The sequence below is a fragment of the Polymorphobacter sp. PAMC 29334 genome (assembly GCF_019431245.1).
Lineage (GTDB): Bacteria > Pseudomonadota > Alphaproteobacteria > Sphingomonadales > Sphingomonadaceae > Polymorphobacter_B > Polymorphobacter_B megasporae.
Genome location: NZ_CP080243.1, coordinates 57,672 through 112,868, shown reverse-complemented (window position 1 = coordinate 112,868; position 55,197 = coordinate 57,672). Strand labels below are relative to the sequence as shown.

Annotated in this window: 56 protein-coding genes and 3 tRNA genes (2 of these 59 running past the window's edge); 31 read left to right on the top strand and 28 right to left on the bottom strand. The window is 66.6% G+C overall.

From position 1 onward, the window contains the following. From KZX46_RS04330 to KZX46_RS04310, 5 genes are all read left to right on the top strand, one after another. Nucleotides 1-400, top strand: partial view of an endonuclease gene (locus tag KZX46_RS04330; RefSeq protein ID WP_219775635.1) — the end only. Its footprint begins 404 nt before the window's first position; 400 of the gene's 804 nt are visible here — the last part of the coding sequence; its start codon lies off the left edge, out of view; the stop codon is at nt 398-400. A 973-nt stretch (nt 401-1,373) separates the two neighbouring features. Beyond that, nucleotides 1,374-1,727: a transposase gene (locus KZX46_RS04325; protein WP_219775634.1), complete on the top strand. Its 354-nt coding sequence runs from the start codon at nt 1,374-1,376 to the stop codon at nt 1,725-1,727. Further along, complete coding sequence (gene tnpB, locus KZX46_RS04320) at nt 1,724-2,071, top strand: IS66 family insertion sequence element accessory protein TnpB (protein WP_219775633.1); 348 nt, start codon at nt 1,724-1,726, stop codon at nt 2,069-2,071. The genes KZX46_RS04325 and tnpB overlap by 4 nt, the downstream gene beginning before the upstream one ends. A gap of 71 nt (nt 2,072-2,142) precedes the next feature. Further along, complete coding sequence (locus tag KZX46_RS04315) at nt 2,143-3,783, top strand: IS66 family transposase (protein WP_219775632.1); 1,641 nt, start codon at nt 2,143-2,145, stop codon at nt 3,781-3,783. A 346-nt stretch (nt 3,784-4,129) separates the two neighbouring features. After that, on the top strand, nt 4,130-4,846 hold the full coding sequence (locus tag KZX46_RS04310) for a PEPxxWA-CTERM sorting domain-containing protein (RefSeq protein ID WP_226896092.1): 717 nt from the start codon (nt 4,130-4,132) through the stop codon (nt 4,844-4,846). A 51-nt stretch (nt 4,847-4,897) separates the two neighbouring features. Here KZX46_RS04310 and KZX46_RS04305 read toward each other — a convergent pair whose 3' ends face one another. The 5 genes from KZX46_RS04305 to KZX46_RS04285 all read right to left on the bottom strand — a co-directional run bounded on the left by KZX46_RS04305 (nt 4,898) and on the right by KZX46_RS04285 (nt 8,407). Beyond that, the gene (locus tag KZX46_RS04305) at nt 4,898-5,479 is read right to left on the bottom strand and encodes a hypothetical protein (protein WP_219775631.1); all 582 of its coding nucleotides are present in this window, start codon (nt 5,477-5,479) and stop codon (nt 4,898-4,900) included. A gap of 3 nt (nt 5,480-5,482) precedes the next feature. Beyond that, on the bottom strand, nt 5,483-5,938 hold the full coding sequence (locus tag KZX46_RS04300; protein WP_226896091.1) for a DUF3768 domain-containing protein: 456 nt from the start codon (nt 5,936-5,938) through the stop codon (nt 5,483-5,485). 115 nt (nt 5,939-6,053) lie between these two features. Beyond that, on the bottom strand, nt 6,054-6,632 hold the full coding sequence (locus KZX46_RS04295; RefSeq protein WP_219775630.1) for a site-specific integrase: 579 nt from the start codon (nt 6,630-6,632) through the stop codon (nt 6,054-6,056). Between the two features lie 331 nt (nt 6,633-6,963). Then, a tRNA-Ser gene (locus tag KZX46_RS04290) sits at nt 6,964-7,055 on the bottom strand. Nucleotides 7,056-7,105: 50 nt separating this feature from the next. After that, complete coding sequence (locus tag KZX46_RS04285; RefSeq protein ID WP_219775629.1) at nt 7,106-8,407, bottom strand: UDP-glucose/GDP-mannose dehydrogenase family protein; 1,302 nt, start codon at nt 8,405-8,407, stop codon at nt 7,106-7,108. 147 nt (nt 8,408-8,554) lie between these two features. Here KZX46_RS04285 and KZX46_RS04280 point away from each other — a divergent pair, with 147 nt between their 5' ends. The 5 genes from KZX46_RS04280 to KZX46_RS04260 all read left to right on the top strand — a co-directional run bounded on the left by KZX46_RS04280 (nt 8,555) and on the right by KZX46_RS04260 (nt 14,387). Next, nucleotides 8,555-9,220 carry a DUF1134 domain-containing protein gene (locus KZX46_RS04280; RefSeq protein WP_219775628.1) on the top strand — a complete coding sequence of 222 codons (666 nt, stop codon included), beginning with the start codon at nt 8,555-8,557 and terminating at the stop codon, nt 9,218-9,220. Between the two features lie 51 nt (nt 9,221-9,271). Continuing rightward, the gene (locus KZX46_RS04275; RefSeq protein WP_219775627.1) at nt 9,272-10,360 is read left to right on the top strand and encodes a helix-turn-helix domain-containing protein; all 1,089 of its coding nucleotides are present in this window, start codon (nt 9,272-9,274) and stop codon (nt 10,358-10,360) included. A 56-nt stretch (nt 10,361-10,416) separates the two neighbouring features. Next, nucleotides 10,417-11,895, top strand: a complete 1,479-nt coding sequence (locus KZX46_RS04270) for a S41 family peptidase (RefSeq protein ID WP_219775626.1) — start codon at nt 10,417-10,419, stop codon at nt 11,893-11,895. A 402-nt stretch (nt 11,896-12,297) separates the two neighbouring features. Then, nucleotides 12,298-13,092, top strand: coding sequence for a folate-binding protein YgfZ (locus KZX46_RS04265; RefSeq protein ID WP_219775625.1), 795 nt, complete (start codon nt 12,298-12,300; stop codon nt 13,090-13,092). A 122-nt stretch (nt 13,093-13,214) separates the two neighbouring features. Continuing rightward, on the top strand, nt 13,215-14,387 hold the full coding sequence (locus tag KZX46_RS04260) for a mechanosensitive ion channel family protein (RefSeq protein ID WP_226896090.1): 1,173 nt from the start codon (nt 13,215-13,217) through the stop codon (nt 14,385-14,387). On the opposite strand, the gene KZX46_RS04255 is transcribed toward KZX46_RS04260, so the two are convergent. Together KZX46_RS04255 and putA are read right to left on the bottom strand one after the other, a co-directional pair. Then, nucleotides 14,384-15,142, bottom strand: coding sequence for a Coq4 family protein (locus KZX46_RS04255; RefSeq protein WP_226896089.1), 759 nt, complete (start codon nt 15,140-15,142; stop codon nt 14,384-14,386). The genes KZX46_RS04260 and KZX46_RS04255 overlap by 4 nt on opposite strands. Before the next feature lie 56 nt (nt 15,143-15,198). Further along, on the bottom strand, nt 15,199-18,213 hold the full coding sequence (gene putA / locus KZX46_RS04250; protein ID WP_219775624.1) for a bifunctional proline dehydrogenase/L-glutamate gamma-semialdehyde dehydrogenase PutA: 3,015 nt from the start codon (nt 18,211-18,213) through the stop codon (nt 15,199-15,201). Nucleotides 18,214-18,303: 90 nt separating this feature from the next. Between putA and KZX46_RS04245 the strand changes: the two genes are divergently transcribed. Genes KZX46_RS04245 through KZX46_RS04235 form a run of 3 tightly spaced genes read left to right on the top strand, consistent with a single transcriptional unit; the run spans nt 18,304 to nt 20,493 of the window. Further along, nucleotides 18,304-18,762 carry a MaoC family dehydratase gene (locus KZX46_RS04245; protein WP_219775623.1) on the top strand — a complete coding sequence of 153 codons (459 nt, stop codon included), beginning with the start codon at nt 18,304-18,306 and terminating at the stop codon, nt 18,760-18,762. Beyond that, entirely contained in the window at nt 18,759-19,313 is a 555-nt protein-coding gene (locus KZX46_RS04240) for a carboxymuconolactone decarboxylase family protein (RefSeq protein ID WP_219775622.1), read from the top strand. Before KZX46_RS04245 ends, KZX46_RS04240 begins: the two co-directional genes overlap by 4 nt. A 4-nt stretch (nt 19,314-19,317) precedes the next feature. Then, entirely contained in the window at nt 19,318-20,493 is a 1,176-nt protein-coding gene (locus KZX46_RS04235; RefSeq protein WP_216708275.1) for an acetyl-CoA C-acyltransferase, read from the top strand. A gap of 400 nt (nt 20,494-20,893) precedes the next feature. On the opposite strand, the gene KZX46_RS04230 is transcribed toward KZX46_RS04235, so the two are convergent. Next, on the bottom strand, nt 20,894-21,214 hold the full coding sequence (locus KZX46_RS04230; protein WP_216708276.1) for a DUF1330 domain-containing protein: 321 nt from the start codon (nt 21,212-21,214) through the stop codon (nt 20,894-20,896). A 94-nt stretch (nt 21,215-21,308) separates the two neighbouring features. On the opposite strand from KZX46_RS04230, the gene KZX46_RS04225 reads away from it, so the two are divergent. Together KZX46_RS04225 and KZX46_RS22760 are read left to right on the top strand one after the other, a co-directional pair. Next, nucleotides 21,309-23,792 (top strand): TonB-dependent receptor, encoded by a 2,484-nt coding sequence (locus KZX46_RS04225; RefSeq protein WP_219775621.1) that lies wholly within the window; start codon nt 21,309-21,311, stop codon nt 23,790-23,792. Nucleotides 23,793-24,098: 306 nt separating this feature from the next. Further along, nucleotides 24,099-24,290: an SWIB/MDM2 domain-containing protein gene (locus tag KZX46_RS22760; RefSeq protein WP_226896310.1), complete on the top strand. Its 192-nt coding sequence runs from the start codon at nt 24,099-24,101 to the stop codon at nt 24,288-24,290. 154 nt (nt 24,291-24,444) lie between these two features. Here the strand turns inward: KZX46_RS22760 and KZX46_RS04215 are convergent, their stop codons facing one another. The 4 genes from KZX46_RS04215 to rsmI all read right to left on the bottom strand — a co-directional run bounded on the left by KZX46_RS04215 (nt 24,445) and on the right by rsmI (nt 27,694). Then, nucleotides 24,445-24,798 carry a hypothetical protein gene (locus tag KZX46_RS04215; protein WP_219775620.1) on the bottom strand — a complete coding sequence of 118 codons (354 nt, stop codon included), beginning with the start codon at nt 24,796-24,798 and terminating at the stop codon, nt 24,445-24,447. Between the two features lie 101 nt (nt 24,799-24,899). Beyond that, entirely contained in the window at nt 24,900-25,850 is a 951-nt protein-coding gene (gene gshB / locus KZX46_RS04210) for a glutathione synthase (protein WP_219775619.1), read from the bottom strand. A gap of 64 nt (nt 25,851-25,914) precedes the next feature. Further along, the gene (locus tag KZX46_RS04205; protein WP_226896088.1) at nt 25,915-26,766 is read right to left on the bottom strand and encodes a SirB1 family protein; all 852 of its coding nucleotides are present in this window, start codon (nt 26,764-26,766) and stop codon (nt 25,915-25,917) included. An 82-nt stretch (nt 26,767-26,848) separates the two neighbouring features. Beyond that, entirely contained in the window at nt 26,849-27,694 is an 846-nt protein-coding gene (gene rsmI / locus KZX46_RS04200) for a 16S rRNA (cytidine(1402)-2'-O)-methyltransferase (RefSeq protein ID WP_219775618.1), read from the bottom strand. A 27-nt stretch (nt 27,695-27,721) separates the two neighbouring features. On the opposite strand from rsmI, the gene KZX46_RS04195 reads away from it, so the two are divergent. After that, the gene (locus KZX46_RS04195) at nt 27,722-29,008 is read left to right on the top strand and encodes a penicillin-binding protein activator (RefSeq protein WP_226896087.1); all 1,287 of its coding nucleotides are present in this window, start codon (nt 27,722-27,724) and stop codon (nt 29,006-29,008) included. On the opposite strand, the gene hemW is transcribed toward KZX46_RS04195, so the two are convergent. The 4 genes from hemW to rph are packed head-to-tail and all read right to left on the bottom strand — an operon-like array spanning nt 29,005 to nt 31,949. Further along, complete coding sequence (gene hemW / locus KZX46_RS04190) at nt 29,005-30,141, bottom strand: radical SAM family heme chaperone HemW (RefSeq protein WP_219775617.1); 1,137 nt, start codon at nt 30,139-30,141, stop codon at nt 29,005-29,007. The two genes, KZX46_RS04195 and hemW, sit on opposite strands and share 4 nt — an antisense overlap. Next, the gene (locus tag KZX46_RS04185) at nt 30,138-30,593 is read right to left on the bottom strand and encodes an SgcJ/EcaC family oxidoreductase (protein ID WP_216708282.1); all 456 of its coding nucleotides are present in this window, start codon (nt 30,591-30,593) and stop codon (nt 30,138-30,140) included. The genes hemW and KZX46_RS04185 overlap by 4 nt, the downstream gene beginning before the upstream one ends. A gap of 13 nt (nt 30,594-30,606) precedes the next feature. Next, complete coding sequence (rdgB, locus tag KZX46_RS04180) at nt 30,607-31,230, bottom strand: RdgB/HAM1 family non-canonical purine NTP pyrophosphatase (protein ID WP_219775616.1); 624 nt, start codon at nt 31,228-31,230, stop codon at nt 30,607-30,609. Nucleotides 31,231-31,232: 2 nt separating this feature from the next. Beyond that, complete coding sequence (gene rph / locus KZX46_RS04175) at nt 31,233-31,949, bottom strand: ribonuclease PH (RefSeq protein WP_216708284.1); 717 nt, start codon at nt 31,947-31,949, stop codon at nt 31,233-31,235. 81 nt (nt 31,950-32,030) lie between these two features. Between rph and hrcA the strand changes: the two genes are divergently transcribed. Genes hrcA through KZX46_RS04160 form a run of 3 tightly spaced genes read left to right on the top strand, consistent with a single transcriptional unit; the run spans nt 32,031 to nt 34,001 of the window. Next, entirely contained in the window at nt 32,031-33,068 is a 1,038-nt protein-coding gene (hrcA, locus tag KZX46_RS04170) for a heat-inducible transcriptional repressor HrcA (protein ID WP_219776836.1), read from the top strand. Further along, complete coding sequence (gene grpE / locus KZX46_RS04165) at nt 33,065-33,616, top strand: nucleotide exchange factor GrpE (protein WP_219775615.1); 552 nt, start codon at nt 33,065-33,067, stop codon at nt 33,614-33,616. Before hrcA ends, grpE begins: the two co-directional genes overlap by 4 nt. A gap of 25 nt (nt 33,617-33,641) precedes the next feature. Continuing rightward, a complete protein-coding gene (locus KZX46_RS04160) occupies nt 33,642-34,001 on the top strand; it encodes a putative quinol monooxygenase (protein ID WP_219775614.1) in 360 nt (119 codons plus the stop codon). On the opposite strand, the gene KZX46_RS04155 is transcribed toward KZX46_RS04160, so the two are convergent. Then, nucleotides 33,908-34,441 carry a vgr related protein gene (locus KZX46_RS04155; RefSeq protein WP_226896086.1) on the bottom strand — a complete coding sequence of 178 codons (534 nt, stop codon included), beginning with the start codon at nt 34,439-34,441 and terminating at the stop codon, nt 33,908-33,910. The genes KZX46_RS04160 and KZX46_RS04155 overlap by 94 nt on opposite strands. Continuing rightward, complete coding sequence (locus KZX46_RS04150) at nt 34,428-34,793, bottom strand: copper chaperone PCu(A)C (RefSeq protein WP_219775613.1); 366 nt, start codon at nt 34,791-34,793, stop codon at nt 34,428-34,430. The genes KZX46_RS04155 and KZX46_RS04150 overlap by 14 nt, the downstream gene beginning before the upstream one ends. Before the next feature lie 350 nt (nt 34,794-35,143). Here KZX46_RS04150 and dnaK point away from each other — a divergent pair, with 350 nt between their 5' ends. Further along, complete coding sequence (gene dnaK / locus KZX46_RS04145; protein WP_219775612.1) at nt 35,144-37,033, top strand: molecular chaperone DnaK; 1,890 nt, start codon at nt 35,144-35,146, stop codon at nt 37,031-37,033. A 51-nt stretch (nt 37,034-37,084) separates the two neighbouring features. Continuing rightward, complete coding sequence (dnaJ, locus tag KZX46_RS04140) at nt 37,085-38,215, top strand: molecular chaperone DnaJ (protein WP_219775611.1); 1,131 nt, start codon at nt 37,085-37,087, stop codon at nt 38,213-38,215. A gap of 22 nt (nt 38,216-38,237) precedes the next feature. Here dnaJ and KZX46_RS04135 read toward each other — a convergent pair whose 3' ends face one another. Continuing rightward, complete coding sequence (locus KZX46_RS04135; RefSeq protein ID WP_219775610.1) at nt 38,238-38,720, bottom strand: glycine zipper 2TM domain-containing protein; 483 nt, start codon at nt 38,718-38,720, stop codon at nt 38,238-38,240. 181 nt (nt 38,721-38,901) lie between these two features. Between KZX46_RS04135 and KZX46_RS04130 the strand changes: the two genes are divergently transcribed. After that, entirely contained in the window at nt 38,902-39,192 is a 291-nt protein-coding gene (locus KZX46_RS04130; RefSeq protein WP_216708291.1) for a hypothetical protein, read from the top strand. A 22-nt stretch (nt 39,193-39,214) separates the two neighbouring features. On the opposite strand, the gene cobT is transcribed toward KZX46_RS04130, so the two are convergent. The 3 genes from cobT to KZX46_RS04115 all read right to left on the bottom strand — a co-directional run bounded on the left by cobT (nt 39,215) and on the right by KZX46_RS04115 (nt 43,081). Beyond that, nucleotides 39,215-41,077: a cobaltochelatase subunit CobT gene (cobT, locus tag KZX46_RS04125; protein ID WP_219775609.1), complete on the bottom strand. Its 1,863-nt coding sequence runs from the start codon at nt 41,075-41,077 to the stop codon at nt 39,215-39,217. A 386-nt stretch (nt 41,078-41,463) separates the two neighbouring features. Next, complete coding sequence (gene cobS / locus KZX46_RS04120; protein ID WP_255615583.1) at nt 41,464-42,399, bottom strand: cobaltochelatase subunit CobS; 936 nt, start codon at nt 42,397-42,399, stop codon at nt 41,464-41,466. A 76-nt stretch (nt 42,400-42,475) separates the two neighbouring features. Continuing rightward, nucleotides 42,476-43,081: a DnaJ domain-containing protein gene (locus KZX46_RS04115; protein ID WP_216708294.1), complete on the bottom strand. Its 606-nt coding sequence runs from the start codon at nt 43,079-43,081 to the stop codon at nt 42,476-42,478. Nucleotides 43,082-43,143: 62 nt separating this feature from the next. Here KZX46_RS04115 and KZX46_RS04110 point away from each other — a divergent pair, with 62 nt between their 5' ends. Both KZX46_RS04110 and KZX46_RS04105 read left to right on the top strand, forming a co-directional pair. Beyond that, nucleotides 43,144-43,419, top strand: a complete 276-nt coding sequence (locus KZX46_RS04110; protein WP_219775607.1) for a BolA family transcriptional regulator — start codon at nt 43,144-43,146, stop codon at nt 43,417-43,419. Between the two features lie 79 nt (nt 43,420-43,498). Then, nucleotides 43,499-43,574 (top strand) — tRNA-Thr (locus KZX46_RS04105). A gap of 13 nt (nt 43,575-43,587) precedes the next feature. Here KZX46_RS04105 and KZX46_RS04100 read toward each other — a convergent pair. After that, the gene (locus KZX46_RS04100) at nt 43,588-44,877 is read right to left on the bottom strand and encodes an amidohydrolase family protein (protein ID WP_219775606.1); all 1,290 of its coding nucleotides are present in this window, start codon (nt 44,875-44,877) and stop codon (nt 43,588-43,590) included. A 170-nt stretch (nt 44,878-45,047) separates the two neighbouring features. On the opposite strand from KZX46_RS04100, the gene KZX46_RS04095 reads away from it, so the two are divergent. Then, the gene (locus tag KZX46_RS04095) at nt 45,048-45,197 is read left to right on the top strand and encodes a lmo0937 family membrane protein (protein ID WP_216708297.1); all 150 of its coding nucleotides are present in this window, start codon (nt 45,048-45,050) and stop codon (nt 45,195-45,197) included. A 48-nt stretch (nt 45,198-45,245) separates the two neighbouring features. Here KZX46_RS04095 and KZX46_RS04090 read toward each other — a convergent pair. After that, nucleotides 45,246-45,320: transfer RNA gene (locus tag KZX46_RS04090), tRNA-Thr, on the bottom strand. A gap of 74 nt (nt 45,321-45,394) precedes the next feature. Here KZX46_RS04090 and KZX46_RS23210 point away from each other — a divergent pair. Next, on the top strand, nt 45,395-45,517 hold the full coding sequence (locus tag KZX46_RS23210) for a hypothetical protein (protein WP_255615235.1): 123 nt from the start codon (nt 45,395-45,397) through the stop codon (nt 45,515-45,517). Here KZX46_RS23210 and KZX46_RS04085 read toward each other — a convergent pair. Both KZX46_RS04085 and KZX46_RS04080 read right to left on the bottom strand, forming a co-directional pair. Further along, complete coding sequence (locus KZX46_RS04085) at nt 45,514-46,110, bottom strand: glutathione peroxidase (RefSeq protein WP_219775605.1); 597 nt, start codon at nt 46,108-46,110, stop codon at nt 45,514-45,516. The two genes, KZX46_RS23210 and KZX46_RS04085, sit on opposite strands and share 4 nt — an antisense overlap. Beyond that, nucleotides 46,110-47,915 (bottom strand): aminopeptidase P family protein, encoded by a 1,806-nt coding sequence (locus KZX46_RS04080; protein WP_219775604.1) that lies wholly within the window; start codon nt 47,913-47,915, stop codon nt 46,110-46,112. Before KZX46_RS04080 ends, KZX46_RS04085 begins: the two co-directional genes overlap by 1 nt. Nucleotides 47,916-48,454: 539 nt before the next feature. Between KZX46_RS04080 and KZX46_RS04075 the strand changes: the two genes are divergently transcribed. The 3 genes from KZX46_RS04075 (at nt 48,455) to KZX46_RS04065 (ending at nt 52,238) form a co-directional block, all read left to right on the top strand. Further along, nucleotides 48,455-50,542 (top strand): S9 family peptidase, encoded by a 2,088-nt coding sequence (locus KZX46_RS04075; protein WP_226896084.1) that lies wholly within the window; start codon nt 48,455-48,457, stop codon nt 50,540-50,542. A 103-nt stretch (nt 50,543-50,645) separates the two neighbouring features. Beyond that, nucleotides 50,646-51,434 carry a class I SAM-dependent methyltransferase gene (locus tag KZX46_RS04070; RefSeq protein WP_219775603.1) on the top strand — a complete coding sequence of 263 codons (789 nt, stop codon included), beginning with the start codon at nt 50,646-50,648 and terminating at the stop codon, nt 51,432-51,434. Between the two features lie 72 nt (nt 51,435-51,506). Then, on the top strand, nt 51,507-52,238 hold the full coding sequence (locus KZX46_RS04065; protein ID WP_219775602.1) for a hypothetical protein: 732 nt from the start codon (nt 51,507-51,509) through the stop codon (nt 52,236-52,238). Nucleotides 52,239-52,276: 38 nt separating this feature from the next. On the opposite strand, the gene phaR is transcribed toward KZX46_RS04065, so the two are convergent. Further along, the gene (gene phaR, locus KZX46_RS04060) at nt 52,277-52,852 is read right to left on the bottom strand and encodes a polyhydroxyalkanoate synthesis repressor PhaR (protein ID WP_219775601.1); all 576 of its coding nucleotides are present in this window, start codon (nt 52,850-52,852) and stop codon (nt 52,277-52,279) included. Nucleotides 52,853-52,978: 126 nt separating this feature from the next. Between phaR and KZX46_RS04055 the strand changes: the two genes are divergently transcribed. Next, on the top strand, nt 52,979-54,154 hold the full coding sequence (locus tag KZX46_RS04055) for an acetyl-CoA C-acetyltransferase (protein WP_219775600.1): 1,176 nt from the start codon (nt 52,979-52,981) through the stop codon (nt 54,152-54,154). Nucleotides 54,155-54,251: 97 nt separating this feature from the next. Further along, nucleotides 54,252-54,725, top strand: coding sequence for a hypothetical protein (locus tag KZX46_RS04050; RefSeq protein WP_219775599.1), 474 nt, complete (start codon nt 54,252-54,254; stop codon nt 54,723-54,725). On the opposite strand, the gene metW is transcribed toward KZX46_RS04050, so the two are convergent. Beyond that, a protein-coding gene (metW, locus tag KZX46_RS04045) for a methionine biosynthesis protein MetW (RefSeq protein WP_219775598.1) crosses the window boundary here: on the bottom strand, nt 54,711-55,197 show its 3' portion. It continues 101 nt past the right edge of the window; 487 of the gene's 588 nt are visible here — the last part of the coding sequence; its start codon lies off the right edge, out of view; it ends in the stop codon at nt 54,711-54,713. The genes KZX46_RS04050 and metW overlap by 15 nt on opposite strands.

Here is a 55,197-nt window from a genome sequence, read left to right as displayed (position 1 = left end):
CGTGCGGTACAATCGTCTGATCGACATTTTTCTCGGTTTAACCACTTATAGTCTGCAAAACCATCTTCGCACGAGCGTCAAAGGCATCGGGCAGATTGAAATCGACGAGCTATATCTGGGGCTTGATCGGCATGGCTGTCACTACGTCATTCCGGTTCAAGCGAAAGGCGGCACCGATCAGATTTCTGTCGTCCAGACAAAGCAAGACATAGCCTGGTGCCGGCAGCGGTTCGAAGGAGTTCGCCCCCGGGCTATTTCTGCACAATTTATGCGCGACGATAAGATAGCGATGTTCGAACTATCGATCCAAGACGAGCAAATTGTCGTCGTCGACGAAAAACATTACTTACTAACGGCGGCGGCTCAACTGGATCGCAGTGCCACTACAGCATATCGTTGAGATTGTGCGATGACGCCGTGGAAGCCGCGACAATCGCCTCGTTATCGCTTGCCTCCAGGCCCTCAAAATCGATCCCCCGCTGTGATGGCTCAGCGCACCGAACCGGCTGGAGGACTCGACGATTTTCCGACGCCGATGTGGGCGACCCGAGCGCTCTGCGAGGAGGTTCTCGACCCAACGTCGCTGCGAGGACTGACTTGTTGGGAGCCTACTTGCGGCCGAGGCTATATGGCGTCGGCTCTCGCAGAATACTTCGGCTACGTGCGCAGCAGTGACGTTCATCCGTACGGCTACGGGGAGGTATACGATTATCTATCGGTACCGGAGACGCGTCCACCCACTTCGGACTGGTTGGTCACAAACCCTCCCTTCCGGCTCGCTGAAGAGTTCGTTCGGCGCAGTCTTGGCCTAACCAGGGTAGGCGTAGCCATGCTGGTCCGAACTGGCTTTATAGAAAGCTCCGGGCGATACGATCGGTTGTTCCGCGATACACCGCCCAGCTGTGTTGCACAGTTTTCCGAGCGCGTCCCAATTTTGAAGGGCAGGGTAGATCCACGAGCGTCAACGGCGACCGGGTATTGTTGGCTCGTATGGCAGAAGTCCGCTCCCCTTCCTACCAAGCTCACCTGGATAAAGCCTTGTCGAAAGATGCTCGAACGTCCGGACGATTATGATGATCCACGTGGGGGCCTTGCTGGGCTGACCGAGTCCGTGCCCCGAAATATCTAGTCACCGCCCACCGCCCACCCTCCGGCTGCGGATCTCGGCGCGGCCGATGCCGGTTTTCTGTCGGTCGCCGTCACAGGATTGGCAGGAAACTGCTATCGATCGTTCGAGCTGCTGCGTCTTGATCGGGGAGCCTCCTTTGTTTTTCGTACGCCTCCGGTGAGTGACGCCTTGAGTGATTTGGCGGCTGCGGTGACGTAGCACTGGTGCAAGCGACGGTGTTTGCACCAGTGTTAGCGACGGTGCGATGGGCCAGGTCACGGTATATTCGGGTGTCGAGCGTCGTCGCCGGTGGAGCGACGAGCAGAAGCGGGCCTTGATCGATGCGGCGTTTGCGCCCGACGCGATTGTCGCTGAGGTGGCGCGGGCCGCGGATGTTCGACCGAGCCAGATCTATCGGTGGCGTCGCGACCTGTACGGCACTGGCCACGCGGGCGCGGGCTTTGCGCCGGTCGTTGTCAGCGCCGACGCCCGCGATGTCGCGCCAGCATCATTACCGCCGCCGGCGATGCTGGTCGAGATCGGTGGCTCTGTCGTGCGGATCGCAGCGGACGCGCCGGCAAAGCTGGTGACGGCTGTGTTGCGGTCGCTGGCGCGGTGATCCTGGTCCCGGGCGGCGTCCGGATCTGGCTCGCAACCGGTCACACCGATATGCGTAAAGGCATGCACGGGCTGGCGCTGCAGGTGCAGCAGGGGCTGCGCCGCGACCCGCACGCGGGCGACCTGTACATCTTCCGCGGACGCACCGGTGGCCTGGTGAAGATCCTGTGGTACGACGGCCTCGGCACGTCGCTTTATGCGAAGCGGCTCGACCGCGGTCGCTTCGTCTGGCCTTCCGCGACCGACGGTGTCGTCGCGATCTCGGCGTCGCAGATGGCGTGCATGTTGGAGGGCATCGACTGGCGCAACCCGCAGCATACATGGCGGCCAAGCGCTGCGGGATAGGGTCTTTTCCCAAGCCAGACGACGCCAAAACGCTTCACGGTTCCTCGCGATTTTGCTATGTTGTGGGGGCGATGGAAGCGTTGTCTCCCGCCGATATTATTGCGCTCCGACAGGCGCTTGACGAGGCACGAAGCGATGCCGCCGTCGCCCGGGCCGACGCCGCCAACGCCCGTGCGATCAACTCCGACCTTGAAGCCCGCATCGCCCTTCAGGCGCTCCAGATCGCGATGCTCAAGCGCGACCGGTTCGGCCAGCGTTCGGAGCGCAGTCGGCGATTGATCGACCAGATGGAGCTGGCCTTCGAGGAGGCCGAGGCAACCGCCGCTGCCGACGAAGCCGCCGCCGCTCATGCTGCAGCGAAGACCACGACCGTCACCGCGTTCGTCCGCGCCCGGCCGTCGCGGCAACCGCTGCCCGCGCACCTGCCGCGCGAGCGCGTCGTGATCCCGAGCCCTCCCTGCTGCGCCGGCTGCGGCTCGAACCGCCTGTCGAAGCTCGGCGAGGATGTCACCGAGACCCTCGAGGTAATCCCGCGCCAGTGGAAGGTCATCCAGACGGTGCGCGAGCGCTTCGCCTGCCGGGCCTGCAAGCGCGTCAGCCAGCCGCCGGCTCCGTTCCACGTCACCCCGCGAGCCCTGTTCGGCGCGAGCATGCTGGCGATGCTCCTGTTTGAGAAGTTCGGGCAGCACCAGCCGTTAAACCGGCAACGCGACCGTTATGCGCATGAAGGTGTCGATCTCAGCCTGTCGACGTTGGCTGACCAGGTGGGCGCCTGCACCGCCGCGCTTAAACCACTGCATCGGTTGATCGAGGCGCATGTCCTTGCCGCCGAGCGCCTGCATGGCGACGATACCACCGTGCCCGTGCTGGCCAAGGTCAAGACCGACATCGGTCGCATCTGGACCTACGTCCGCGATGACCGGCCATTCGGTGGCCCAGCCCCTCCAGCAGCGCTGTTCCACTACTCGCGCGACCGGCGCGGTGAGCATCCGCGTGATCATCTGGCCAGCTACACCGGCATCCTGCAAGCCGATGCCTATGCCGGGTACAACGAGCTGTTCAAGCCGGGCCGCTCCGCCGGGCAGGTCACCCGCGCGCTGTGCTGGGCACACGCACGGCGCAAGCTCTTCGTTCTCGCCGACGTCGCCACCCAGATGAAGCGCAAGCCCGACATCGCCCCGGTAATCTCGCCATTGGCGCTCGAGGCGGTGGCGCGGATCGACCGTATCTTCGACATCGAACGCGCGATCTGCGGCAAGACCGCCGAAGAGCGGCTCGCCGTGCGTCAGGAACTCGTCACGCCCATCGTAACCGAGCTCGAACACTGGCTGCGCCAGCAGCGTGCGACGCTTGCCCGGCATAATCCGGTCGCGGTGGCGATCAACTACATGCTCAAGGACTGGACCGCGTTCACCCGGTTCCTTGCCGATGGACGGATCTGCCTGACCAACAATGCCGCCGAACGAGCCTTGCGCGGTGTCGCCCTCGGCAGGAAGTCGTGGCTGTTCGCCGGCTCCGACCGCGGCGGACAGCGCGCTGCGTTCATGTACTCGCTCATTGTCACCGCCAAGCTCAACGATATCGACCCGCAAGCGTGGCTCGCCGATGTCCTTGCCCGCATCGCCGATCTGCCGCAGCAACGCCTCGCCGAACTGCTCCCGTGGAACTGGCGACCCGACACCTCAGACGTGCCGCTCGCTCAAGCCGCCTGAGCGTGTCGCAGCGACCCTGCGGCCCTCACCGGATGCGTACGGTTTTTCGGGGCAGCGGCCATTCGATAACCGCTGCAGTCTGCTCAAAAAGGGGCTCTTCCCGCGATGCCGGCGTGCTTCGCGAGGCGATGGTTCGACGTTCGACGCGCCGTGCGCACCACTGAGAAGATGTGCAACCACTCAGTTCGACTGAGACCTATCACTCATGACGAAATGGCAAAATCAACGTCAGCCTGGTAGCACCGCCGTCACTTTGTGGCTGCTTAAAGCCAGTCAGAAATGGCCGGCGAGCTTGACATGGTGGTAACCTTAATATCCACCAAGCGAGCATTCGTGGGGGAAACTTGTGATTCGGAAAATAGATTATGTGCTTGCAGCGCTTGTCAGTGTTTGTGCAGCACAGGCGGATGCGGCTTACGTGATCGGCGGTGCGTCGGGCACGATGCGAGTGTTGATCACAAGCGGGTACTACGATCTCGACGGCCTCGAAGACTTCCATGGCGGAGCATCGAATGGTTCAGTTCCCACGAGTCTCGTCGGAAAGCTTGGCACACTAAAATTTAGCGCTCGAGTTTATGGCGATGTGCCACGGGACTATCCGCCCTACGGTAACTTCACGCCCTTCTACGATAATTCGTTCGATTTGAAGTTGGATGACGTAACTCTTTCTCGTCACGAGTTTTCGTTTGGTGGCAGCAACTATGAGCCCGACCCGGGCCAAACCTATCATTTTGCTAAGTTTAGCGGGACAGATCAAACCGCATCTCTATCGGCTTATTTCGGAGATAACGGAGGCAATACTTACAATTATTATCTGTCATACGGTAACGGTGGACGGACTGGCGTCGGAGGAATTGACGAAGGCAGTGAAGACGCCGGGTTCGACAACTATGCTTTATTAAGACTCGTGGTCCTCAGCGGGGGAGTGTCTGCAGTGGTGCCCGAGCCCTCTTCGTGGGCGATGTTAATCGTCGGATTTGGACTGATCGGTAGCAATCTCCGCAGGACGAGCGAGCTGCGAGGAAGCGTAATTAAGTTACCCCGCCGCCGTCTAGACCGGTAGCGCGGTTCACAACGGTAACCAGAACCGCCGCTATAAGCCGCCGTGCCGTAATCATCCCAAAGATGCGTAGATGAGCACGCTTGCACCTTCACGGCTGACCAAGTGTGGTTTCCTAATCTTAGCGCTCACCCTAAGCGACGTGCTGTGAATCCAGCGGCAGCCTGCGCTATCGAAGAGGTTGAGCCTGTTTGCCGTGTGCCCGGCGATGACCGAGTAATGCTCGAGCTTTCCTTCAAAACAAATTATCACGGCTCGATTCTGACGCAGGTTGCGCCGAATGTTACGGATCACCTCGGGCACATGCCAAGCGCGATCATCGCGCATAAGCGGCTGGAGGATAAGTCGAACCCTCAGCAACGCTTCGGCTTCGGCGACAACGGCTTCGCACATTGCCAGCCATAGCCCGTTATCCATACCGTATACGATGGCTTCCCTCAGCTTTCGCTTGCGACCGAGGAAAGCCAACCCGCAGTCTAGTAATTGCCCGCACATTCGGGACGAGATAATTCGATTTGGGTAGACCGCGATGCGCAGCGCGTTGATGATCGCATAGAGGCCGCATAATCCGTCGAGATCCCCCTGTTCGAGCGGCTTTAGCTCGCGCGTTGCACGGGCCAGATCGGTGCCGGTCACGCGTCAATATTCCGACGCGAGCATGATCGTCAGCACGCGCTTCGTCACTGTCGGATCGGCAGGGTCCGCCGAGCCGTATTCCAGCTGCAGATCGTAGCAGTCGATTTTCCACAGAAGCTCGGCACCGAAAACGTCGAGATCGCCGAAATCGCGTTCGCCGTGCGGGTCATTATCGCCGTCGAACGCAGCGTAACGCTGAAGCGCATCAATCAGCGTAGTAACATCAAATCCGGGGAGCGCCTTTACACCGGTCGTAGTGACGACGACCCCGCCGCTGCCGGTAATACGAAGGCAATCGTTGAGCCGCGCGATAGCTTCTGCCCGCGGGATTTGGGCGCACGTCGTTGAATCGTCGAAACTCATGGTTTGATTCCTTTTGGAATTTAGCGAGCAATCAGTGGTATGGACGCAGTCGAAATCTTGGCCGAACGGCGATGCGTCGACGCCAATGGCTTTCATCGCCTATCCGACAAACTCAGTGATATCGGCCGTAGGGTCGGCGACTGCGCAGCTCGTCATGTGCGGTGGGACGGCGTCGGGCAAAGGCGTGCCGCGAGGTTGGCGTTGATCGCGATTAAAGCATCCGCACGAGCTTTCGCTGCGCGTCCCTGTCGCCCTCGATGTATCGCTCTGTTGTCGTGAGCGCGCGATGACCCGCAAGCTCTTGAACGTCGCGCAGCGAACCTCCAGCCTTCGATAGTAGCCGCGCTGTCTGCGTGATGAAGGTCCGGCGACCGGAATGTGACGAACATCCCGAAAATCCTAATTCGCGATATAGCTTGGCGAACCAATTGACGATCGAGCGCGGCGTCATGTGCGAGCCACGGGCTGACCGAATCACTGGGCCTTGCGTCGGGTATTCGAGCAGCCGACGAAGATGCTTCAACGCGCGCCGTAATTCGAGGTTGATCGGAATACGCCGGCCTGAGCCATTTTTGGCAATTCGATCAGCGATGGAGATATGATCGGATAGCCTCCCATCGGCGCCGAGAACCATTGACCACTCAAGGCCGGCGATCTCGGCCGCGCGCAGGCCAGCTTTAAAACTTAGAAGCACCACAACTCGGCTGCGCGGCGAATCGCGATCAGCAGACGTTTTTTCGAGCACGCGACAGACATCGACGGCAGTCAGCACCTTAGCGGGCTTGCCCATTGTAAATCCTATCGATTTTGGGGACGCTTCGTCGGCCGATAGCCAACTTCGCTATGCAAAGTTTAGCATATTGCTTATAAAATGTCAATTATATGTTTAATTACAATGCGTTAGGATTGAATGGTGTTTGATTCAATTTCTAGTCGGCCGATCCTAACGCCGCCCGCCGGCTGGTCACTTGAAGCGAAGTTCACTGACGCAAATTTCACAATTTCGCCGTCGAGAGTTCGCCACGGTCCGCTGACCTTCGCCTCAAGCCGTTCCGAAAGTGGGCACGCTAGTGGGCCGGTCAGGACTAAAGCTCGAAAAACAAAGCAAAATCAACGGTCTTTGGCGGAGTCGGAGGGATTCGAACCCTCGGTACCGGTTACCCAGTACGGCAGTTTAGCAAACTGCTGGTTTCAGCCGCTCACCCACGACTCCGCGAAGCGACGGGCTATACCGAAGCGTTATACGCTCTGCAATGTGTGGATTTACCGGCCGACACTGGTATAGGCGATCCCGCGGCGTGCCATCTCGTCGGGGCGGTAGACGTTGCGCAGGTCGATGAGCACCGGGTGCGCCATCGCCTTGCCCAGCCGGTCGATGTCGAGCCCGCGGAATGCGTCCCATTCGGTCATCAGCACGGTCGCATCCGCCCCGGCGACGCAGTCGTACGGGTCGGTCGCATAATCGACTTCGGTCAGCACGAGCTTCGCCTGCTCGACGCCCTCGGGGTCGAACGCGCGGATCTTTGCGCCGGCGTCCTGAAGCGCCTGGACCACCGCGATCGCGGGTGAATCGCGCATGTCGTCGGTGTTCGGCTTGAACGTCAGGCCGAGGATCGCGATCGTCTTGCCACGGACGCTGCCGTCGCACGCGGCGACGACCTTGCGCGCCATCGCCCGCTTGCGCTGGTCGTTCACCGCCGCGACGGTCTCGACGATCCGCACCGGCGTGCCGAAGTCCTGCGCGGTCTTGATCAGCGCGAGCGTGTCCTTCGGGAAGCACGATCCGCCATAGCCTGGGCCGGCGTGGAGGAACTTCGAGCCGATCCTGTTGTCAAGGCCGATGCCGCGCGCGACGTCCTGGACGTTCGCGCCGACCGCCTCGCACAGGTCGGCGATCTCGTTGATGAAGGTGATCTTGGTCGCGAGAAAGGCGTTCGCGGCGTATTTGATCAGCTCGGCGGTGCGCCGCGCGGTGAACAGCAGCGGCGACGAGTTGATGAACAGCGGGCGATAGATCTCGGTCATCACCGCGCGCGCCGCCGCGTCTTCGGTGCCGACGACGACGCGATCGGGGAATTTGAAGTCGCGGATCGCCGCGCCCTCGCGGAGGAATTCGGGGTTCGACACGACGGCGAAACGCGCGTCGGGATTGGCCTCGTGGAGAACGCGCTCGACCTCGTCGCCGGTGCCGACAGGGACGGTCGACTTGGTCACGATGACGGTGTCGCCGGTGCACGCCCGCGCGATTTCCTTCGCGGCGGCAAAGACATAGCTGAGGTCGGCGTGGCCGTCGCCGCGGCGCGACGGAGTGCCGACGGCGATGAACACCGCCTCGGCATTGGCGACCCCGGCGGCGAGATCGGTGGTGAAGGTCAGGCGGCCGGCGCGGGCGTTGCCGGTGACGAGCTCGGCGAGGCCAGGTTCGAAGATCGGCATGACCCCGGCACGGAGCCGCTCGATCTTCGACGGATCATTGTCGACGCAGACGACATCATGGCCGAAATCGGCAAAGCACGCCCCTGAGACGAGGCCGACATAGCCCGCGCCGATCATCGTTATCCGCATGTCTGCTCCCGTCCGCTGCTGCACTGCGGTAGCAGCGGTGCCGGGCGTTGGGAAGGCGCGCCCAGACGAGCGCGGGCGTTCTGGACTTTGGCGGAGCCGCGCGGCAAGGATGCACGGGGGCGTCGATCGTCGAGCGGGAGTAAATCGATGCGGATCACGCTGGCCCTGGCGGCAATTCTATGTGCGGTGCCGGCATTGGCGCAGGAGCAACCGCCGGCCACGCCCGACGCAGCGCTTGTGCCGCAGACCGAAACGCCCCAGCCTCCGAGCGCCCAGTCTGTGCATCCCGCGACACCGCCGGTCGACCCTGGCTTCGCACATCCGCCCGCCGACACCTATGAGGAGGGCGATGTCATCGCCGCCGCCGAGGGCGCTTTCGGCAAGGGTGCGGAAGGCGCGGCGAAGCTCATCGAAAAGGCGTTCAAGGACCTTGGCCGCCCCAACGGCTATATCGTCGGGCGCGAGGCGTCGGGGGCGTTCTTCGTCGGGCTGCGCTACGGCTCGGGGACGCTGTATTCGAAGGTCGAGGGCGAGCAGCCGGTCCACTGGACCGGGCCGTCGGTCGGCTTCGACGTCGGCGGCGACGGCGACCGCGTCTTTACCCTCGTCTACCACCTCGACGACACCAACGACCTGTTCCGCCGCTACCCGGCGGCGGAGGGCAAGGCGTATCTGATCGGCGGCTTTACCGCGACGTACAACCAGCGCGACAACGTCATCCTTGTGCCGATCAAGCTCGGCGTCGGCTGGCGGCTCGGGGTCAATGCGGGGTGGGTCAACTACACGCGGTCGAGCCGTCTGCTGCCGTTCTAGGCGGCCACTACGCGCGCTTGACCTTCCGCCCCGGGAAGGGTCGATGGTCGCGTGACCGGCATCGGATCCATGAGCATCGTCCTCGGCCTGTTCGAAGGTCAGATGCTGCTGCTGGCGGCCGCCATCCTCATGCGGCACGTCCGCCGGGCCGATCGCACGCTCGGCGCCTTGCTCGTCGTCCTGTGCGGGATGCTGACGCCGTTCGCGATCGGCTATGCCGGATTTTACGATCGCTGGCCGTGGCTCTCGTTTGCGCCGTTCGCGGTTCCGCTGGCGATGGGGCCGCTGCTCTACGCGCATCTCAACGCGCTGGTTCTCGACCGTCTGATCTCGCGGTGGCATGCGGCGCTGCCGGTCGCGCAGTTCGCGTATCAGGCGGTGGCGTTCTGCCTGCCGCTCGATCTGCGCGGCGCGTTCGATCGCGAGATCCAGCGCCCGTGGCTCGATCCGCTACTCGCGGTGCTGCTGCTCGGCTCGATGATCGGCTATGCCGTCGCCGGGTGGCGGCTGGTCAAGCGGCACCGCGCATGGTTGCGCGCGCGGCGGACCGATCTGGCTGCGGCTGATCGCGTTCGCGGGGTACTGGTCGCGTTTGCGGTCATCGTCGCGCTGCGGACGGCGTACACGATCGTGGATACGCTCATCGTGCCGCTGTCGTATTTCGACATGTTCGGCTTCTACGTCGCGCTCGCGCTGATCGGGAATTACCTCGCGATCGAGGGCTGGCGGCAGTCGGGCGCGCGCGTGCAGCCGATCGTCGAGCCGCCACCGCGCGATTGGCCGGGCATCGCGCGCGACTGGGTCGGGCGGATCGAGGAGCATAAATGGTGGCGCGATCCCGACCTCGATCTGGCGGGACTGGCGCGCCGCCTCGGCACCAACACCGCGTATCTGTCGCGCGGGTTGAACGAGGGTCTCGGGGTCGGGTTCGCCGACGCGATCAACCGGCTGCGGGTCGACCATGCCGCCGAGCGGCTGCGCGGCTCGAGCGACGACGACATCCTGGCGATCGCGCTCGACGCCGGGTTCGGCTCGAAGGCGACCTTCAACCGGGTCTTCAAGGAGCGCTTCGGCATGACGCCATCGTCGTACCGGCGCGTCTCAAACGGCAAAAACGATGCCGGCGACCCGGATTTGTAGCGCACGGCCTGACCACGACCGTCACGGTGTTGGCATCCCTCTCGGAGCCGATGCCAATGTTCAGTCCCGATCGCCGCCTCGTCCTCGGCGGCATTGCCTCCGCCGCGCTGACCGCGCTTGTCCCGTCTTCGGCGCGGGTGAGCGCGGGTCTGCTCGAGCCTAAGGCTATGCGCGGCGACATTGCGGTCCTCACCGATGCGTTCACCAGCCTCCACCCGGGACTGTATCGCTACCTGACCCCGGCGCAGTTCTTGGCGGCGCGCAAGCGGCTCGACCTGATTGCCGCCAAGCCGCTGTCGCGTGGCGATTTCTACCTCGCACTGTCGGCGTTCACGGCGAGCATCCGGTGCGGGCATAGCTACCCCAACCCATCGAACCAGAACCCGGCGATCACGACGTTGTTTGATCGCGCCGATCGCCTGCCCTTCGCCTTCATCTGGCTCGACGGACGGATGATCGTGACGCGCGATCTGGGGAGCGGGCAGAGGCTCGCCCCCGGTGCCGAGGTCGTGACGATCGACGGCGTCGACACGCGCGCGATGCTCGCCCGGATGCTGCCGTATACGCGCACCGACGGGAGCAACGAGGCGCGTAAGCTCGCCGATCTCGGCATCCCCGGCGATGGCGATCAGCCAAGCTTCGACATCCTGCGCACGCTGCTGTTTCCGTCAGCCGGACGATCGGCGCATCTCGAAGTCCGCACAGGCGGCGCAACCCGGACGATCGACTGCCCGCTGCTGTCCGCCGCGATCCGCGACGCGGCGCTCAACCCCAAGTCCCCCGCGTCGCCCTATGGCTGGCGTTTCGAAACGCGCGGGACCGTTGGCGTCCTGACGATGCCGACATGGGCGGTGTTCCACGAGAAATGGGACTGGCAGGGCTTTATCGACGCGAGCATCGATACGGCAATCGACACCAAGCTGACCGGCGTCGTCATCGATATCCGCGAAAACGGCGGCGGCCTCGATTGCGGCGCGGCGGTGCTGGCGCGCCTGATCACGGCACCCCTCAAGACCGACAATTACTCGCGGCACGTCCGCTACCGGGTGATACCCGACCGTCTCGCACCATATCTCAAGACGTGGGACCCCAGCTTCCGTGACTGGGGCGCGTCGGCGATCGGGCCCGACGCGAACGGCTTCTACACGCTCGACCGGCCCGGCGATGCCAGCGACACCGACACGATCACGCCGGCGAAGCGCCGCTTCACCGGCAAGGTCGCGGTGCTGACCGGGCCGAAGAACGCCTCAGCGACGTTCGGTTTCGCCGCGCTAATCAAGCAGCACCGGTTGGCGACGGTTATCGGCGAGGCGACCGGCGGGAACCTGCGCGGGATCAACGGCGGCGCGTTCTTCTTCGTCAACCTGCCCGAATCAGGGATCGAGGTCGACCTGCCGCTGATCGGTTATTGGCCCGACCGGCCCCAGCCCGATGCGGGCGTGACGCCGGATATCGTCGTACCCCGGCGACGGGCGGATATCGCAGGCGCGCGCGACCTGCAGATGGAGCGCGCGATCGCCGTCGCATCGGCCTGACCGGCCCGGCGGCACTGCCGCTGTCCTACACACAGCGATTGCGCCTAGGCTTTCGCCTCGACTCGCCGTCCACCGGGACCGCATTGCTCTTTCTCATTGTTGGTCTTCGCATTTGCCGGTTTTCGGGCTGTCGGCGTCAGCTCGAAGGGAAAGCCGAGAACGCAAAACCACTGTCGTTTGTGTGAACTTATTTTGAACTTAGCGCCTGTACGCTCATTCTGCGCCTGAATCGGCCCTGCCAGCTGCGACCTCCGCATAGCGTCGCCCATCTTTGGCGGTGCCTCTAACCATACGATCGGGGTCAGTTTGAAGGGAAAGCCGAGAACGCAAAACCACCGACGTTTGTGTGAACTTATTCTGAACTTAGTTGCTATCCGCCTCGCGCCGCCCCAGCTTCGGGCAATGCCCATTGCCCGCCTCACCGACCGCGCCGTCCTCCGTATCGGTGGGGCCGACGCCCGCGCCTATCTGCAGGACCTCGTCACCAATGATCTCGATCGGCTGACTCCGGAGACGCCGTTGTGGGCGGGCCTGCTCAGCGCGCAGGGCAAGCCGTTGTTCGATATGCTGCTGTTCGACGGCGGCGACGTCGAGCCTGGCGCGGTTCTTGTCGACATCCTCGCGACCGCCGCCGAGGCGCTGGCAAAGCGACTGACGATGTACCGCCTGCGCCGCGCGGTGACGATCACCGCCGAGCCTGGTCTCCACGTCTTCGCCGGATGGGACGAGCCGTCGATCGGCGTCCCGGCGGACCCGCAACTGCCCGCGCTCGGCACCCGCTGGATCGCCGGCGCCGCCGAGACCAATGCCGGGCTCCCCGACTATGCCCGCCACCGCCTTGCGCTCGGCGTGCCCGACAGCGCCGACCTGGCGCTCGACCGGATGCTGTGGCTCGAGACGAACGCGGTCGAACTGAACGGCGTCAGCTTCACCAAGGGCTGCTACGTCGGACAGGAGAACACCGCGCGGATGCACCACCGCGACAAGCTGCGCCGCCGCCTGCTGCCGGTGACGATCGACGGCGAAGTCGAGGACGGCGCCGCGATCACCGCCGACGGCATCGCCGCGGGCGAACTTCGTAGCCACGCCGGAACGCGGGGAATCGTCTACCTCAAGGTCGAGACCGCTGGCCGCCCGCTCGTCGCCGGGGATGCCACCGTGACGGTCGACTGGCCGAATTGGCTGCCGACCGATTAGGCTTGTTTCGGGTCCGGCAAGACCGTTAGTCGTGGTGCATCGCGTGACCTGTTAATCGCGGGTCAAGCTACCCGCCCGATAACCCCGGTCGACCAGTCTCTTCCGCAACTGTTAGTCCCTGCATGACCACCACCCCGCACTCGAGCACCGGTCTCTCCGGCGATCTGCTCCATATGCCCGCTCAGGTCGAGCGGCTGACATCCAACACGATCGCGTGGCTCCAAACCGACAGCGTCGCTGCGCTGATCGGGATCGGCAGCGCGGTCGTCATCGCGCTGGTGTTGCTCGGTATCCGCTTCGGCATCTGCCGCCTGCTCGGGACCGGTCACGACGTCACGACGTGGCAGGGCTTCATCGGGCGGATGGTCCGCAAGACGCGCACCTTTTTCATCGGTGCCCTCGCCGCCGAGATCGCGGTTCGGACCGCGGCCCCGCCGGGGGCGCTGCTGAGCTTCATCAAGCTGGTCTTCACCGTTTCCGCCGCGATCCAGGGCGCGATCTGGGTCCGGGAATTCATCCTCGGGCTCGTCGATCGCCGTGCTGCCTTCGCCGAGGACAAGGCCGCGCTGGCGAGCGCGGGCGGCATCATCCGCGTGCTGGTCAACGTCGTCGTCTGGTCGCTCGCCTTTATCCTCGTGCTCGACAATCTCGGCGTTAACGTCACCGCGCTGGTTGCCGGTCTCGGCGTCGGCGGTATCGCCATTGGTCTCGCCGCGCAGGGCATCTTCGCCGACCTGTTCGCGGCGCTGGCGATCCTGTTCGACCGCCCGTTCCGCGTCGGCGACACGATCCGCTGGGGCAGCGTCACCGGCAAGGTCGAGGCGATCGGGCTCAAAACCGTTCGCATCCGCTCGCAGTCGGGCGAACAGGTCGTCGTCGGCAATACCAAGCTGCTCGGCGACCAGATCTCGAACCTCGCCCGGATCGAGGAGCGGCAGGTCATCATGGTGATCGGCGTCACCTACCAGACGAGCAGCGAGCTGCTCGAGTCGATCCCTTCAGAAATCGAGACGATCGTAAATGCGCGGCCCGAGTGCCGCTTCGACCGCTGTCATTTCGTGCGCTTCGCCGACTCGTCGCTCGACTTCGAGATCGCCTTCTTCAGCGCCGGGCAGTCGTTCAAGACGATGATGGATGCGCGGCACGCGATCGGACTGGCGATCCTGCGGCGGTTCAACGAACTTGGGATCGACTTCGCCTACCCGACGCAGGTGGCGCTGACCGGGCGCGCCGATGGGCGGGTGATCGACCCGCCCGTCGCGTTCGCCATCCCGCCGCAGGGCGCGACGGGCTAGGCGGTCTTGGGCAGCGCGTGATTGCGGGCTGCGACGGGGATTGCATCGAAAAGCGCGGGAGGCTGCAGCCCGAGCCGGGATCGTGCGGCCTCGAGCGGCTCGGCAAGCAACGCCTCGTAATCCTGTCCGGGTAGCCATGCTGCCGATCGTCCGCGGCGATAGCCCTCCCAGATCGCGCGGGCGAACTTGTATCCCGGCTGGCGCGCACCCCGCAGTGCGGCACCGGTCCCGATCAACGCCCAACCGAGCGCCTTGGTCTGCGCGTAGGAGAACGCGACGAGGCACGCCTCGCCGAGCCCAGTCAGATCATAGCCGGTCAGGATGTGCCAAAGGTCGTGCGTATCGCGAATGCGCCGACCATACCACGCGACCGGGTGGACTAGGTCGATGCCCTCCGGGCGCGCTGCCTGGCGGCTGACGTCGGCAAGGCCATCGGCGCTGATCTGGCCTGCCTCGGTAAAGGCGAGGTAGTGCGCCGCGACGCTGCCGACGGGATATGTGGCAAGCATCGCACGGTCCATCAGCACCTCGGGCAGCTCGCGCCGCTGGTAGGCGATCCGGCCGCCCTGCGCCGTCAGAAGCAGCTGGAGGTACCCATCGCGGGTCGCCCGCCCGTTGAGCGACCGCATGATCTCGAACACCTGGACGGTATCGTCCTTGTCGGCAAGCAGCCGCCGCACTGCGCGCAAAGCTTTCAGCCAATCACGCTTCGGCGCGGTGATGACGAAGTCGCTGGGAGGCGTCATTGCGTTCATGCGGAGTATCTATACGCAAAAAAGCGATGGGCGCAACCGGAAGCTATTTTGGCCAACTAGATACCGGCTGCATCCTCGATGCTGAGCAGGCTCGCATTGCCGCCAGCACTCGTCGTATCGGTCGACACCACTCGCTCGACGGCGAAGCGCGGCAGGTAATGCGGACCGCCCGCCTTCGGCCCGGTCCCCGAAAGCCCTTCGCCGCCAAAGGGTTGCGAGCCGACAACCGCACCGATCATCGCGCGGTTGACGTACAGGTTCCCGACCCGCGCGGTGGCAGCGACGCGCTCGGCGGAGGAGGCGATGCGGCTGTGGAGTCCCATCGTCAGGCCATAGCCGCTGGCATTGACCGCCGCGACGGTCGCGTCGAGTTCACCCGACCGCCATGTTGCGACGTGGAGGATCGGCCCGAACCATTCCTCACGCAGCGCCTCGACGCCCGGAAGTCGGATGATCGTCGGGGCGATAAAGTTGCCCTCTGCCGGAGCCGCGATCGTATGAACCCAGCGATCCTGCTTCGATTGGCGATAGGTTTCGAGACGGTCGAATGCCGCCTCGTCGATGACCGGCCCGACGTCGGTTCGCGGATCACCGGGCGCGCCGACGATCAGCGTGTCCATCGCCCCCTTGAGCATGTCGAGCGTTCGCTCAGCGATATCCTCCTGCAGCAGGAGCAGCCGCAGCGCCGAGCAGCGCTGCCCCGCCGACCGGAAGGCGCTGGTGACGACGTCGACGACGACCTGCTCGGGCAGTGCGGTCGAATCGACGATCATCGCATTGAGGCCTCCGGTCTCGGCGATCAGCGGCACGAGCGGGCGGCGGTCATCATCGAGCAGCGTCCGGGCGATCGCGCGCGCGGTTCGCGTCGAGCCGGTGAACGCGACGCCCATGATGCGGGGATCGCCGACCAGCGCACTGCCGACATCGCCGCCGCCGATAACGAGCCGCAGCACTTCGGCGGGCACGCCGGCTTCATGGGCGAGCGCGACTGCAGCCGCGGCGATGCGCGGGGTCTGCGGCGCTGGCTTGGCGACGACGGTATTGCCTGCGGCGAGCGCGGCGGTGACCTGGCCGAGGAAGATCGCCAGCGGGAAGTTCCACGGGGCGATGCACGCAAAGACGCCACGCCCGGCCAGCCGCAGTTCGTTGCGCTCCCCGGTCGGGCCGGGGAGGATTACGGGCACGAAGTGCTCGCGGGCCTGCGCGGCGTAATAGCGACAGAAGTCGACCGCCTCGCGGACCTCGCCGAGCGCATCGCCGATCGTCTTTTTCGCCTCGTCGACGCACAAGGCCATCAGCTTGGCGCGGTCGCGCTCGAGCAGGGCGCCGAGGCGCTCGAGGATGTCGGCGCGCTTGCCAACCGGGGTCGCGTCCCACGCCGGGAAGGCGGCATGCGCGGCGGCGACGGCGCTCGCCACTTGCCCAGTCGAAAGGTCGGCAGCCTTGATGTTAGAGCGCTTGCCGAACAACGGATCGGCCTCGTCGAAGCGCAGGACGTCGCGTTCGACCCGCGCCAAGACTTCGGCGTCGGCGAGGTCGAGTCCGCTCGAATTGGTCCGGCCCGGGAAGAGATCGCGCGGCAGCGGGATGCTCGGGTGCAGCGTGCCCCCCACCGCCGCGATCCGTACCGCCGGGTCGGCGAGAAGGTCGATATCGCTGACCCCGGCGTCGGCGAGCTGGTGGACGAAGCTCGAGTTCGCGCCATTCTCGAGCAACCGCCGGACGAGATAGGCGAGCAGGTCGCGGTGCCCGCCGACCGGCGCATAGCTGCGGCAAGCGTAACCGTCCTCGCGGACCAAGCGCTCGTAGAGCCCCTCGCCCATGCCGTGCAGTCGCTGGAATTCGAAGCCCTCGGGGCCGCCCGCCCATTCGAGGATCGTCGCCACCGTCAGTGCATTATGCGTGGCGAAGGCGGGGAAGATGTTCGGCGCGGCGAGCATCTTCGCGGCGCAGGCGAGGTACGACACGTCGGTCGCGGCCTTGCGGGTGAACAGGGGGTAGTCGGCCAATCCCTCGACTTGGGTGCGCTTGATCTCGCTATCCCAATACGCGCCCTTGACCAACCGGACGCCGAGCTGGCGCGATGTCTCGGCACCCAGCGCCTGCGCCCAGTCGATCACCGCGGCTGCCCGCTTGCCGTATGCCTGTGCCGCCATGCCGAGGCCGTCCCATCCGCGCAGTTGCGGGTGCTGTGCGACCGCGGCGATGATATCGAGCGACATGTCGAGTCGCTCGGTTTCCTCGGCGTCGACCGTCAGGCCGATGCCAGCGGCTGCGGCGGCGCTTGCCAGTGAGCCAAGCATATCAGTGAGTTCGGGGACGCATGTCGCGACGTGCGCGGTTTCGTAGCGCGGGTGCAACGCCGACAGCTTGACCGAGATCGAATGGCCGGCGGCCTGGTTCGACGCGCCGATGCGCTGGATCGCCGCGACATAGCTGTCGTAATAGCGCACGGCATCGTCGCGTGTCCGCGCCGCCTCGCCGAGCATGTCGAAGCTGGCGGTGAAGCCCTTGTTATCGCTGTCCGATGCGCGGTCGAGCGCTTCATCGATCGTCCGCCCCATGACGAAGATCTGGCCCATCATCCGCATTGCCGCGCCGACCGCGGTGCGGACGAAGGGCTCGCCAGACCGTGCGATCAGCCGCTGCAACACCGATGCACGTTCGCCCGCACCGACCACCGCACGCGTCAGCACGAGTCCCCAGGTCGCTGAATTGACGAGGAGCGAATCAGACTTGCCGGTATGCGCGCCCCAGTCGGCCCCGCCGATCTTGTCGCGGATCAGCAGGTCGGCGGTCGCGGCGTCGGGGACGCGGAGGAACGCCTCGGCGAGGCTGAGCAGCGCGACGCCCTCGGCGGTGTTGAGCCGGTATTGCTGGAGGAACCGGTTGACCCACCCGCTCCCCTGCGCCGCGCGCAAGTCGGCGAGGAGGCCGAGCGCGCGGTTCTCGACGGCGGCGCGGGTTGCGGGCGCCAGCGTTGCGGCGGGCAGCAGGCGGGCGAGGACGGCGGGCTCGGGAGCGCGGCGAAGGTCGCGCATCTCGGCGCGGGCGGAGGTGAGGCTGGTCATGCCCGCCTCCTACGCCCTCACGCCGAGAAATGAAGGGTGACGTTAGCGGTAACCATAGCTAGGGTGCCGCAAAACACTGGGGAGTGATCGATGCGCGACAGCCTGCCGCTGGCAGAATACCGTTCGAAGGTCGGGACCGAAGTCGGCGTGTCCGACTGGGTGCTCGTCGACCAGGCGCGGATCGACGCGTTTGCCGACGCCACCGGCGACCATCAGTTCATCCATGTCGACCCCGTCGCTGCGGCGAAGACCCCGTTCGGCACGACGATCGCCCATGGGTTTCTGACCCTCAGCCTGATCCCGATGATGACCTACGGCTCGGTCCCGGGCGTCGAGGGCGCGAAGATGGGGGTCAATTACGGCCTCAACAAATTGCGCTTCATGGCCCCGGTCAAGTCGGGCAAGCGTGTCCGCGGTCGCTTCACTATTGTCGCGGTCGACGACCGGCCCGACGGCAGCATCCAGACCACGACCTCGGTCACCGTCGAGATCGAAGGCGAGACCAAACCCGCGCTCATCGCCGAGTCGATCGCCCTGATTTACCTGTGAGCCGCATCGGCACCCTGCCGCGCGACGCGTGGCCGCCCGAGTTCGCGACGGCGATGGAGCGAATGACCGCCCCGGGGCGTGACCCGCTCGCGCTGTTCACCGCGGTTGCCCAGAGCCCGCGTGCTTGGGAGCGTTTCACCGCCGCGTCGATGGCGGGCCCGTCGCCGCTGTCGATGCGCGACCGCGAGGTGGTGATCGACCGGACCGCCGCAAAGACCGGCAACGAGTATGAGTGGGGCATCCACACCAAGGTCTTCGCTAAGAAGGCCGAACTGACCCAAGAGCAGGTCCGATCGACGTTCGACGGTCATGCCGATGACGGCAACTGGACTGCGCACGACGCCACGCTCATCGCGACGGTCGATGCCCTGCTGGTGCGCAACCGGCTGAGCGACGCCGAATTCGCGCGGCTGGCGGCCGAGTTCGACACGGCGCAGGTTCTTGAGATCGTCCAACTCGTTGCTTTCTATAACGGTATCGCGCTGATCGTCGGCGCGCTCGACCTCCAGACGGAGGCCGGCATGCCCCGCTTCCCTGACAACAAGGATTAGACCCATGCGTGAAGCTGTCATCGTTTCGACCGCGCGGACCCCGATCGGGCGCGCCTTTCGCGGCGCATTCAACGCCTCGCCGCCGCCGATGCTCGGCGGCCATGCGATCAAGCACGCGGTCGAGCGCGCCGGTATCGACGGCGCCGAGGTCGACGACGTCGTCTGGGGCGCGTCGCTCCAGCAGGGCGGTCAGGCCCCGAACATCGCCCGGCTGGCGCTCCTCCGCGCCGGACTGCCGACGAGCGTCAGCGGCCAGTCGATGGACCGCCAGTGCGCGTCGGGGATGATGGCGATCGCGACCGCGGCGAAGCAGATCATCGTCGACGGGATGCAGATTGCGATCGGCGGCGGGCAGGATTCGATCTCGATGGTCCAGACCAACAAGATGCGGATCGATCCCGATCCCGGCCTGCTCGCGATGCATTCGAACGTCTACATGCCGATGATCGACACCGCCGAGGTCGTCGCCAAGCGGTACAGCATCAGCCGCGACCGGCAGGACGAGTATAGCTACCAGTCGCAGATGCGGACCGCCGCCGCGCAACAGGCAGGCCGGTTCGATGCCGAGATCGTGCCGCTGCCGTCGAGCATGGGCATGGCGAACAAGGAAACCGGCGAGGTTACCTTCCACGACGTCACGCTGACGAAGGACGAGGGCAACCGCCCCGAGACTACGCTCGAAGGCTTGAAGGGCCTCAAGCCGGTCCGCGAAGGCGGGGTCATCACTGCCGGCAACGCGTCGCAGCTGTCGGACGGCGCGTCGGCGAGCGTGCTGATGGAAGCCGGCGAGGCGTCACGGCGCGGGCTGACCCCGCTTGGGCGCTACGTCGGCATGGCGTCGGCCGGGCTCGACCCCGACGAGATGGGCATCGGCCCGATCTATGCCGTGCCCAAGTTGTTGAAGCGCAACGGCCTGACGATCGACGACATCGACCTTTGGGAATTGAACGAGGCGTTCGCGGTGCAGGTGCTCCACTGCGCCGACGTCCTCGGCATCGATCAGGCGAAGCTCAACGTCAACGGCGGCGCGATCTCGATCGGGCATCCGTACGGCATGTCGGGGGCACGGCTGACCGGTCATGCGCTGATCGAGGGCAAGCGGCGCGGGGCGAAATATGTCGTCGTGACGATGTGCGTCGGCGGCGGCATGGGCGCGGCAGGGCTGTTCGAGGTCTACTGAGGAGCGGGCTGCTTACGACCGCAACGGTGCTTCGTGGGGCTGAAAGGTCACACGAAGTTCACGGTTTTGAACATGCGTTTTCGTGTCTGACGTCGCCCTGCCTAAGGGCGGGACGGCATCTTCCCCTCCCCTTCAGGGGAAGGGCGAGAGACACGCCGCTTGGCGTGGCCCGGGGGTGGGGGCTTTCTGAGGCAGATAGCTGGTGGCGACTCCCCCACCCCCGGCCCCTCCCCTGAAGGGGAGGGGAGCAGGAAGAGCAGGGACGGGAGCCGACTAAGGCGACCAACAATGAGAAAGAACACAGTGCCGGTTCCGCGCGATCCGACTCGCCGGGACCGTAACGTGTTCGCGGGGCTGTAGGACAGCGGAATCAAACGGCGATCGAACCGCCGCCCGCGCGCTACACTGCCTCGAAGATCGCCGCCTGCATCGTCGCCGCGCCGCGCCGCAGCGGCTTCAACTCTTCCTGATACTTCGCCGAGAACCAGAAGCTCTCCGCCGCGGTCCGCGACGGGAAATTGATCATCACCGCGCCGACGCCGTCGGGCCAGCCTTCGAGGCGATTGGCCGGCTGGCCGTCGACCGTCACGACCCCGCCGTGCGCGGCATAGAGTCCCGACTCGGCAAGCGCCTTGGCGTACGCCGCCATTTTCCGCGCATCGCTCACCCGCGCGGTGAGCAGCAGGGTGGCGGGCCTCGGCAGATTTTCGGTATCGTTCACGGCTGCTCCACGCTAGGTCGCTGCGGGGGCTATCGGCGGGCCGGCGGCATCTGTCAAAGACGGCGCGCGGCGGTTCAGTAGGGAATGCGACTTGATGGTACGATATCGCCTGGTGACGACGACCGCCGTAATCGCCCTCGCCAGCGCCAGTTTCGGCGGGATAGCCTTTGCTCAGGCCGCGACGCCGGCCGCGACCGCAACTCCGGCGGCGACACCGCCGGCACAGCTCGCTCCCGCCCAAGATACCCCTATCGATGCAACGACGGTGACAAGCCTGTCGACCGACGTCCTTGCCCAGCGCGGCCTCGTTACGACGCGCGACGTGCTCGAGTACGTCCCCAATTCGGTTAGCGCGGCATTCCCCGGCATCGGCGCGGGCAATATCGACTACATCCGCGGGCTCGGCACGACGTCGGCTGCACCGTCTGTCGGCGCCCCGGTGACGACCTCGATCGATGGCATCTACCTGCCGCGGCAGTCGGCCAACAACTTCGGCTTCTTCGACATCACCGGCGTCGATGTCCGGCGCGGCCCGCAGGGGACGACGGGCGGAGCGAACAGCAGCGGCGGGAGCGTCGACGTGAATCTTGCCGAACCCGGCGACCGGATCGCGGGCTATTTTGAAGGCGGCTACGGCAGCTATGAGCGCCGCGAATTCCGCGGCTCGCTCAACATTCCGTTCGGCACCGACATCGCGATCAAGCTGAGCGGATTCTACAACGACGACCACGGCTACGGCATCAACTCGACCACCGGGCAGCGTAACGACGACAGCAACGGCGCGGGCATCCGCGGCGCGCTGCGGATCAACGTCACCGACCGGCTGAGCTGGAACGGATCGGTCGCATATCTGCGCAACGACGCCGACAATTTCGCCACCTCCGACTGCGATCCGCGCAATCCGTCGAACTGCAAGGGGCGCTTCCTGACGAGCGGGCTGCGCCAGGGCTATGACACCGCGCATCCGTCGCCGTTCACTGCGCTCGGCGTCACCGGCCGCAAGGCGGGCTTCGGCGCGCAGGATTATGCCGACACGACGTTGGCAACGTCGAAATTCCTGTGGGCGGGCGACGGCTTCAACGTCGCGGTCATCACCGGCTATGTCGACCTCAAGCAGAAATACGCCGCCGACCTGACCGACGGACGCCTCGTTCCCAGCGTCGCGACGCCGTTCCCGGCGGTGGCGGGCTATACCGCCGGCGGATCGACGACGCTCAGCGACGGGTCGACCCACCAGTTCAGCCAGGAGGTCCGCCTCGACGGCAAGGCGTTCGGCGGCTTCCTCGATTACGTCGTCGGGGCCTATTACTCCGACGAGGACGATACCACCGACGTCGCCGACATCCTGACCACCGCCGCCGCGCCCGCACCGCGCGGCAATCCGGGGGTCCTCGCCGACCGGACGCTCCGTACCTCGACCAAGTCGACCGCGGGCTATGCGCAGGTCGACGCCAACGTGACCGATGCGTTCAAGCTGACCGCCGGGGTGCGTTACACTGACGAGCGCAAGACGCTCGGGGTCAGCGACAATCGTGCGGGCTGCCTGACGTGCCTCAACACCACGAGCCTTGTCAGCGGCGGCATCGCCGTGCCGGTCAACCAATCGACCAAGCTGTGGACCCCGCGCGTCGTCGCGAGCTACCAGCTACCCGGTGTCCTCGTTTTCGCCAGCGCGACGCGCGGCTTCACCGGCGGCGGGTGGAACACGCAGGCGATCGTCCCGCAGGCGCTGCTGCCGTACGCCGCGTCGCGCAACTGGACGTATGAGGGCGGGGTCAAGAGCGACCTGTTCGATCACCGGCTCAAGGTCGGCGTCACCGGCTTCTACATCGACGCGAGCAACGTCGCGGTCCCCGTCACCGGCGTCGACCCGGCGTCGGGCGCGCTGTCGTATTCGACCGCGAGCGCGGGCATGCACAATTACGGGGCCGAGTTCGAAGCGACCGCGACGCCGTTCAAGGGGCTCAACCTGTTCGCTAACCTCGGGTATCAGCACGCCCGCTACCGCGTGAACGGCGCGACGGGTGCCGATCGCTTCGGCACCAAGGCGATCGCGCAGCAACAGGCCGACTGCCGCGCCGAACTCGCCGCCAAGCGCGTTCCCGGCGCGCCGTTCGTCGACAACGCCCCCGATTGCGGCAGCGGGCTCGTCGCGGCCGATGGCTCGCTCGCGCGCCCCGACTATACCCCCGACTATAGCGCCGCGGTCGGCGGCACCTTCGACTATGCGATCCCGGCGGCCGGGATCATCCTCCAGCCCGGCGGCAGCGTGATCTACCGGTCGAGCTTCGAGACCGGCGCGTCGAACGCGTCGCTGTACACCGGCGGGGTCACCGGCGGCAGCGGCATCACCTATCAGGCCAACCCGTTCGGCGGGACGCTCATCACCGGATCGCGCGCCAAGTCGTATGTCGTCGCCAACGCCGCGCTGGCGATGAAGACCGACGACGGCAATTGGGTGCTCAGCATCGAGTGCAACAACTGCCTCGATCGCAACTATGTCGCGTCGAGCCTCGGTACGGTTGCGTATCTCGCGCCGCCGCGGACGTGGCTGTTTCATGCCAAACGGACGTTTTAGGCCGTCATAAAATCGTCGCGCGGGGTAATTGCACCGAAAAGCAAAACGACTAAGGTTCCTCACACGGAACAACGGCGATCATGGCCAGTTGGCACAAGCCCGACCGGGGCAGGGGAGACATTACTGATGGCGACGACACCCAAGACCGCGAAGCCCGCTGCCGACAAGGCACCGGCAGCCAAGAAGGCTCCAGCGGCCAAGAAGGCACCTGCGGCGAAGAAGGAAAAGGCCCCCGTCGATCCGAACGCGCCGAAGAAGGTCGACGCGCTCCAGAAGCCACTCCAGCCGTCGCCCGAACTCGCCGAGATCGTCGGTAAGGACGTGCTTCCGCGCGGCCAGGTCGTCAGCAAGGTGTGGGAATATATCCGCAAGCACAATTTGCAGAACCCCGCCGACAAGCGCGAAATCCTCGCCGACGAGAAGCTGAAGAAGGTTTTCGGGCGCGACAAGTGCACGATGTTCGAGATGAACAAGTATCTCGCCCAGCATTTGAAGTAGGACCGAACGCGGCTCGCGCTAGCCGAGTGATGCCCTTGCATTATTCGGCTAGCGCGGGACTCGCGGAAGGTTCGGCCGACGGGTCGCTGCACCTTCGCGCCGAACCCGACCGACGGCGCGGCTTTGGCCGCGACCCCTTCCTGACTACCCACCCTTAGGCCACCCGCGGCCCGACCCCGAACCCCCGAACCGGGGTGCAATCCGGCAGCACGACATAGCGCGCCGCCCCCGATCGCCGCACCGCGATCCGCAACTCCCCCACCGCAGCGCACGGCCGGTAGGTCCAGACGAACTGCCACTCGTCGGAATATTCGAGCACGCGCCGATTGCCGAAATGCCCCGCCGGCTGCCCGGTCTGCCCGGCATAAGCGGTGAGCAGTCGCGTCGCCCGTGTCTCCGCCTCCGCCCGGTCGATCCGCGGCACCTTCGCAAACCGCAGCGCCAGCCAGCCCGCAACGAGCAGCACCGTCAGCGCCAACGCGAAACGAATGATCGCGCCGCGGGTCATCGCGTGGTGACGGTCGCAAACGAGAGGCGCGGCGGCGGCATTGTCCCAAGTCTGCCTCGCTAAACGCGGCCGGAACAGCGCGTTGTTGCCGCGCCTCCGGCCTAGCCGCCGATCCGCGCTTTGATCGCATCCCAGATCAGCCCCGGCGTGTCGGTGCCGTTGAAGCGGTCGATCGCGACGATCCCGGTCGGCGAGGTCACGTTGATCTCGGTCAGATAGCCCGCGATGACGTCGATGCCGACGAACACCAGCCCGCGCCGCTTCAACTCCGGCCCGATGCGCGCGCAGATTTCCTCCTCGCGCGGGGTCAGCGCGGTCGCGTGCGCGGCGCCCCCGGCGGCGAGGTTCGAGCGAATTTCGCCCGCCTTGGGCAGGCGGTTGATCGCCCCGGTGGCGACGCCGTCGACGAGGACGATGCGCTTGTCGCCCGCCGAGACGTCGGGCAGGAACTTCTGGACCATGAACGGCTCGGGCCAGACGTGGCTGAACAGTTCGACGAGCGCGGCGAGGTTGGCGTCACCAGTGCCGACGTGGAAGACTGCGGTCCCGGCGTTGCCGTAAAGCGGCTTGACGACGACCGCGCCATGTTCCTCGCGAAACGCCGCCGCTTCGTCCAATCGCCGCGTCACCATCGTCGGCGGCATCAGGTCCGGATAGCCGAGGACGAATAATTTCTCGGGCGCATTACGGACCTCGGCGGGGTCGTTGACCACCAAGGTCTCGCCGGCAACGCGCTCGAGCAGGTGCGTCGCGGTGATGTACGCCATGTCGAACGGCGGGTCCTGCCGCATCAATACGACGTCGGTATCGCGCCCAAGGTCGATCGTCGTCGTTTCGCCGGTCCAGCGGAAATGTGCGCCCGACGTCCGCTCGACCGTGAGCGGGCGGGCACGTGCGCGGACCCGGCCCGCGACATAGGTCAGGTCGGTGCTCAGATAGTGCCACAGCGTATGGCCGCGCGACTGCGCCTCGAGCATCAACGCAAAGGTCGAATCGCCGCCGATGTTGACGGTTTCGATCGGGTCCATCTGGACGGCGACGGTCAGTGACATGCAGGCGGCTCCCGTGGCGTGAGCCGCCGTCGTAGACCCTCGCTCGGGCTTCGCGCCAGTGGGTCTAGCTCGGACTGCGCGCCAACGCTTCGAGCGCGGCGCGAATCCGCCCGCGCACCGCGGTGTCACGCGTCGTCTCGAGCATCGCGCCGAGCGACATCCGCGCCGCGCCGACCGCTCCGGTCAGCTGCTCGAGCCGGGCGCGCTCCCACCACAGGCCGGTGAAGCCCGGCGCAATCAGCGTCATCCGTTCGTGGAGGGTCAGCGCGCGGGCGACATCGCCGCCGCGCCGCGCGCGTGTCGCCTGGTTCGACAACAGCCGGACGAGCGTCGCGCGGTTGCTCAACGCGGTAAGATGGTCGGCGTCGAGCGTCGCCGAGCCGCCGAGCACGCGCGTCAGCACTGCGTTGAGGCCGGTCGGACCGAGCAGGCGGCCGCCGTCGAACGGATCGACCAGCTGCGCGACAGGGTCATGGCCGATGCGGACGAGGACGTGCCCCGGCAGTCCGAGTGGATCGGCCGCCCAGCCGACACGGCGAGCAAGCGCGACGTACAGGATCGACAAAGTCACCGGCAGGCCGAGCTTGCGGTCGAGCAGTTCGAGCAGGTCGGCGTTGCGCGGGTTGTCGTAATCCTGCGCGTCGCCGGTCATTTCTTCGGACTGGGCGATGAGTTCGGTCAGCGCGCGGGCGCGGCTGCGTGGTGTTGTCAGCCCCGCCGACTCCCGTTGGAGGCGGAGCGCCATGCCCGTCAGGCGGGCGCGGGCGGTGTCGAGCGTCGCGCGTGTGTCGTTGGCGGGCTGGTCGGCGGCGGCGAGCAGCAGCGCTGCATCGGCTAGATCGATCGCGGCGTCGTCGACAAGTCCCAGCCGGGCCAGGTCGCTCGTTCGCAGCATCACGTCACTCGCGCTAGCCATCGCCTCGGTCCCTTCGCGTCACCCTGCCTGTCGTTCCCCAAGTTGTTACAGATTGGAGTGACAATCGCGGCTTGTCGAGCGGCTATCTGGACTTGAGTTCGAGGGCACGCGCGTAAATTGTCTTTCGTGCCACACCGAGCGTCGCGCTGACCTCGGCGACCGCAGCACTGAGCGGGTGCGACACCATGGCAGCGATAAGCGCGGTGTCGAGATCGGCGGCGGACGGCGCGACCGCCTCGCCCGGCGGCCCCACCACGATCACGACTTCACCGCGCGGCGGCGCTTCGGCGTAGCGCGCGCTGAGGCTGAGCAAAGTGCCGTCGACGGTTTCCTCGAACTTCTTGGTGATCTCGCGCGCGACCGCCGCCGGGCGGTCCCCCAGCCGCTCCGCCAGCAGCGCGAGCGTCGCCGACGTCCGCGGCCCCGATTCATAGAATACCAAAGTTGCGCGGACCGCGCCGAGCTCGTCGATCGCCGCCGCCTTCGCGCCGGCCTTCGCGGGAAGGAAGCCGGCGAACAGGAAGCGGTCGGTCGGCAATCCAGCAAGCGTCAGCGCGGCGACTGCAGCGCAAGGCCCGGGAATCGTGATGACCTCGATCCCGGCAGCGCGGGCGTCGCGGACGAGCTTGTACCCGGGATCGGAGATCAGCGGCGTACCCGCGTCGGACACGAGCGCAACCGCGTCGCCGCGCATCCGCTCGATCAGCGCGGGGCGGACCGCATCGGCATTATGGTCGTGGTACGGCTGCATCGGGACCTTGGCATCGATATGAGCCAGCAGCTTGGCAGTGACGCGCGTGTCCTCGGCGGCGATCAGTGCGACACCCGCAAGGATCCGCGCGGCACGCGGGGACAGGTCACCGAGATTGCCGATCGGGGTTGCGACGATGTAGAGGCCGGGCGACAACGCGCCGGTTAACAAGGCCATGTCTTCAGTGGTCGAGGGAGATTCCATTTGCGTACTCTGGACGGGCTTGGGCCCCGGCGGCAACCGTTAGCGCAGCGGCTGCGGATCGCGGGTGTCGGTCTCGCATTCGTCGCAGCCGCGTGTGCGGGACCGAAGACCCAGACCGGAATGGCTGTCGGGCCGCGTCCGGCCGCTCCCGCCCCGGTCGTGGTGGCAGCGCCCACCCGCGCCCCTGATGCAGCGCGCAACCGTGTTGCGCTGCTTGTGCCGATGACCGGCGCGAACGCCGCTGTCGGCCAGTCAATCGCCAATGCCGCGACGATGGCGCTACTCGATCTCGGCGATACCCGCATCAACCTCCAGGTCTACGATACCGCGGCGGGTGGCGCCGGCGCGGCGGCGGCGAAGGCGGTCGGCGACGGTGCGAAGCTTTTCCTCGGGCCGTTGCTCGCGGGCGATGTTCGCGCGGTGCAGGGCGTCGCGAGCGCCAACGGCGTGCCGGTCCTTACCTTCTCAAACGACGCCGCGCTCGCGGGCGGCGGCACCTTCGTCATGGGCTTCCAGCCCGGCCAGTCGATCGCGCGCGTCGTCGCCTACGCCCGGTCGCGCGGGGTCGAGCGCTTCGCCGCGCTGGTCCCGTCGGGGGTCTACGGCCAACGCGCGGGGACCGCCTTCCTCCGTGCGGTCGAGGCCGCGGGCGGCAAGGCGGTCGCGGTGACGAGCTATGCCCGGACTTCGGCGGGGCTGCTCGCCGCTGCGCGCAAGCTCACCGATTACGATGCGCGCCACGCCGCCGCCGCCAAAACCGCTGCGCTCCGTCCCGACGGGACAATCGCGTCGGTCAGCCACAATCTCGCGCCGGTCGGCTTCCAGGCGCTGCTGATCGCCGATTCGGGATCGATCGCGGCCGCTGTCGCCCCCGCGCTCGTCCAGTTCGGCGCGACCCCGGTCCTCATCATGGGGACCGAGTTGTGGAACAGCGAACCGGCGATCGCCCAAGCTCCGGCGCTCAGCGGCGCGGTGTTTGCCGCCGTCCCCGACGACCGCTTCCACCAGCTCGCCGTGCGCTACAAGGCGAAGTTCGGCGGCGCGCCGTCACGGCTGGCGAGCTTCGGCTACGACGCGGTGCTGCTGGTCAACGGCGTTGCCGGCAACGGCTGGGCGACCGGCGCGCCATTCCCGCGCGCCGGGCTATCGGCAGCGGGCGGCTTCACCGGGATCGACGGCGTGTTCCGCTTTTCGGGCGCGGGCGTCGCCGAACGCGGGCTCGAGGTCGAGCAGGTCGGGCCGCAGGGCTTCACCGTCGTCGCTGCCGCCCCGAAGGCGCTGAACTAAGCCAGTTCCGCGAGCACCGCGTTGACCAGCGGGCGACCCTTCGGGGTCAGTCGCAGTCCCGCCGCATCCGACTCGACGAAGCCGAGCTCGACCAGCCGTGCCAGCCGCGTGCGGTCGATCGAGGCGTCGAGCGCCTCCCCTGTCCGCCGCTCAAAAGTGCCCGCATCGATCCCGTCCGCCAGCCGCAGCCCCATTAACAGCGCCTCGCGAGCGCGGGTCGCGGGGGGCAGCGGCTCGGTCGTGACGATGCCATGGCCGTGCGCGGCGACCGCGGCGATCCAATTCTCGGGCTTGCGGTGGCGCGCGGTCGCCTCGCCCGCCCGCCGGCCATGCGCGCCCGGGCCGACCCCGACGTAATCGGCGTAAGTCCAGTAGGCGAGGTTGTGGCGGCTCGCCGCGCCAGCGCGCGCGTGGTTCGACACTTCGTACGCCGGGATGCCCGCCGCCGCCGTCATCTCGGCCGTCAGGTCGAACAGGTCGGCGGAAATCTCCTCGGGCGGCAGGACCAGTTCGCCCTTGGCATGGAGCACTGCGTAGCGCGTCCCCGGCTCGATCGTCAGGCCGTAGAGCGACAGATGCTCGGTGCCGAAGGCGAGCGCACGGGTTAGCTCGGCGCTCCACGCCGCTACCGTCTGCCCGGGACGGTCGTAGATCAGGTCGAAGCTGACGCGCGGGAAATGCCGCTGCGCGACGTCGAGCGCCGCCATCCCCTGCGCGAGATCGTGCGGGCGGCCGAGCGCGGCGAGGGCGGCGTCGTCGAGCGCCTGCAGCCCGAGGCTGACGCGATTGACCCCGGCGGCGGCGAACCCGGCGAACCGCGCTGCCTCGACGCTCGACGGATTGGCTTCGAGGGTGATCTCGCAGTCGGAGTCGATCGGCCAGTTCGCGGCGACGGCAGCGATGATGCGTTCGACCGTTGCCGGGGCCATCAGCGACGGGGTGCCGCCGCCGAAGAAAATGCTGCCGACCGTCCGGCCCGGTGTCAGCGCCGCCTCGAACGCGAGGTCGGCGACCAGCGCGTCCGTCCATCCGGCTTCGTCGATGCTCGCGCGGACGTGGCTGTTGAAGTCGCAGTACGGGCACTTCGAGACACAGAACGGCCAGTGGATATAGACCGCTAGCAGGTCGCTCATCGTGCGGGCGGCGGTCCGGCAGCGGCGGCGATGGCGGCGGCGTTGATCTCGACGTTGTGGAACGCCGCGACCTGCCAGCGGCCATCGGTCTTGACCATGACCTGTTCGAGCCGGGTGCGGAGCGCGCCGTCGACGGGTGAGAAGAATGGGGGCAGGTCGCCAAATCCGGTGACCTCGGTCAGCGTGTCGACGACCGCGACATCGGGGCGGATCATGGCGATGTGGGCGACCGTCTGCCGCAGCGTGCTGCCACGATAGAAGGTCGCGAAGATGTGCTTGTGCTGGCCGATGAAGGGCATCCGCCCGACCGAGAACATGCCGACGACGTTGGTGAAGACGACCTCGTCGGTGACGGGTGCCGCAAAGGCAACGGCGTCGCCCGCGGCCCATGCAGCATCTTCGGCGGCGAGAATGGCAAGAATTGCGGCGCGGTCGCCGTCGGATGCGGTCATGGTCGCTCCTTGCTTAGAAACACGCCGCAACGAGTTGCGCGAACGCCTTGGCGCGGTGGCTCATCGCATGCTTTACTGCCGGATCGATCTCGCCGAAGGTCTCGGTCATCCCTTCGGCGACGAACATCGCGTCGTAGCCGAAGCCGAGGCCGCCGCGCGGCGGCCAGACCAGCGTGCCGTACACCCGGCCCTCGTACGTCTCGAAATGCCCGTCGGGCCACGCCAGCGTCAGCGCACAGACGAAGTGCGCACTGTCGGGGCCGCCCGCCATCTCTTCGTGGACCCGCGCCATCGCTGCGGTGAAGTCCTTGGCCTCCCCGGCCCAACGCGCCGAATAGATCCCCGGCGCGCCGTCGAGCACGTCGACGCACAGCCCCGAATCGTCGGCGAGCGCGGGCAGGCCGCTCGCGGTCGCCGCCGCGAGCGCCTTCAACTCGGCATTGGCAGCAAAGGTCAGGCCGGTCTCCTCGGGCTCGGGCAGTCCAAGATCGCCCGCCGCGACGACGTCCATCCCGAACGGGCCAAGCAGTGCTGCGATCTCGCGGACCTTCCCCGAATTATGCGTCGCGAGCACCAGCCGCCCCGGCTCGAGCCGCCGTCCGACGACCTGCTGCCCGTCGTGATGCTGGCCGTCCACAATCAGCGCCCCGTCGCGACCAGCTGCGCGGCGAAGATCTCGTTGCAGCCGATGCGCGCGAGGCGGAGCATGCGGAGCAGTGCTTCCTCGTCGTAAGTCGCGCCCTCCGCGGTCGCCTGAACCTCGACGAGTCCGCCGGTCGAGGTGAGGACGAAATTGCCGTCGGTTCCGGCGCCCGAGTCCTCGATATAGTCGAGGTCGAGGACGACGTTGCCGTCGTGGACGCCGCAGCTGACCGCCGCGACCTGGCTCGTCAGCGGGTCGATCGTCAGCGCGTTCTTCTTCATGATCCCGTCGATCGCCAGCCGGAGCGCGACCCATGCGCCCGAGATCGACGCGGTGCGCGTCCCGCCGTCGGCCTGGAGGACGTCGCAGTCGAGCGTGATCTGGCGCTCGCCGAGCAGCTTCAGGTCGGTTACGGCGCGCAAGGACCGCCCGATCAGCCGCTGGATCTCCTGCGTTCGCCCCGACTGCTTGCCCTTCGCCGCTTCACGCTGGCCGCGGGTGTGCGTCGCGCGCGGCAGCATGCCGTATTCGGCGGTGACCCAGCCCTCGCCCTTGCCGCGCAGCCATGGCGGCAGGCGCTCCTCGACCGAGGCGGTGACGAGGACGTGGGTATCGCCGAACTTGACGAGGCACGACCCCTCGGCGTGGGCGTTGAACCCGGGAATCAGCTCGACGCGGCGCATCGCGTCGGGGGCGCGGCCTGAAGGGCGCATGGTCGGTCCTTACACTGTGAACGCGGACGCTTAGCCGCTCGGACGGTTGAGCGGAACCCCGTGCCGCCCTACATTGCGGCAATGCAGTCGCCGCCGATCACCGAGCTCAACGACCGCGCGCGCGAGGTCTTCCGCCAGATCGTCGAGTCTTACATCGAACACGGCAGCCCGGTCGGGTCGCGGACGCTGTCAAAGCTGACGATGCTCGGCCTGTCACCCGCGTCGATCCGGAACGTCATGCAGGACCTCGAGGAACTCGGGCTGCTCGCATCGCCGCATTCGTCGGCGGGGCGGCTGCCAACCGAACTCGGTCTACGGCTGTTCGTCGACGGCATGATGCAGACGACCGCGCCGACCGACGCCGAGCGCGGCGCGATCGAGAGCCAGGTCGCGGGGACGGCGTCGATGGAGGACATCCTCGGGCGCACCACTTCCGTGCTGTCGGGCCTTAGCGCGTGTGCGGGCATCGTCCTCGTCCCGCGTCACGAGATGTACGTCCGTCAGGTCAGCTTCGTCCCACTGTCGCCGGTGCGTGCGCTGGCGATTCTCGTCGGGGGCGACGGCTCGGTCGAGAACCGGGTGATCGACCTGCCGCCGGGATTGCCGCCGACCGCCCTGATCGAGGCGGCGAACTATATCAACGCGCGCCTCCATGGGCTGACGCTCGCCGAGGCGGCCGTCCGGTTGCGGGCCGAGATCGACGACGACCGCGCCCAGCTCGATGTCCTGACGCAGACACTGGTTGAAGCGGGGCTCGCGAGCTGGTCGTCCGATGGGGCAGCGCGCCCGGTGCTGATTGTCCGCGGCAGCGCGCATCTCGTTGCGGGCGATGCCAACGACCTCGACCGCGTCCGGCTGCTGCTCGACGACCTCGAGGGCAAGGAAGAACTTGTCCGGCTGCTCGACTCCGCATCAGGCGGCGAGGCGTGCAAGATTTTCATCGGGGCCGAGAACAAGCTGTTTTCGTTGTCCGGGTCGAGCGTTATAGCGGCACCGTACCGTTCGGCGGGCCGCGTCGTCGGCGTCGTCGGCGTGATCGGGCCGACCCGCTTGAATTACGCCCGGGTCGTTCCGATGGTGGACTATACCGCAAAAACATTGAGCAGGTTGATCGCATGACCGACGAAACGATGATCTCCCCCGACGATGCCGTCACTGGCGCGAGCGAGGCCGACACCGGCGCGCCGAGCCACGAGGACGTGATCCGCGAGCGCGACGAGGAAATCGCCAGCCTCAAGGACCGGCTGCTACGCGCTGCTGCCGAGACCGAAAACGTCCGCCGTCGCCTCGAGCGCGAGAAGGTCGACGTGTCGAGCTATGCGATGACCGGGTTCGCCCGCGACCTGCTCGGCGTTGCCGACAACCTCCGCCGCGCGATATCGGCACTTCCGGCCGAGGCTCCCGGCTTCGAAGCGGTCAAGACCGGCATCGAGGCCACCGAGCGCGAGATGACGAGCGTGCTTGCGCGCCACGGCATCACCCGCGTCGTCACCGACGGCGCCAAGCTCGACCCGAACCGCCATCAGGCGATGCTCGAAGTCGACAGCGAGCATCACGAGCCGGGTGCGATCGTCGCCGAATTGCAGGCGGGCTATACGATCAAGGACCGGCTGCTCCGCCCGGCGATGGTCAGCGTCGCCAGGGCGCGCACCGACGCCTCCGCTTAGTCGCGCCGGAGACTGGGGCAGCCGCATGATTATCGTCGTCGCCCGAATCGAGGTCGATCCGACATCGCTCCCGCGGCTGAGGCCGTTGCTCGACCGTCTCAGCCAGATGACGTGGCACGAGAGCGGCTGCCTCAGCTATTCGATCGCGGTCGAAAGCGAGAGCGATGGCATCATCAGCCTCGTCGAACGCTGGCAGGACGAAGCGGCGCTTCACGCCTACCTTGCGACTCCGGCGATGATGGCGTTGAAGGCCGAGTTCACCCCGGAGCAGATCACCGTCGATGCGCGGATTTACGATGTTACCGGTGAGCGACCGCTTCCCGACGCCAAGCCGCCGCCGGTGCTGACCATCGTCACGCACGGAAACGGGATCAGCGCAGCGTAAGTATCGAGCGATGGAGCGTTCGCGACGCGCGCGCCTTCATCGATGAAATAGGCGTCGGCGACGATACAGGCCTGCTGCTCGATCCCATACCGGGCAAAGGGCTTTCCCGGCACCAGGGGTAGGTAGTCGTACCGTGCCCACGGCATGCGGCGCAGCGGCAGCCGGATGCCGGACTGATGCTGCCAGACATGGACCAGTTCGTGGACCAGCAGCGTTCGCGATGCGAGGCCTGCGACGGAGAAGTCTTCACGCCACTCGATGCCCTTGGGATGGAACCAAACATGACCGTCGGGGGCCATCACGACGCCGCGCGGCTGGAACGGAAACCATTTCCCGCGACGCAATGTGATTGGAGCGGGATCGAGCGCGTGGCCGAATACCCGGTTGGCAATGGCGCGCTCGCCGGTTGTCAGCGGGCGGGCAAACTCAATGCGCGCCATGGCCCGACATCGGCATCACCATCGGCATCGCATCGGCCCCGGCGGCGCTGGCGACCGCCTCGACCTTGATCATCGTGCCTCCGTTGAAGCGGAACATCAGCGGCACCGTTTCGCCGGGCTTGAAGTTGGACGGAAGGTTGAAGATCATCAGGTGGCGACCGCCAGGGGCAAAGCGCATCCGCTCGTTGGCGGCGACGCGGACCGATGGCAGCCTGTCCATCCGCATCACCTCGCCCGCCATGCTCATCCCATGCATCTCGATTCGCGCGAGTGGCGACTCGACCGCGATCAACTCGATCGGCGCTGCTCTCGTCTCGAGGGTGAAGTAGCCCGCCGCAGGACGACCGGGCACAGCCGGGAGCCTTATCCATGCCGCCGTGACTCGCGGCGTAACGGTCGCTTCAGCCGGGGCGGTTCCCGTGATCATCGCAACGATCAGGAGCACTATAGCGCCAACGCATGCCGACCAACCGATGATCCTCCGCATTGTACGATTTCCCACAGTCACTCTTCGCCTCTAAAGCGTGGTAAGCGGCTCGTCTATGCGGCGGCGCGCCCCGGCGACTTTTGATCGCGCGGTGTTCGCGGCTTGCAGCGATTTTGCGGCTCCCTATATCCGCCGGGCGCAGTGGATCGGCGCCGCTTCCCGGAGGGCGGCTGGTCCACGGCATTGTCGACAAACACATGATACGAAGGACTGACATGGCCAAAGTTATCGGGATCGACCTGGGTACGACCAATAGCTGCGTTGCCGTCATGGAAGGCAGCACCCCCAAGGTCATCGAGAACGCCGAAGGTGCCCGCACGACGCCGTCGCAGGTCGCTTTCACCAAGGACAAGGAACGCCTCGTCGGCCAGCCGGCCAAGCGCCAGGCGGTGACGAACCCCGAGAACACGATCTTCGCGGTCAAGCGGCTGATCGGCCGGACCTTCAGCGATCCGCTGACGCAGAAGGACGCCGCGCTGGTTCCGTACAAGATCGTCAAGGGCCCGAACGGTGACGCATGGGTCGGCGCCGGTGGCGAGGACTATTCGCCGTCGCAGATCTCGGCGTTTATCCTCCAGAAGATGAAGGAAACCGCCGAAGCCTATCTCGGCGAGACCGTTACCCAGGCCGTCATCACCGTCCCGGCTTACTTCAACGACGCCCAGCGTCAGGCGACCAAGGACGCCGGCAAGATCGCTGGCCTCGAAGTCCTCCGCATCATCAACGAGCCGACCGCGGCTGCGCTGGCCTATGGTCTCGACAAGCAGGGAGCCAAGACGATCGCGGTCTACGACCTCGGCGGTGGCACCTTCGACGTGTCGGTCCTCGAGCTCGGCGACGGCGTGTTCGAGGTCAAGTCGACCAGCGGCGACACCTTCCTCGGTGGCGAAGACTTCGACGCCAAGGTCGTCGAGTTCCTCGCGGCCGACTTCCAGAAGGCCGAGGGTATCGACCTGAAGAAGGACAAGCTTGCGCTCCAGCGGCTCAAGGAAGCCGCTGAAAAGGCGAAGATCGAGCTGTCGTCGTCGGCGTCGACCGAGGTCAACCTGCCTTTCATCACCGCCGATGCGACCGGGCCGAAGCACCTCGTCAAGACCGTTACCCGCACCGACCTCGAGCGCCTCGTGATCGACCTGATCGAGCGCACCCGTAAGCCGTGCCTCGATGCGATCAGCGAAGCCGGCGTCAAGACGAGCGAGATCGACGAAGTCGTTCTCGTCGGCGGTATGACTCGCATGCCGCGCGTCCGCGAGTTCGTGAAGCAGCTGTTCGGCAAGGAGCCCAACACCAGCGTCAATCCCGATGAAGTCGTCGCGATGGGTGCAGCGATTCAGGCGGGCGTGCTGCAGGGCGACGTCAAGGACGTCCTGTTGCTCGACGTGACGCCGCTGTCGCTCGGCATCGAGACGCTCGGCGGGGTGTTCACCCGGATGATCGACCGTAACACGACGATCCCGACGAAGAAGTCGCAGACCTACTCGACCGCCGACGACAATCAGTCGGCCGTGACGATCCGCGTCTTCCAGGGCGAGCGTGAAATGGCGGCGGACAACAAGCTGCTCGGCCAGTTCGACCTCGTCGGTATCCCGCCCGCACCGCGCGGCCTGCCGCAGATCGAAGTGACCTTCGACATCGACGCCAACGGGCTCGTCAGCGTCAATGCCAAGGACAAGGGCACCGGCAAGGAGCAGCAGATCCGCATCCAGCCGTCGGGCGGCCTGTCGAAGGATGACATCGACGGCATGGTCAAGGATGCCGAGCGCTTCGCCGAGGAGGACAAGAAGCGCCGCGCGGTCGCCGAGGCGCGGAACCAGGCCGACAGCCTGATTCACTCGACCGAGCGCCAGATGACCGAGCACGGTGACAAGGTGACCCCCGACGTCAAGACGAGCATCGAGGCGGCTATCGCCGACCTGAAGGGCGTCCTCGACGGCGGAGATCCGGAAGCATTGACCGCGAAGACCACTGCGCTGCAGACCGTCGCGATGAAGCTCGGCGAAGCGATCTACAAGGCTGAGAGCGAAGCTCCGGCGCCCGACGCGGCAGCGGCGAAGAAGGACGACGATGTCGTCGACGCCGAATTCTCCGAAGTCGACGACAAGTAAGAACCGGGCCGCGCGCCTCCGGGCGCGCGGCAACCGGGGGGCGATGCGACCATGACCACCGAAATCGATTATTACGAGCTGCTCGAATGCGAGCGGACCGCCGACGACGGCACGCTGAAGACGGCGTATCGGCGGCTGGCGGTGCGCTGGCATCCGGACAAGAACCCGGGCGATCACGCCGCCGAGCAGCGCTTCAAGGCGATCAGCGAGGCGTACGACGTCCTCAAGGATCCGCAGAAGCGCGCTGCCTATGACCGCTACGGCAAAGCCGGGGCGCAGGGTGGAGGCGCCGGCGCGCAGGGCTTCGGCGGCTTCTCCGACATCTTCGAGGACATCTTCGGCCAATTCACCGGTCGCGGCCGCCAGCCGTCGGGACGCGGGCAGGACCTGCGCTACGATCTCGAGATGAGCTTCGAGGAGGCGTTCACCGGCAAGACCGCGACCCTCACCATGGAAGTCTCGGTTGCCTGTACGACCTGCGACGGCAGCGGGGCGAAGCCCGGCACCAGCGTCAAGGCGTGCACGACGTGCCGCGGTCAGGGCAAGGTCGGGATGCGGCAGGGCATGTTCATGGTCGAACGCACCTGTCCGACGTGTCACGGCGCGGGCCAGATCATCCCCGATCCGTGCTACACCTGCCATGGTGCAGGGCGAGTGGAGCGGGAGAAGAACCTCGAGGTCAAGGTTCCCGCCGGAGTCGACGACGGCACCCGCATTCGCGTGGCGGGTGAGGGCGAGGCGGGTCAGCGCGGCGCAGGACCGGGCGACCTTTATATCTTCGTCGCGCTCAAGCCGCATGCGATCTTCAAGCGCGAGGGGACGACGCTGTTCGCTCAGGTGCCGATCTCGATCACCACGGCAGCGCTTGGCGGCGAGATCGAGGTACCGGGGCTCGACAAGCAGCCTGCGGCGATCAAGGTGCCGGCGGGTACGCAGAGCGGCAAGCAGCTTCGTGTCCGCGGGCGCGGGATGCCCGCGTTGTCGAGTAACGGGCGCAACAACGGTTTCGGCGATCTCGTCGTCCAGCTCGACGTCGAGACGCCGGTCAAGATGTCGAAGCGTCAGCGCGAGCTGATGGAGGAATTCCAAGCGCTCGAGGCTGGCGAGGATGGACGTAACTTCCCCGCTCAATCAGGCTTTTTCGCCAAGCTCAAGGATGTATGGAGCGAGCTGACCGACTAGGTCGAGCTCGCTCCATGAAGGGCTAGCAGTTGCGCTCGACGCTGTCGCCGATCGCTGCACCGACGCCGGCCCCAGCGACCGTGGCGATGCCACGATCGTACCGGCGGCTGACCGAATTCCCGATCAGGCCACCGGCAATCGCGCCGAGCACCGCGCCGCCACCCGATGAATGGCAACGATAGCCGTAGCCGCCACCGTAGCCGCCGCCATAGGCATAGCCGCGATACGGATACGCCGCCGGGTAGCCGCGATAGGCGTATGCCGGGGCGTAGGCGTAGGGCGCGTAGCCGTATCCGTAAGCCGGCGCGACGACGACCGGCGGCGCATAATACCCGCCGTAGTAATAAGGGCGGTAATATGCCGGCCGATAGTAAGGGCGTGCATATCCGTAACCATAATAGCCGCGACCATAATAGCCGCCGCCGTGCCAGTAGGCAGCAGCCGGGGCCGCCGCCGATGCTGCGACAGTCGTCGCGAGCAATGCTCCGATAATCAACCGCTTCATGGCAAATTCCTTACACAAGACTGCGGGTAGGTGCTTGAGATCATCCGTTCACATGCACTTCACAACGCCTGATCGATATGATCGATCCGGCGTGAACCATATCTGAACTGGGTTCGCGCGGAACAATCCCGTCGTTCAGCCCTTGTGCGTAACGACTTTGGGGCCAACAGAAGGACTGATTATGCGTAGCCTGATCACCATTGCCGTCGCCGTCGCCGCATTCGCCGCCGCTCCGGTCGAAGCGCGTCGCCATTATTACAACGGCCAGCGCAGCCACACCCAGTGCCGGACCGACAAGCGTAACGCCGGCCACCAGGGCATCGCCATCGGCGCAGTCGCCGGCGGTGCCGGTACTGCCCTCCTCGGTGGCGGCGTCGGTGGCGCGCTCCTCGGCGCGGCTGCCGGTGGTGCTGCTGGAAGCGTGATCGGGCGCGGCACCGAACATTGCGCCGACCGCTATCACGCGCACTAAAGCGTTGATCTAACTCAACAATCTAGCGTCGCCGCGCCCCCCTGGACGCGGCGGCGTCTTCTTCGAACAGCTGCGCCAACTGCTCGATAATCGTCCCGCCAAGCTGCTCGGCATCCATGATCGTCACCGCCCGCTGATAATAACGCGTCACGTCGTGACCGATCCCGACCGCGATGAGCTCGACCGGCGACTTCGTCTCGATCCACTCGATCACTTGCCGCAGGTGCCGTTCGAGGTAATTTCCGGTGTTGACCGACAGCGTCGAGTCGTCGACCGGCGCTCCGTCCGAAATCACCATCAAGATCCGTCGGTCCTCGGAGCGCCCGAGCATCCGGTTGTGCGCCCACAGCAGCGCCTCGCCGTCGATATTCTCCTTGAGCAGCCCCTCGCGCATCATCAGCCCGAGGTTCTTGCGCGCGCGCCGCCACGGCGCATCGGCGGGCTTGTAGATGATGTGGCGCAGGTCGTTCAGCCGCCCGGGTTTCGCCGGACGCCCCTCCGCCAGCCATTTCTCGCGCGACTGGCCGCCCTTCCACGCGCGCGTCGTGAAGCCGAGGATCTCGGTCTTGACCGAGCAGCGTTCGAGCGTGCGCGCGAGAATATCGGCGCAGATCGCCGCGATCGAGATCGGCCGGCCGCGCATCGACCCGCTGTTATCGATGAGCAGCGTGACGACGGTGTCGCGAAACTTGGTGTCGCGCTCGATCTTGTAGCTCAGCGCGTGCCCGGGCGAGGTGACGATCCGCACCAGCCGCGAGGCGTCGAGTTGCCCGTCCTCCTGGTCAAAATCCCACGCGCGATTCTGCTGCGCCATCAGCCGCCGCTGGAGCCGATTGGCGAGCTTGGTCACCGCCCCCTGCAGGTGAAGCAGCTGCTGGTCGAGATAGCCGCGAAGCCGGGTCAATTCCTCGGCGTCGCACAGGTCCTCGGCATCGATCGTTTCGTCGTACGCGGTCGAAAAGGCGTGATAGTCGAAGCCGGCGGGCAGGTCGGACAGCGGCGCGTTCGGCCGCCACGGCGTCGTCCCCTCGCGCCCTTCCTCGCCCATCTCGGCCTCGGAGACCGCTTCGGTATCCATGTCGACTTCGCGGGTCTCGGTCTCGTCGGTCGAGTCGGACGACTCCTCGGCGCGGGTTTCGACCGAGAACTCTTGGCCCGCGGTCTCGCCCTCCTGCTCGTCGCCCTCGTCGCCGGGCGAATCGTCGTCGGCGTCGTCCTCGCTGGTGTCGTCGCTCTCCTCGGGGGTCGCGTCGGGGTCCTCGCCAAGGCCAAGGTCGTTGAGCACGCGGCGCATCACCAGCGAGAACTTCGACTGGTCGTCGATGTTTGCCGCAAGATCGTCGAGGTGCGCCCCTGCCTTCGCCTCGATATCGGCGCTGACGAGCGCGATTCCGGCTTCGGCGAGCCGCGGCGGCTTGATCCCGGTCAGCCGCTGGCGGACGACGAGACCGAGCGCGGTCGCGAGCGGCACCTCGTCGGCGGTGCGCGCGCGGACGATCGGGTCGGTCTTGATCCGCGCCTCGGTCATCCGGTCGAGGTTGAGCGCGACGCCCGCCATGTCGGCCCCGCCGATCGCTTCGATTCGCGCCTGCTCGACCGCGTTGACGATATCGCGCGCGACGCCGGCATCGGGCAGGTCGGCGGCGTGGGTCTTGGCGTCGTGGTGGCGCTTGCGCAGCGCAAAGCTGTCGGCCCAGCCGCGCGATTCGGCGACCTGCTCGGCGGCGAGTGCGCGCCCCGGCTGCGGCACCCGCGCCTGGTCGCCGTAACACGACGGCTTGTCGGCGGTGTAGGCGAGGTCGAAGTCGGGTTCTTGACCGAGCGCGCGCAGCGTCGCGGCGAGCGCGACGCGGAAATCTTCGAGGGGATTTTCAGGTTGGGACATGGTCAGACGCGCTCCGCAGACCGATCAGAGAACCAGTCTGGCACTGCGTTGGATTTGGAAGTTGACGAACCTGACGCCACGCTCGCCTCGAATCTCATCTCTCTGCACCGAACCGGTACTTTCGTGGCGAGAGTGAAAGAGGAGGATACGGTCATGCGCCTAAACTACCTCGTGCATGCGGCTGTAGGACAGCCTTAATCCCCGCCTGCGGCTTCGTCCTCCCTCCGCCCGGAAGGGTCCGTCTCCCCTCTCCCCTTGAGGGAGAGGGACGGCCGCCCCTTGGCGGCCAGGGTGAGGGTGCGGACCTGCCATTCTGCCACCCTCACCCTCACCCTGATCGCCAAGCGGCGATCGTCCCTCTCCCTCGAGGGGAGAGGGACGAAACGCTACCGCCGCGTCTTGACCGCGACCGACTCGGGCAGCTCTTCGCCGAACACTCGCTGGTAATATTCCGCCACGATCGACCGCTCCGCCTCGTCGCACTTGTTCAGGAACGAAAGCCGGAACGCGAACCCGAGATTCTTGAAGATCGTCGCGTTCTGCGCCCAGGTGATCACCGTCCGCGGCGACATCACCGTCGAGATGTCGCCCGCCATAAACCCCTGCCGGGTCATGTCGGCGACCTTGATCATGTTGGCGATCTGCTTGTCATTGAAGCCGGGGGCCTTGTGCGCGACGATCTTGAGTTCGGCAACGGCGGGCAGATAATTGAGCGCAGTGACGATCGACCAGCGGTCCATCTGGCCCTGATTGATCTGCTGGGTGCCGTGATACAGCCCGGTCGTGTCGCCGAGCCCGACGGTGTTCGCGGTGGCGAACAGGCGGAACCACTTCGACGGGCGGATGACGCGGTTCTGGTCGAGCAGGGTCAGCTTGCCCTCGACCTCGAGAACGCGCTGGATGACGAACATGACGTCGGGGCGGCCCGCGTCATATTCGTCGAAGACCAGCGCGGTCGGGGTCTGCAGCGCCCACGGCAGCAACCCTTCGCGGAACTCGGTGACCTGCTTGCCCTCGCGCAGGACGATGGCGTCCTTGCCAATCAGGTCGATCCGGCTGATGTGGCTGTCGAGATTGATCCGGACGCACGGCCAGTTGAGGCGCGCCGCGACCTGCTCGATGTGGGTCGACTTGCCGGTGCCGTGGAACCCCTGGATCATCACCCGGCGGTTGAAGGCGAAGCCCGCAAGGATCGCGAGCGTCGTGTCGGGGTCGAAGACATAGCCGGGGTCGAGGTCGGGAACGCGCTCGTCGGCGACCGAGAAAGCGGGGATTTTCATGTCGACGTCGACGCCGAATATCTCGCGCGCGTCGACCTCCATGTCGGGGGCGTCGAGAACGGTTTCGTCGCTGAGGACGACGTCGGACGAATGCAAACTTGCCACGGGAAGGCTGCTCCTAACGGGGGCGCGTGAAGGCGGGGGCGGACTTGAGGTGCGTATAGGCTTGAACCACCGCCTGCAACTTTCCCTCATGCGTCCGGTCGCCGCCATTGGCGTCGGGGTGATACTGGCGAACGAGCGACTTGTACGCGCGGCGGATGTCGGCAGGTGAGGCATCGACGCCGAGATCGAGCGACTTCAACGCCTTCATGTCGACGTCGGACAGGACATGCCCCGACTTGGCGCGCCGCCCGGCGAAGACGTCGGGGCCGTAGCGGTCGCGCGCCATGCCGAGCGGATCGTTGAATCGAACCGTCGGGTCGTGCGCGGCGCGCTCCCACCCGGCGAGCGGCGACTGTGCGGCGGTGATCGCCTCGGGCGACATGCCGTCGAAGAAATTATACCCGGCGTTGAATTCGCGGACATGGTCGAGGCACAGCCACTGCCAGCCGCCGATCTCGCCCGCGACGCGGTTCGATCGCGGCGCGCGGAACTCCGCCGGGTTGGGGCAGCCGGGGCGCGCACACGGGGTCGGCTCGGCGCGCTCGACGCGGCCGTGAAAGCGGGGACTGCGGGGGCGGGACGTTCCAGGGGGGGGTGTATCGGGGCCGCTTTCGGTCAAACTGCGTTATCCTGTTCGCAATCAGCCGATATAGGCGTTCGCAACGACAACGGGAGAGCGACATGGGACCGCGCGCAGCAGAAATCGAACGGCGGCTGGTGGCTGGGCTCGCGCCGAGCCAAGTCGAGGTGATCGACGACAGCGACGACCATCTCGGCCACGCCGGGCATTCGGGAGCGGGCGAGAGCCACTTCACCGTCCGCGTCGAGGCCGCGACCTTCGCCGGCAGGTCGCGGGTCGAACGCCAGCGCGCGGTCTATGCCGCGCTCGGCGACCTGATGGCCCCCGATCAGGTCCACGCGCTGGTGATCGAGGCGACCGCACCCGGCGAGGCTTGATCGGCGGGCGGCGCAGTTGGTGTGCCTGCGGCGCGGGGAGGCTTGAACCCGCGCCGCCGCCGCCGCATAGCGGGCATGGGCCGGCTTAGCTCAGATGGTAGAGCACCTGATTTGTAATCAGGGGGTCACGGGTTCGATTCCTGTAGCCGGCACCAGCGTTCACGCCCGTCACTTCATCGGGATGGTGCGTCCCTGCGTCATGACATAGCTGACGCTGAGCACCGCCTTGGGGTCGGTCTGCGGGTCGCCGTCGATCGCGATCAGGTCGGCGAACTTGCCGGGCTCGAGCGTGCCGGTGACCTTGTCGACCCCGAGCAAGCGCGCGCCGCCCATCGTCGCGGCGATCAGCGCCGCCTTGGGGGTCATGCCGCCCTCGGTGACCATCAGGTTGAGCTCCTCGGCGTTGCGGCCGTGCGGGAAGACCGCGGCGTCGGTGCCGAGCGCGATGTTGACGCCGTACTTGTTGGCGATGCTCAGGCCCCGCCCGACGATCTTGAGCGTCTCGAGCGCCTTCGCCTCGACGTTCGGGGTGTAGAAGCCCTTGCCGATGTGGAGCTTCAACCCTTCGAACGCCATCAGCGTCGCGACCATGTAGGTGCCGCGCGCCTTCATCAGCTTCGCGTCTTTCTCGTCGAGATAGGTGCCGTGCTCGATCGAATCGACACCGGCCTCGACCGCCGCCTCGATACCGCGCGCGCCATGGGCATGCGCCATCGCCTTCAATCCGACGCCGTGCGCGGTGGTGACGATCGCCTTCATCTCGGCGTCGCTGAAATGCTGTTCGAGCCCGATCGCGCCGTCGTCGAGAACCCCGCCGGTCGCCATGAACTTGATCACGTCGACCCCCTTCGCGGCGATCTTGCGGACGTCGACAGCGCATGCCTCGGGTGAGTCGCAGACACCGGGGTTCTGCCCGGCGGCGTTGATCGCCTCGGCAAGTTCAGGGGCAAGCCCGACGACGGCATCGGCGTGCCCGCCCGAAATCGATAACGGCGTCCCCGCGACGAGGATGCGCGGCCCGGGAAACGATCCCTCGGCGACCGCGTCGCGCATCGCGAGGCTGGCGAGGATCGGCCCGCCGGCGTCGCGGACCGTGGTAAAGCCCGCGCGGGCGGTGATCAGCGCGTTCTTGAGCCCGGTCGCGGCGGCATAAGGCTCTGAGAACTTCGGTCGCAGCGTCGCGTACCACGGCAGCCCCGAATCCTGCGTCAGGTGGACGTGCGCGTCGATCAGGCCGGGCATCACCGTCTTGGTCGACAGGTCGACAACGCGTGCGCCCGCCGGGACCGCCATGTCGGCCGCGCCGATCGAGACGATCCTGCCGTCGGTGACGACGATGCTCGACGGACCGCGCGCGGGCAAAGCGGCGTCGGTGACGACTCGGCCCGCATGGATGACGATCGTCTCGGCGCCGGCCGGCGCGGCGAGCAACATCGTGGCAGCAATAACTCGATACATCGTTGGTCCCCCGGTTGATCGGATCGACACTAGCCAGCGGCGACGGCGGCGCAAGCGCGCGACGACCCGCCGGGCCCGCGTCCTTCGGTTCGGTGGTCGAACATCGCGCTCCCGGCCTCGTTCGATCCGCGTGTGTGCGAGCCTTTGCTCGCCGCCTGAAGGATTTCGCGATGTGGATCGGTATTGGACTTGTTCTGGTGGTCGTCTGGCTGGTCAGCTTCCTCGCGTTTCACATCGCTGGCGGTCTGATCCACCTGCTGCTGCTGTTCGCGGTGATCTCGATCGTCATCCACTTCATCCGCGGACGCTCGACGGCCTAGTCCGGGTCCCCGGAAAGAGAATTCACGCATTTTATCGAATGCCGCGACTGGTGCTGTCGGGGAGGATTGAACTCCCGACCTCAGCCTTACCAAGGATGCGCTCTACCACTGAGCTACGACAGCACTGTCGCGGAGCGGCGCGTATCGGGGCGCGCGGCGGGGTTGTCAAGGAAAGCGCGTCGGCGTTAGCGTTATCCATGGCCGACCAGACCCAAGCCGACGCCCGCGCCGCCCGCCTCGCCGCCGCGCTCCGCGCCAATCTATCGCGGCGTAAGGCGCGCGAGCGGGAGGAGAAGGCGGCGGATAAACCCGCCGATTAACCCGCAGGGGCGGCGATCGCCTTTTCGATCGCCGCAGTCACCTCGGGCGAATCGGGCTTGGTCTTCGACCCGAACGACGCGACGATCTTGCCGCTGCGGTCGACGAGATACTTGTGGAAATTCCACGACGGGGCTTCGGACTTGCCGAGGGTTGCGGCGGCCCAGGCGAAGAACGGCGTCGCGTTCTTGCCGGTGACGACGCTCTTTTCCGACAGCGGGAAGTTGATCCCGAACTTCGATTCGCAGAACTGCTTGATCTCGGCGTTGGTCTTGTACTCCTGGCCCATGAAGTCGCCCGACGGCACGCCGATGACGGTGAAGCCCTTGTCCTTGTAGGTCGTCTGCGCCTTTTCGAGCGCCTCATATTGCGGGGTGAAGCCGCAGAAGCTCGCGGTGTTGACGACCAGCAACACCTTCCCACGATACTGGCTGAACGGCATCGGCTTGCCGTCGATCGTCGTCATGTTGACGTCGTAGGCGGTGTTGATCCCCGGGGGCGCATCGGGGGTCGCTGCGAACGCGCCGGTCAGCGAGCCGGCGACGGCGACGGCACCCACTCCGGCGGCGATCAGCAAAGGGACGAGCTTCTTCATCACGCGGTCTCCAACGGGCGGGTGCCTTCATCCAACCATATCCGGGCGGTGTCGTCGAGCAGTGGGCCGAGCGCTGCGGCAACGCGCGCGTGGTACGCATCGACCCAGCCGCGCTCGGCGGGGGTCAGCAGCGAAATGTCGATCAGCGCGCGGTCGAGCGGCGCGAGCGTCAGCGTCTCAAATCCGAGCATCGGCTTTTCGGCCCCCTCGATTGCCCGCTCCTCGACGAGGACGAGGTTTTCGATGCGGATGCCGTACTCACCGGCTTTGTAATAGCCGGGCTCGTTCGACATGATCATGCCGGGGCGCAGCGCCTCGTCGCCCATCGCGCCATAGCCGCCGGCGGCGGTGGCGATGCGCGCTGGACCTTCGTGGACCGCAAGATAGCTGCCGACGCCGTGGCCGGTGCCGTGGGCGTAGTCGAGCCCGACCGACCACAGGAACTGGCGGGCGAGCGCATCAATCTGATTGCCGCGCGTGCCGTGCGGGAAGACCGCGCTGGCGAGCGCGATGTGGCCCTTGAGGACGCGGGTGAAGCGGTCGCGCATCTCGGGCGTCGGGGTGCCGACCGCAAGGGTGCGCGTCACGTCGGTGGTGCCGTCACGGTACTGCCCGCCCGAGTCGACGAGGTAGAGCGAATCGATCTCGATCGGGCGGCTGCTCTCCGCCGACACGCGGTAGTGCGGCAGCGCCCCGTTCGGCCCGGCAGCGGAGATCGTGTCGAAGCTCAAATCCTCGAGCTGGTTGGTCTGGTCGCGGAACTGGCGCAGCTTGGCCGCCGAACTCATCTCGTCGAGCTCGCCCTTGGGTGCCTCCCCGGCGAACCAGTGGAGAAAGCGCGTCAACGCCGCGCCGTCGCGCAGGTGTGCGGCCTTGCTGCCGGCGATCTCGACCGGGTTCTTGACCGCCTTGGGGACGACGCACGGGTCGCGCGCCTCGATGATCGTCGCGGCACCGGCGTCGAGGTGGGCGAAGATCGCGGCAACCGCCGACGTCGGGTCGACCACGACGGTGCGCCCGCCGAGGCCTTCGAGCGCGGTGCCGAAAGCACCGCGGTCGTGGATGCGGACGTGCTCGCCGAGGTGGGCGCGGACATCGGGCGACAGCTTGGCGGCGTCGACGAACAGGTCGGCGGAGGCGTCGGCGTGGACCAGCGCAAAGGCGAGCGGGACCGGGGTGTGCTCGACGTCCTTGCCACGGACGTTGAACAGCCACGCAATCGAGTCGAGCGCCGACACCACGACCGCGTCGGCGTGCTTCGTGTCGAGCCACGCGGCGATGCGGCCGCGTTTGGAATCGGAGGTCTCCCCGGCGAACTCGTCGGGATGGACCTCGAGCCGCGCGGTCGACGGGACCGGGCGGTCGGTCCACACCGCGTCGATCGGGTTCGCCGGAACCGCGACGAGGGTTGCGCCATGCTCGCCGAGCGCCTTGCCGGTCGCTGCGACCCAGCCACGCGTGTGGAGCCAGGCGTCATAACCGACGCGGTCGCCGGGGCGGGCATTCGCGGCGAGCCAGTCGGTCGCGCTCGTCGCTGGGACCGCGACATAGTCGTACAGCCCGCCGTCGACCTGCGCGCGGACCTGAAGCGTGTAGCGCCCGTCGGTGAACATCGCCGCCTTGTCGGCGAGCACAACCGCCGATCCCGCCGACCCGCCGAAGCCGGTCAACCACGCCAGCCGCTGCGCGTACGCCCCGACATATTCGCTCATATGCTCGTCGGTCAGCGGGACGACGAAGCCGGTCAGGCGGTCGGCGGCAAGCTGCTCACGGAGGGCGGCAAGGCGGGCGGCGGGGGTCGACATGAGGTTGGTGTCCGATTGTGGCGGATCGATGATAGGCCCAAGGCGCGGCGCGGGAAAGCGGGGCGGAAGGCAGGGGTAAGCTGCGGTGGTTGTCGGCGGTGCACTGGTAGTGGGGTTGAAAGGTCACACGAAGTTCACGGTTATCGACATTGATTTTCGCGGTGGTGGTTGCTGGTGGCGGATTTGAAAGGTCACACGAAGTTCAGGGAAATGGACATCGACTTCGCATCGGATTTTGACTTTCGATCTGCCTCCCCTCCCCTTCAGGGGAGGGGCGAGAGACGCGCCGCTTGGCGTGGCCCGGGGGTGGGCTTGCTTGGGTAGAGGGTCTGTGGCGACTGCCCCACCCCCGACCCCTCCCCTGAAGGGGAGGGGAGCCAGAAAGAGAGGGAGGAGCAGGAAATGCAAAAAAACATCGCGACCAACAATGAGAAAAGAATCGAAAACCGCCGCCCGGTGGCGACTCGATCCGCCGGTTGCCCGACGCGCAAACATTACCCGTCACGCCGGGGTGTAGGACAGCGCTATATCGTCCCGCCATGGCCCCGCGCCCGCGCCCGCACTACATGCGCCGGATGACCAAGCCCCCCGTCGCCGCCTGCATTCCGCATTCGACCACCCACCACGGCATCGTCCGCGACGATCCGTACGACTGGCTGCGTGATCCCGGCTATCCGAAGGTCGAGGACGCGACCGTGCTCGGCTATCTCGCCGAGGAAAACGCCTGGTTCGACGCGTGGATGGCCCCGCACGCCGCGACCGTCGACACGCTGTTCGCCGAGCTCAAGGGGCGGGTGAAGGACGACGATTCCGGGGTGCCGGTGCGCGACGGGGCGTTCGACTATTGGTGGCGTTTCGACGCGGGCGGGCAGTACCGGATATGGCTGCGCCGCCCCGCCGCCGGGGGCGACGACGCCGTCATCCTCAGCGAGCCCGACGAGGCCGCGGGCAAGGAGTATTTCCGTCTCGCCGGGATTTCGGTGTCGCCCGACGGCGCGCTCGCCGCGTGGACCGCCGACGATGACGGGTCGGAGCGCTTCAAGCTGTACCTCCGCGACCTGTCGACCGGGGCCGACACGCTCGTCGCGACGACTGCGATCGGGGTTGCGGTCTGGGCCGCCGACTCGGCGAGCTTCGCGTGGACCGAGGTGAATGACGCGTGGCGGCCGTACCGCGTCCGCCTCCACCGGCTCGGCGAGGCCGCAGGCTCCGAGGACGACGCAGTGCTGTACGAGGAAGCCGATGCGAGCTTCTTCGTCGGCCTCGACCGCTCGACCGACCGCTCGCATTTCCTCATCACCGCTGCCGACCATGTCACCAGCGAGGTCCGGCTGATCCCGACGAGCGACCCCGCCGCCCCGCCGGTCCTCGTCAGCCCGCGCGAGACCGGCCGCGAATACGATCTCGATGTTCGCGGCGAGACGGTCTTCGTCAGGACCAACGACACCCACGTCAACTTCCGCATCGCCATCGCGACCCTCGCCGCGCCCGGCGAGTGGACCGACCTGATCCCCGGCGACGACCGCGTCTATCTGCGCGGACTGACCGCTTTCGCCTCGTATCTCGCGATCTCGGAGCGCGTCGACGGCCTCGACGGGGTGCTCCTCCGGTACGATGATGCGCGCGAGACCAAGATCGCCTTCCCCGAGGCGAGCTACACCGTCGGCATCGGGTCGAACCCCGAGCCCGACGCGCCGCTGCTCCGCCTCGGCTACAGTTCGATGGTGACGCCGTCGACGGTGTACGATTACGACGTCGCCGCCGACCGCCTGATCGTCCGCAAGGTCCAGGACGTCCCGAGCGGCTACGACGCCAGCGCGTACCGCACCGAACGGCTGATGGCCCCCGCCGCCGACGTGACGCTCGTCCCGGTGTCGGTGGTCTATCGCGCCGACTTCCCCCGCGACGGGTCGGGGCGGCTCCATCTGTACGGCTATGGCGCTTACGGGCTGGCGATCCCGCCGTCATTCTCGGCGTCGCGATTGAGCCTGCTCGACCGCGGCTTCGCCTACGCTATCGCGCACGTCCGCGGCGGCGACGACATGGGGTATCGCTGGTATCTCGACGGCAAGCTGACCGAGCGGACCAACACCTTCACCGATTTCGTCGCGAGCGCGCATGCGCTGATCGCGGCAGGGTTCGCGAGCGCGGGCAATATCTCGATCTCGGGCGGGTCGGCGGGCGGGACGCTGATGGGGGTCGTGGCCAACACCGACCCCGGGCTGTGGCGCGCGGTCGTCGCCGACGTGCCGTTCGTCGATGTGCTGGGGACGATGCTCGACGGCTCGCTGCCGCTGACGCCGATCGAGTGGCCCGAATGGGGCAATCCGGGCGAGGACGCCGAAGTCTACCGCCAGATCGCGGCCTACTCGCCGTACGACAATGTGACGGCGCAGGATTACCCGCCGATCCTGATCACCGCCGGGTTGAACGATCCGCGCGTGACCTACTGGGAGCCGGCGAAGTGGGCGGCGAAGCTGCGCGCGACCAAGACCGACGCCAATCCGCTGCTGCTCAAGACCAACATGGGCGCGGGCCACGGCGGCAAGTCGGGGCGCTTCGAATCGCTGCGCGAGACGGCGGAGGAGTTCGCCTTTCTTCTCGCGGCGTTCGAGGCAAAAGCGTGAGCGACCGCAAGGCGCGGCTTCAGTCCTTCCTCGCGGCGCGAAAGTCTTAGCTCCCCGCGTCACACCCGATTAAGCTGTTCAAGCCTGCAACCGAGGATTCTCCATGCGCTTTTTGCCGATCGTGTTCGCCGTCATCGCGATCGCCGCGCCCGCAGTCGCCGCCCCCGCCGACATGGCGGCGATCCTCGCCGGGCCGCAGCGGTCGGAGGCGAACAAGGCGCGCGACCAGTATCGCCACCCCGTCGAGACGCTCAAATTCTTCGGCTTGAAGCCGGCCATGACCGTCGTCGAGATCACCCCGTCGGGCGGCTGGTACACCGAGATCCTCGCGCCTTATCTCCGCGATCATGGCCGCTACATTGGTGCCGGGGCGTGGGGCGGGACCGAGGGCGGCGCGAAGTCGGTCGCCAAGTTCAAGGCCAAGCTCGACGCCGATCCCGCGAACTACGGCAAGGTCGAGGTGACGACGTTCGGCAAGGACCATTATGACATCGCCAAGCCGGGCAGCGCCGACATGGTGCTCACCTTCCGCGAGATCCACAATTACGTCACCGGCGGCTACGGGCCCGAGACGTTCAAGTCGTTCTACGCCGCGCTCAAGCACGGAGGGGGCCTCGGCGTCGTCGAGCACCGCCTGCCCGAAAATGCGCCCGCCAACCGTGAGGCGACGAGCGGCTATATGAAGGTGTCGACGGTCAAGCGCCTCGCCGAAGCCGCCGGGTTTAAGTTCGCCGGCGCGTCGGAGGTCAACGCCAACCCCAAGGACACCGCCGACTATCCCGACGGCGTCTGGACCCTGCCGCCGACGTATCAGCTCGGCGACAAGGACCGGGCGAAGTACGCGGCGATCGGCGAGAGCGACCGGATGACGCTGAAGTTCGTCAAGCCGTAGGGCGTCCGCCTTCGTACAATCGTTGATCGGCGTCTCGGCTATGCAGTTGTCGAACGGGGTGGAGCGGGTCTGATGTCGATAGCGTTGATCGTCCTGAGCCTTTTGGAGGCGAGCGCGGTGTCCGGACCGGCGCTCGGGCTGCCGGCGTCGCGGCCGACCGTTCATGCCGATGATATCTGGCGGTACAAGAACAGCATCGAACTGCGGGGCCGTTTCTCGGAGACCCACGACGAGAGAAGCGTCGTGCGGACGCAGGCCGATGCGATCGTCTTGAAAGTCCACGCCTCGGACTCGCCGCTCCAGCCGACCGAGCTTCTCGTCGGCAGCGACTGGTCGCGCTTCCGCAGCGTCGATGGCCACGAACAGGTCGTCAACCGGCCGTTCGACTTCCCGTTGACGGCTGGCAAGACGTGGACGGTCGACTATAGCGAGTCGAACCCGAACCGCCTTCTGACCACCGAGCATTGGGTGACGACCTACAAGGTGGTCGGCGTCGAGCGCGTGACCGTTCCGGCGGGAACGTTCGACGCCGTGAAGATCGAGGCCACGGGGAATTGGACGGCGACGCTGGCGCGGGCGGTGACGGGCGTCGCGACGACGAGGAGCGACGCGCAGGGCGTTGCCGTCGCCAACCGCATCGACCGGCAACAGCCGCGCGACGCGACGGGCCGGATCTATAAGGCGTTCTGGTACGTCCCCGCGGTCAAGCGCGCGGTCAAGATCGTCGAGGAGACGTATGATTCCGGCGGCTTGCGCAGCGAGAGCCGAACGTCGGAGCTCGAGAGCTACAAGGTCGCTCAGTAGCTGCGGCGGCAGTGCCGCGGCGCGGTCGGCCGCCCGACCTAGACCTTGCTCAACTTCTCCAGCTGCGCCTGCAGCGTCACCATCTGCGCCTTAAGCGCGTCGAGCTCGCCCGTCTCCGCCTTCGCCGGTTCAGACTTCACCAGCGCAGCGCGGCCCGTCAACATGTCGGCGGCGGCCTGGAACATCGCCATGTTCTGCTTGGCGAGCGTCTCGAACGGCTTGAATGCCGCACCGCCGAACGCGCCCGCAACCGAGTCACGGAACTGCGCCTGGTTCTTGGCAAACGCCGCCATCGATGCCTCGAGATAGTGCGGCACCATCGACTGCATCGAATCACCGTACATCGCGATGAGCTGGCGGAGGAACGGCACCGGCAGCATCGTCTGGCCGCCGTTTTCGCCGTCCATGACGATCTGCGTCAGGACGTTATGCGTGATATCCTCGCCGGTCTTCGCGTCGAACACCTGGAAATCGCGGCCCTGCCGGGTCATCACGGCGAGATGCTCGAGGGTGATGTAGCTCGAGGTGTCGGTGTTATAGAGGCGGCGGTTGGCGTATTTCTTGATCACGACCGGGATTTGTTTGGCCGGGTCGGCGGAGCGCACTTGATCCATCGTGATTCCCAGAAAAGTTAATATGTTGCACTAGCACAAACCTGTGCTGCGCCGCAACGCGGGCCTACTGGCATCGCTTGGTGAACGCGCCTAGATGCCAAGGACAATTCCTTGGGAGCCTGAGCCATGACCGACATCGTCATCACCGCTGCAAAACGGACCCCGGTCGGCAGCTTCATGGGCGCGTTCGGCACCGTCCCCGCGCACGAACTCGGGCGGCAGGCGATCATGGCGGCGCTGGCGCAATCGGGCGTTGGGGCCGACGAGGTCGACGAGGTCATCATGGGGCAGGTGTTGACCGCGGCGCAGGGGCAGAACCCGGCGCGGCAGGCGGCGATCAACGCCGGTATCGCCAAGGAAACCCCGGCGTGGGGCGTCAACCAGGTCTGCGGCAGCGGTCTGCGCGCGGTCGCGCTCGGCGCACAGGCGATCATGGCGGGCGACGCCATCGTCGTCATCGCCGGCGGGCAGGAGAGCATGAGCCAGTCGACCCACGCGCAGGCGCTGCGGACCGGCACCAAGATGGGCGCGGTCGAGCTCGTCGACACGATGATCAAGGACGGACTGTGGGACGCCTTCAACGGCTATCACATGGGCATCACCGCCGAAAACGTCGCGGAGCAGTACCAGGTGACCCGCGAGAAGCAGGACGCCTTCGCCGTCGCCTCGCAGAACAAGGCGAGCGCGGCGCGCGCGGCGGGACGCTTCAAGGACGAGATCGCACCGGTGACGATCAAGGGCCGCAAGGGCGACACGGTCGTCGACACCGACGAATATATCCGCGACGGCGCGACGATCGAAAGCGTGTCGGGATTGAAGGGCGCGTTCAAGAAGGACGGCACCGTCACTGCGGCCAACGCCAGCGGGATCAACGACGGCGCCGCCGCGCTCGTGCTGATGACAGCGGACGAGGCGAAGCGCCGCGGCTCGACCATCCTCGGGAGGATCGCGAGCTGGGCGTCGACGGGGGTCGATCCGAGCGTGATGGGCATCGGCCCGGTGACCGCGTCGCAGAAGGCGCTCGCCAAGGCCGGCTGGACCGTCGCCGACCTCGACCTGATCGAGGCCAACGAGGCGTTCGCCGCGCAGGCGCTCGCGGTCGGGCAAGAACTCGGGCTCGACCCGGCGAAGGTCAACGTCAACGGCGGCGCGATCGCGATCGGCCACCCAATCGGGGCGAGCGGCGCGCGGGTGCTGACGACCCTGCTGTATGAGATGGGCAAGCGCGACGCCAAGAAGGGGCTGGCGACGCTGTGCATCGGCGGCGGCATGGGCATCGCGATGTGCATCGAGCGCGACTGACCTCCGCCCGCTAGACTGGCGGTGCGCCGACGGGGGAGTTGAGGTCACGACGATCGATCCAGACATCCGCGACGCCGTCCGCGCGGTGCTGCCGCTGATGCCGACGACGCGGTTGCTCGCGCTTGGCGGTAGCGCGGTCTTCGATCCCGCCGATGTCGCGCTGGTAGCGTATGCCGCGCTCGTCGGCGATGCCGCGTGGCCCGCCGGGCTGTCGATCACGGTCGACGCCGATCCGCTCCGCCTGCCGTTCGTCGAGGGGGTATTCGACGCCGCGCTGGCGATGACTCCGCTCGAACCCCCGGGCTTGCGTGAACTGTGGCGGGTACTCGGCCCGGCGGGGGTGCTCGTCGCGGTCGTCCCGCGCCGCGCACTAATCCCGCGCGAAACCGGCTTTGGCGGGGCGCATCATTCGCGTAGCAGCCTGACCAAGCTGCTCGACGCGGCGATGTTCGAGCCGGGCGAGTGGACCAAGGTCGCCGGGGTCCACGTCGTCCGCGCGACCAAGCGCGACGGGTTGGCCCCGATCGGCGGCGGCGGAACCGCTGCTCTCGCGCGCCTATCCCCGGCTTAGGACGAACACCGCCTGCTCGGCGCGGAGGTTCTCCGCCCATGTCAGCCGTCGTCCGCGACTGAGGAAGGTCGCCCCCTCGACGGTGACGTCGAGTTTGGCCGCGAGCGCGCGGAAGTCGTCGATCGAGCACAGATGGATATTCGGCGTCGCGTACCACGGCACCGGCAGCGCCGCCGTCATCGGCATCCGCCCGCCGACGAGGAGGCTCAGCCGCACCCGCCAATGGCCGAAATTGGGAAAGGAGATTACCGCCGTCCGCGCGATCCGCAACAGCTCGGCAAGCACCGTCTCGGGTGAGCGCATCGCCTGCAGCGTGTCCGACAGGATCGCGACATCGAAGGCGTGCGACGGGTAGTCGGCGAGGTCGGCGTCGGCGTCGCCCTGGACGATCGACAATCCGCGCTCGACCGCAGCGGCGACATTCGCCCCCGACAACTCGATCCCGCGCCCGTCGACGCCCTTGTCGCGCTGC

Coding starts and splice junctions, on each gene's coding strand:
- KZX46_RS04325 (WP_219775634.1), top strand. CDS start 1,374: ATGGGCCAGGTCACGGTATATTCGGGTGTCGAGCGTCGTCGCCGGTGG.
- KZX46_RS04315 (WP_219775632.1), top strand. CDS start 2,143: ATGGAAGCGTTGTCTCCCGCCGATATTATTGCGCTCCGACAGGCGCTT.
- KZX46_RS04300 (WP_226896091.1), bottom strand. CDS start 5,938: ATGAAAGCCATTGGCGTCGACGCATCGCCGTTCGGCCAAGATTTCGAC.
- KZX46_RS04295 (WP_219775630.1), bottom strand. CDS start 6,632: ATGGGCAAGCCCGCTAAGGTGCTGACTGCCGTCGATGTCTGTCGCGTG.
- KZX46_RS04285 (WP_219775629.1), bottom strand. CDS start 8,407: ATGCGGATAACGATGATCGGCGCGGGCTATGTCGGCCTCGTCTCAGGG.
- KZX46_RS04280 (WP_219775628.1), top strand. CDS start 8,555: ATGCGGATCACGCTGGCCCTGGCGGCAATTCTATGTGCGGTGCCGGCA.
- KZX46_RS04270 (WP_219775626.1), top strand. CDS start 10,417: ATGTTCAGTCCCGATCGCCGCCTCGTCCTCGGCGGCATTGCCTCCGCC.
- KZX46_RS04265 (WP_219775625.1), top strand. CDS start 12,298: ATGCCCATTGCCCGCCTCACCGACCGCGCCGTCCTCCGTATCGGTGGG.
- KZX46_RS04260 (WP_226896090.1), top strand. CDS start 13,215: ATGACCACCACCCCGCACTCGAGCACCGGTCTCTCCGGCGATCTGCTC.
- KZX46_RS04255 (WP_226896089.1), bottom strand. CDS start 15,142: ATGAACGCAATGACGCCTCCCAGCGACTTCGTCATCACCGCGCCGAAG.
- putA (WP_219775624.1), bottom strand. CDS start 18,213: ATGACCAGCCTCACCTCCGCCCGCGCCGAGATGCGCGACCTTCGCCGC.
- KZX46_RS04245 (WP_219775623.1), top strand. CDS start 18,304: ATGCGCGACAGCCTGCCGCTGGCAGAATACCGTTCGAAGGTCGGGACC.
- KZX46_RS04235 (WP_216708275.1), top strand. CDS start 19,318: ATGCGTGAAGCTGTCATCGTTTCGACCGCGCGGACCCCGATCGGGCGC.
- KZX46_RS04225 (WP_219775621.1), top strand. CDS start 21,309: ATGGTACGATATCGCCTGGTGACGACGACCGCCGTAATCGCCCTCGCC.
- KZX46_RS04215 (WP_219775620.1), bottom strand. CDS start 24,798: ATGACCCGCGGCGCGATCATTCGTTTCGCGTTGGCGCTGACGGTGCTG.
- gshB (WP_219775619.1), bottom strand. CDS start 25,850: ATGTCACTGACCGTCGCCGTCCAGATGGACCCGATCGAAACCGTCAAC.
- KZX46_RS04205 (WP_226896088.1), bottom strand. CDS start 26,766: ATGGCTAGCGCGAGTGACGTGATGCTGCGAACGAGCGACCTGGCCCGG.
- rsmI (WP_219775618.1), bottom strand. CDS start 27,694: ATGGCCTTGTTAACCGGCGCGTTGTCGCCCGGCCTCTACATCGTCGCA.
- hemW (WP_219775617.1), bottom strand. CDS start 30,141: ATGAGCGACCTGCTAGCGGTCTATATCCACTGGCCGTTCTGTGTCTCG.
- KZX46_RS04185 (WP_216708282.1), bottom strand. CDS start 30,593: ATGACCGCATCCGACGGCGACCGCGCCGCAATTCTTGCCATTCTCGCC.
- rph (WP_216708284.1), bottom strand. CDS start 31,949: ATGCGCCCTTCAGGCCGCGCCCCCGACGCGATGCGCCGCGTCGAGCTG.
- hrcA (WP_219776836.1), top strand. CDS start 32,031: ATGCAGTCGCCGCCGATCACCGAGCTCAACGACCGCGCGCGCGAGGTC.
- grpE (WP_219775615.1), top strand. CDS start 33,065: ATGACCGACGAAACGATGATCTCCCCCGACGATGCCGTCACTGGCGCG.
- KZX46_RS04160 (WP_219775614.1), top strand. CDS start 33,642: ATGATTATCGTCGTCGCCCGAATCGAGGTCGATCCGACATCGCTCCCG.
- KZX46_RS04155 (WP_226896086.1), bottom strand. CDS start 34,441: ATGGCGCGCATTGAGTTTGCCCGCCCGCTGACAACCGGCGAGCGCGCC.
- dnaK (WP_219775612.1), top strand. CDS start 35,144: ATGGCCAAAGTTATCGGGATCGACCTGGGTACGACCAATAGCTGCGTT.
- dnaJ (WP_219775611.1), top strand. CDS start 37,085: ATGACCACCGAAATCGATTATTACGAGCTGCTCGAATGCGAGCGGACC.
- KZX46_RS04135 (WP_219775610.1), bottom strand. CDS start 38,720: ATGAAGCGGTTGATTATCGGAGCATTGCTCGCGACGACTGTCGCAGCA.
- KZX46_RS04130 (WP_216708291.1), top strand. CDS start 38,902: ATGCGTAGCCTGATCACCATTGCCGTCGCCGTCGCCGCATTCGCCGCC.
- cobT (WP_219775609.1), bottom strand. CDS start 41,077: ATGTCCCAACCTGAAAATCCCCTCGAAGATTTCCGCGTCGCGCTCGCC.
- cobS (WP_255615583.1), bottom strand. CDS start 42,399: ATGGAGGTCGACGCGCGCGAGATATTCGGCGTCGACGTCGACATGAAA.
- KZX46_RS04110 (WP_219775607.1), top strand. CDS start 43,144: ATGGGACCGCGCGCAGCAGAAATCGAACGGCGGCTGGTGGCTGGGCTC.
- KZX46_RS04100 (WP_219775606.1), bottom strand. CDS start 44,877: ATGTATCGAGTTATTGCTGCCACGATGTTGCTCGCCGCGCCGGCCGGC.
- KZX46_RS04095 (WP_216708297.1), top strand. CDS start 45,048: ATGTGGATCGGTATTGGACTTGTTCTGGTGGTCGTCTGGCTGGTCAGC.
- KZX46_RS23210 (WP_255615235.1), top strand. CDS start 45,395: ATGGCCGACCAGACCCAAGCCGACGCCCGCGCCGCCCGCCTCGCCGCC.
- KZX46_RS04085 (WP_219775605.1), bottom strand. CDS start 46,110: ATGAAGAAGCTCGTCCCTTTGCTGATCGCCGCCGGAGTGGGTGCCGTC.
- KZX46_RS04080 (WP_219775604.1), bottom strand. CDS start 47,915: ATGTCGACCCCCGCCGCCCGCCTTGCCGCCCTCCGTGAGCAGCTTGCC.
- KZX46_RS04075 (WP_226896084.1), top strand. CDS start 48,455: ATGGCCCCGCGCCCGCGCCCGCACTACATGCGCCGGATGACCAAGCCC.
- KZX46_RS04070 (WP_219775603.1), top strand. CDS start 50,646: ATGCGCTTTTTGCCGATCGTGTTCGCCGTCATCGCGATCGCCGCGCCC.
- KZX46_RS04065 (WP_219775602.1), top strand. CDS start 51,507: ATGTCGATAGCGTTGATCGTCCTGAGCCTTTTGGAGGCGAGCGCGGTG.
- phaR (WP_219775601.1), bottom strand. CDS start 52,852: ATGGATCAAGTGCGCTCCGCCGACCCGGCCAAACAAATCCCGGTCGTG.
- KZX46_RS04055 (WP_219775600.1), top strand. CDS start 52,979: ATGACCGACATCGTCATCACCGCTGCAAAACGGACCCCGGTCGGCAGC.
- KZX46_RS04050 (WP_219775599.1), top strand. CDS start 54,252: ATGCCGACGACGCGGTTGCTCGCGCTTGGCGGTAGCGCGGTCTTCGAT.